This is a genomic window from Klebsiella sp. MISC125, from assembly GCF_051131775.1.
Classification (GTDB): Bacteria; Pseudomonadota; Gammaproteobacteria; order Enterobacterales; family Enterobacteriaceae; genus Klebsiella.
In genome coordinates this window covers 1,601,773-1,659,443 of the sequence record NZ_CP180448.1, presented here as the reverse complement: position 1 = coordinate 1,659,443, position 57,671 = coordinate 1,601,773, and the positions used below count along the sequence as shown (strand labels likewise).

49 protein-coding genes (2 of these 49 only partly in view) are annotated in these 57,671 nt (G+C 54.4%); 12 read left to right on the top strand and 37 right to left on the bottom strand.

Translation table 11 applies throughout. The features are described 5' to 3' along the window. Window positions 1-1,294: the 5' portion of a glutamine-hydrolyzing GMP synthase gene (gene guaA, locus ACMYSL_RS07925; RefSeq protein WP_110272118.1), read on the bottom strand. 284 nt of this gene lie to the left of the window's left edge; only the first 1,294 of its 1,578 coding nucleotides appear in the window; the start codon lies at window positions 1,292-1,294; its stop codon lies beyond the left edge, outside the window. Between the two features lie 68 nt (window positions 1,295-1,362). Further along, window positions 1,363-2,829: an IMP dehydrogenase gene (guaB, locus tag ACMYSL_RS07920; RefSeq protein WP_110272117.1), complete on the bottom strand. Its 1,467-nt coding sequence runs from the start codon at window positions 2,827-2,829 to the stop codon at window positions 1,363-1,365. Window positions 2,830-2,987: 158 nt separating this feature from the next. Here guaB and xseA point away from each other — a divergent pair, with 158 nt between their 5' ends. After that, window positions 2,988-4,358, top strand: coding sequence for an exodeoxyribonuclease VII large subunit (gene xseA / locus ACMYSL_RS07915; protein WP_434662103.1), 1,371 nt, complete (start codon window positions 2,988-2,990; stop codon window positions 4,356-4,358). 6 nt (window positions 4,359-4,364) lie between these two features. On the opposite strand, the gene ACMYSL_RS07910 is transcribed toward xseA, so the two are convergent. The 13 genes from ACMYSL_RS07910 to ACMYSL_RS07850 all read right to left on the bottom strand — a co-directional run bounded on the left by ACMYSL_RS07910 (window position 4,365) and on the right by ACMYSL_RS07850 (window position 22,244). After that, entirely contained in the window at window positions 4,365-4,583 is a 219-nt protein-coding gene (locus tag ACMYSL_RS07910) for a zinc ribbon domain-containing protein (protein ID WP_434662101.1), read from the bottom strand. 138 nt (window positions 4,584-4,721) lie between these two features. Beyond that, window positions 4,722-5,111, bottom strand: a complete 390-nt coding sequence (locus ACMYSL_RS07905; protein WP_434662099.1) for a cell envelope integrity TolA C-terminal domain-containing protein — start codon at window positions 5,109-5,111, stop codon at window positions 4,722-4,724. A 62-nt stretch (window positions 5,112-5,173) separates the two neighbouring features. Beyond that, window positions 5,174-5,551: a TonB family protein gene (locus tag ACMYSL_RS07900; RefSeq protein WP_434662098.1), complete on the bottom strand. Its 378-nt coding sequence runs from the start codon at window positions 5,549-5,551 to the stop codon at window positions 5,174-5,176. Between the two features lie 158 nt (window positions 5,552-5,709). Continuing rightward, window positions 5,710-7,188, bottom strand: coding sequence for a ribosome biogenesis GTPase Der (gene der / locus ACMYSL_RS07895; protein WP_434662096.1), 1,479 nt, complete (start codon window positions 7,186-7,188; stop codon window positions 5,710-5,712). 115 nt (window positions 7,189-7,303) lie between these two features. Then, entirely contained in the window at window positions 7,304-8,482 is a 1,179-nt protein-coding gene (bamB, locus tag ACMYSL_RS07890; protein ID WP_434662094.1) for an outer membrane protein assembly factor BamB, read from the bottom strand. Window positions 8,483-8,492: 10 nt separating this feature from the next. After that, on the bottom strand, window positions 8,493-9,113 hold the full coding sequence (locus ACMYSL_RS07885) for a YfgM family protein (RefSeq protein WP_112215472.1): 621 nt from the start codon (window positions 9,111-9,113) through the stop codon (window positions 8,493-8,495). Between the two features lie 34 nt (window positions 9,114-9,147). Next, window positions 9,148-10,422 carry a histidine--tRNA ligase gene (gene hisS, locus ACMYSL_RS07880; RefSeq protein WP_182207542.1) on the bottom strand — a complete coding sequence of 425 codons (1,275 nt, stop codon included), beginning with the start codon at window positions 10,420-10,422 and terminating at the stop codon, window positions 9,148-9,150. A 91-nt stretch (window positions 10,423-10,513) separates the two neighbouring features. Further along, a complete protein-coding gene (gene ispG / locus ACMYSL_RS07875; protein WP_142513075.1) occupies window positions 10,514-11,635 on the bottom strand; it encodes a flavodoxin-dependent (E)-4-hydroxy-3-methylbut-2-enyl-diphosphate synthase in 1,122 nt (373 codons plus the stop codon). Between the two features lie 26 nt (window positions 11,636-11,661). Continuing rightward, a complete protein-coding gene (gene rodZ, locus ACMYSL_RS07870; protein ID WP_182240395.1) occupies window positions 11,662-12,651 on the bottom strand; it encodes a cytoskeleton protein RodZ in 990 nt (329 codons plus the stop codon). A gap of 274 nt (window positions 12,652-12,925) precedes the next feature. Further along, window positions 12,926-14,092, bottom strand: a complete 1,167-nt coding sequence (locus ACMYSL_RS07865; protein WP_112215468.1) for a bifunctional tRNA (adenosine(37)-C2)-methyltransferase TrmG/ribosomal RNA large subunit methyltransferase RlmN — start codon at window positions 14,090-14,092, stop codon at window positions 12,926-12,928. 288 nt (window positions 14,093-14,380) lie between these two features. Continuing rightward, complete coding sequence (gene ndk, locus ACMYSL_RS07860; protein WP_004114414.1) at window positions 14,381-14,812, bottom strand: nucleoside-diphosphate kinase; 432 nt, start codon at window positions 14,810-14,812, stop codon at window positions 14,381-14,383. 160 nt (window positions 14,813-14,972) lie between these two features. Next, on the bottom strand, window positions 14,973-17,297 hold the full coding sequence (gene pbpC / locus ACMYSL_RS07855) for a peptidoglycan glycosyltransferase PbpC (protein ID WP_434662090.1): 2,325 nt from the start codon (window positions 17,295-17,297) through the stop codon (window positions 14,973-14,975). Next, a complete protein-coding gene (locus ACMYSL_RS07850) occupies window positions 17,298-22,244 on the bottom strand; it encodes an alpha-2-macroglobulin family protein (RefSeq protein ID WP_434662088.1) in 4,947 nt (1,648 codons plus the stop codon). It lies immediately after the preceding gene. A gap of 403 nt (window positions 22,245-22,647) precedes the next feature. Between ACMYSL_RS07850 and ACMYSL_RS07845 the strand changes: the two genes are divergently transcribed. The 4 genes from ACMYSL_RS07845 to ACMYSL_RS07830 all read left to right on the top strand — a co-directional run bounded on the left by ACMYSL_RS07845 (window position 22,648) and on the right by ACMYSL_RS07830 (window position 27,122). After that, window positions 22,648-23,859, top strand: a complete 1,212-nt coding sequence (locus tag ACMYSL_RS07845) for a hypothetical protein (protein ID WP_182207545.1) — start codon at window positions 22,648-22,650, stop codon at window positions 23,857-23,859. A 35-nt stretch (window positions 23,860-23,894) separates the two neighbouring features. Beyond that, the gene (locus ACMYSL_RS07840) at window positions 23,895-25,079 is read left to right on the top strand and encodes an amidohydrolase (RefSeq protein WP_434662086.1); all 1,185 of its coding nucleotides are present in this window, start codon (window positions 23,895-23,897) and stop codon (window positions 25,077-25,079) included. 124 nt (window positions 25,080-25,203) lie between these two features. Continuing rightward, a complete protein-coding gene (gene sseA / locus ACMYSL_RS07835) occupies window positions 25,204-26,049 on the top strand; it encodes a 3-mercaptopyruvate sulfurtransferase (RefSeq protein WP_304252783.1) in 846 nt (281 codons plus the stop codon). Between the two features lie 101 nt (window positions 26,050-26,150). Then, complete coding sequence (locus tag ACMYSL_RS07830; protein WP_434662084.1) at window positions 26,151-27,122, top strand: tetratricopeptide repeat protein; 972 nt, start codon at window positions 26,151-26,153, stop codon at window positions 27,120-27,122. Between the two features lie 39 nt (window positions 27,123-27,161). Here ACMYSL_RS07830 and sseB read toward each other — a convergent pair whose 3' ends face one another. The 11 genes from sseB to trmJ all read right to left on the bottom strand — a co-directional run bounded on the left by sseB (window position 27,162) and on the right by trmJ (window position 36,056). Beyond that, window positions 27,162-27,938: an enhanced serine sensitivity protein SseB gene (gene sseB, locus ACMYSL_RS07825; RefSeq protein ID WP_304252790.1), complete on the bottom strand. Its 777-nt coding sequence runs from the start codon at window positions 27,936-27,938 to the stop codon at window positions 27,162-27,164. Window positions 27,939-28,090: 152 nt separating this feature from the next. Further along, the gene (pepB, locus tag ACMYSL_RS07820; RefSeq protein WP_182207551.1) at window positions 28,091-29,377 is read right to left on the bottom strand and encodes an aminopeptidase PepB; all 1,287 of its coding nucleotides are present in this window, start codon (window positions 29,375-29,377) and stop codon (window positions 28,091-28,093) included. 104 nt (window positions 29,378-29,481) lie between these two features. Continuing rightward, window positions 29,482-29,682, bottom strand: coding sequence for a Fe-S cluster assembly protein IscX (gene iscX / locus ACMYSL_RS07815; protein ID WP_434662082.1), 201 nt, complete (start codon window positions 29,680-29,682; stop codon window positions 29,482-29,484). Window position 29,683: 1 nt separating this feature from the next. Continuing rightward, the gene (fdx, locus tag ACMYSL_RS07810; RefSeq protein WP_110272096.1) at window positions 29,684-30,019 is read right to left on the bottom strand and encodes an ISC system 2Fe-2S type ferredoxin; all 336 of its coding nucleotides are present in this window, start codon (window positions 30,017-30,019) and stop codon (window positions 29,684-29,686) included. A gap of 1 nt (window position 30,020) precedes the next feature. Then, window positions 30,021-31,871 (bottom strand): Fe-S protein assembly chaperone HscA, encoded by a 1,851-nt coding sequence (gene hscA / locus ACMYSL_RS07805; protein WP_434662079.1) that lies wholly within the window; start codon window positions 31,869-31,871, stop codon window positions 30,021-30,023. 15 nt (window positions 31,872-31,886) lie between these two features. Beyond that, window positions 31,887-32,402, bottom strand: a complete 516-nt coding sequence (hscB, locus tag ACMYSL_RS07800) for a co-chaperone HscB (protein WP_181485330.1) — start codon at window positions 32,400-32,402, stop codon at window positions 31,887-31,889. Window positions 32,403-32,475: 73 nt separating this feature from the next. Beyond that, entirely contained in the window at window positions 32,476-32,799 is a 324-nt protein-coding gene (iscA, locus tag ACMYSL_RS07795) for an iron-sulfur cluster assembly protein IscA (RefSeq protein ID WP_110272092.1), read from the bottom strand. A gap of 15 nt (window positions 32,800-32,814) precedes the next feature. Continuing rightward, complete coding sequence (gene iscU / locus ACMYSL_RS07790; protein ID WP_005120408.1) at window positions 32,815-33,201, bottom strand: Fe-S cluster assembly scaffold IscU; 387 nt, start codon at window positions 33,199-33,201, stop codon at window positions 32,815-32,817. Window positions 33,202-33,227: 26 nt separating this feature from the next. Continuing rightward, on the bottom strand, window positions 33,228-34,442 hold the full coding sequence (gene iscS / locus ACMYSL_RS07785) for a cysteine desulfurase (RefSeq protein WP_142513083.1): 1,215 nt from the start codon (window positions 34,440-34,442) through the stop codon (window positions 33,228-33,230). Window positions 34,443-34,620: 178 nt separating this feature from the next. Then, complete coding sequence (iscR, locus tag ACMYSL_RS07780) at window positions 34,621-35,112, bottom strand: Fe-S cluster assembly transcriptional regulator IscR (RefSeq protein WP_112215455.1); 492 nt, start codon at window positions 35,110-35,112, stop codon at window positions 34,621-34,623. A gap of 206 nt (window positions 35,113-35,318) precedes the next feature. Further along, complete coding sequence (gene trmJ / locus ACMYSL_RS07775) at window positions 35,319-36,056, bottom strand: tRNA (cytosine(32)/uridine(32)-2'-O)-methyltransferase TrmJ (protein WP_110272089.1); 738 nt, start codon at window positions 36,054-36,056, stop codon at window positions 35,319-35,321. A 120-nt stretch (window positions 36,057-36,176) separates the two neighbouring features. Here trmJ and suhB point away from each other — a divergent pair, with 120 nt between their 5' ends. Both suhB and ACMYSL_RS07765 read left to right on the top strand, forming a co-directional pair. Then, window positions 36,177-36,980 carry an inositol-1-monophosphatase gene (gene suhB, locus ACMYSL_RS07770; RefSeq protein WP_182207554.1) on the top strand — a complete coding sequence of 268 codons (804 nt, stop codon included), beginning with the start codon at window positions 36,177-36,179 and terminating at the stop codon, window positions 36,978-36,980. A gap of 175 nt (window positions 36,981-37,155) precedes the next feature. Next, the gene (locus ACMYSL_RS07765; RefSeq protein ID WP_434662076.1) at window positions 37,156-38,043 is read left to right on the top strand and encodes an alpha/beta hydrolase; all 888 of its coding nucleotides are present in this window, start codon (window positions 37,156-37,158) and stop codon (window positions 38,041-38,043) included. Between the two features lie 56 nt (window positions 38,044-38,099). On the opposite strand, the gene ACMYSL_RS07760 is transcribed toward ACMYSL_RS07765, so the two are convergent. Beyond that, window positions 38,100-39,080 (bottom strand): nickel/cobalt transporter, encoded by a 981-nt coding sequence (locus tag ACMYSL_RS07760; RefSeq protein ID WP_434662074.1) that lies wholly within the window; start codon window positions 39,078-39,080, stop codon window positions 38,100-38,102. Continuing rightward, on the bottom strand, window positions 39,071-39,709 hold the full coding sequence (locus ACMYSL_RS07755) for a DUF1007 family protein (protein ID WP_434662072.1): 639 nt from the start codon (window positions 39,707-39,709) through the stop codon (window positions 39,071-39,073). The genes ACMYSL_RS07760 and ACMYSL_RS07755 overlap by 10 nt, the downstream gene beginning before the upstream one ends. A gap of 124 nt (window positions 39,710-39,833) precedes the next feature. Between ACMYSL_RS07755 and csiE the strand changes: the two genes are divergently transcribed. After that, complete coding sequence (gene csiE, locus ACMYSL_RS07750; RefSeq protein ID WP_182207558.1) at window positions 39,834-41,111, top strand: stationary phase inducible protein CsiE; 1,278 nt, start codon at window positions 39,834-39,836, stop codon at window positions 41,109-41,111. Here the strand turns inward: csiE and ACMYSL_RS07745 are convergent. The 7 genes from ACMYSL_RS07745 to ACMYSL_RS07715 all read right to left on the bottom strand — a co-directional run bounded on the left by ACMYSL_RS07745 (window position 41,108) and on the right by ACMYSL_RS07715 (window position 51,282). Then, window positions 41,108-42,241, bottom strand: coding sequence for a 3-phenylpropionate MFS transporter (locus ACMYSL_RS07745; RefSeq protein ID WP_181485321.1), 1,134 nt, complete (start codon window positions 42,239-42,241; stop codon window positions 41,108-41,110). The genes csiE and ACMYSL_RS07745 overlap by 4 nt on opposite strands. A 91-nt stretch (window positions 42,242-42,332) precedes the next feature. Then, window positions 42,333-43,214, bottom strand: a complete 882-nt coding sequence (locus ACMYSL_RS07740; protein ID WP_434662071.1) for an aldose 1-epimerase — start codon at window positions 43,212-43,214, stop codon at window positions 42,333-42,335. Between the two features lie 9 nt (window positions 43,215-43,223). Then, a complete protein-coding gene (locus ACMYSL_RS07735; protein ID WP_182207560.1) occupies window positions 43,224-44,285 on the bottom strand; it encodes a zinc-dependent alcohol dehydrogenase family protein in 1,062 nt (353 codons plus the stop codon). Window positions 44,286-44,302: 17 nt separating this feature from the next. Beyond that, window positions 44,303-45,301 (bottom strand): ABC transporter permease, encoded by a 999-nt coding sequence (locus ACMYSL_RS07730; RefSeq protein WP_181485318.1) that lies wholly within the window; start codon window positions 45,299-45,301, stop codon window positions 44,303-44,305. Window positions 45,302-45,328: 27 nt separating this feature from the next. Continuing rightward, window positions 45,329-46,843: a sugar ABC transporter ATP-binding protein gene (locus ACMYSL_RS07725; RefSeq protein WP_434662068.1), complete on the bottom strand. Its 1,515-nt coding sequence runs from the start codon at window positions 46,841-46,843 to the stop codon at window positions 45,329-45,331. A 33-nt stretch (window positions 46,844-46,876) separates the two neighbouring features. Beyond that, window positions 46,877-47,860, bottom strand: a complete 984-nt coding sequence (locus ACMYSL_RS07720; protein ID WP_434662066.1) for a substrate-binding domain-containing protein — start codon at window positions 47,858-47,860, stop codon at window positions 46,877-46,879. Between the two features lie 140 nt (window positions 47,861-48,000). Beyond that, on the bottom strand, window positions 48,001-51,282 hold the full coding sequence (locus ACMYSL_RS07715; protein ID WP_434662065.1) for a DUF5107 domain-containing protein: 3,282 nt from the start codon (window positions 51,280-51,282) through the stop codon (window positions 48,001-48,003). Between the two features lie 115 nt (window positions 51,283-51,397). Here ACMYSL_RS07715 and ACMYSL_RS07710 point away from each other — a divergent pair, with 115 nt between their 5' ends. Both ACMYSL_RS07710 and ACMYSL_RS07705 read left to right on the top strand, forming a co-directional pair. Then, window positions 51,398-52,591, top strand: coding sequence for an ROK family transcriptional regulator (locus ACMYSL_RS07710; RefSeq protein WP_434662064.1), 1,194 nt, complete (start codon window positions 51,398-51,400; stop codon window positions 52,589-52,591). 74 nt (window positions 52,592-52,665) lie between these two features. After that, window positions 52,666-53,088 (top strand): DoxX family protein, encoded by a 423-nt coding sequence (locus ACMYSL_RS07705; protein ID WP_112215502.1) that lies wholly within the window; start codon window positions 52,666-52,668, stop codon window positions 53,086-53,088. Between the two features lie 60 nt (window positions 53,089-53,148). Here ACMYSL_RS07705 and glyA read toward each other — a convergent pair whose 3' ends face one another. Further along, window positions 53,149-54,402: a serine hydroxymethyltransferase gene (gene glyA / locus ACMYSL_RS07700; protein WP_112215441.1), complete on the bottom strand. Its 1,254-nt coding sequence runs from the start codon at window positions 54,400-54,402 to the stop codon at window positions 53,149-53,151. Window positions 54,403-54,728: 326 nt separating this feature from the next. Here glyA and hmpA point away from each other — a divergent pair, with 326 nt between their 5' ends. Then, on the top strand, window positions 54,729-55,919 hold the full coding sequence (gene hmpA, locus ACMYSL_RS07695; RefSeq protein ID WP_434662062.1) for an NO-inducible flavohemoprotein: 1,191 nt from the start codon (window positions 54,729-54,731) through the stop codon (window positions 55,917-55,919). Window positions 55,920-55,962: 43 nt separating this feature from the next. Here hmpA and ACMYSL_RS07690 read toward each other — a convergent pair whose 3' ends face one another. After that, window positions 55,963-56,967: a LacI family DNA-binding transcriptional regulator gene (locus ACMYSL_RS07690; RefSeq protein ID WP_181485312.1), complete on the bottom strand. Its 1,005-nt coding sequence runs from the start codon at window positions 56,965-56,967 to the stop codon at window positions 55,963-55,965. 393 nt (window positions 56,968-57,360) lie between these two features. Here ACMYSL_RS07690 and ACMYSL_RS07685 point away from each other — a divergent pair, with 393 nt between their 5' ends. Continuing rightward, a protein-coding gene (locus ACMYSL_RS07685) for an ureidoglycolate lyase (RefSeq protein ID WP_434662060.1) crosses the window boundary here: on the top strand, window positions 57,361-57,671 show its 5' portion. 196 nt of this gene lie beyond the right edge of the window; 311 of the gene's 507 nt are visible here — the first part of the coding sequence; its start codon is at window positions 57,361-57,363; its stop codon lies off the right edge, out of view.

Below are 57,671 nucleotides of genomic sequence, written 5' to 3'. Positions count from 1 at the left end.
TGAAGATGGCATCAGCGCGACGCAGCAGGTCGCAGTACTCTTTCTTCACTTCGCCCAGCACGCGCACGCCGAGGCCCGGCCCCGGGAACGGGTGGCGATACAGCATGTCGTACGGCAGGCCCAGTTCGAGACCAATCTTACGTACTTCATCTTTGAACAGCTCACGCAGCGGTTCAACGAGGCCCATTTTCATCTCTTTCGGCAGGCCGCCCACATTGTGGTGAGATTTAATGACGTGTGCTTTACCGGTTGCTGATGCGGCAGACTCGATGACGTCAGGGTAGATAGTCCCTTGCGCCAGCCATTTAACATCTTCCAGCTTCAGCGCTTCTTCGTCGAACACTTCAACGAACACGCGACCGATGATTTTACGTTTTGCTTCCGGGTCATTTTCGCCTTTCAGCGCGCTCAGGAAACGTTCTTCGCCTTCAACATGAACGATGTTCAGGCCGAAACGATCGCCGAACATGTCCATCACCTGCTGAGCTTCGTTCAGGCGCAGCAGGCCGTTATCAACGAATACGCAGGTCAGGTTTTTACCAATAGCGCGGTGTAACAGCATCGCGGTGACAGAAGAGTCAACGCCGCCGGACAGACCGAGGATCACTTTATCGTCGCCAACCTGCTGACGGATGCGCTCGATGGCATCTTCGATAATTTTTGCCGACGTCCACAGCGCTTCACACTGGCAGATCTCAAGCACAAAGCGCTCAAGCATACGCAAACCCTGACGGGTGTGAGTCACTTCCGGGTGGAACTGCACGCCGTAGAAACGCTTCTCTTCGTTAGCCATAATGGCAAACGGGCAGGTTTCGGTGCTGGCTACGGTGACGAAATCAGACGGGATGGCGGTCACTTTATCGCCGTGGCTCATCCAGACGTCCAGCATAGCCTTGCCATCTGCGCTCAGCGCATCTTCAATGCCGTGGATCAGCGCGCTATCGGTCTGAACTTCAACCTGCGCATAGCCAAATTCGCGCTCATTAGAGGCTTCAACGTGGCCGCCCAGCTGCATCGCCATGGTCTGCATGCCGTAGCACACGCCAAATACCGGTACGCCAGCTTCAAACACATACTGCGGCGCGCGCGGACTGTTATTTTCAGTGGTACTTTCCGGGCCGCCGGAAAGAATAATGCCGTTAGGGTTGAACTCACGAATTTGAGCTTCAGTGACGTCCCATGCCCACAGTTCGCAATAGACACCTAATTCACGAACGCGACGCGCCACCAGTTGGGTGTACTGAGAACCGAAGTCCAGAATAAGAATACGATGTTTATGAATGTTATCCGTCATTGACGATAATTCCGAGGCAAGTGATACAGGTTAAATAAATCGCCCGGCGCATGGCCGGGCGAAGAAAATCAGGAGCCCATGCGGTAGTTAGGCGATTCCTTGGTGATCGTCACGTCGTGAACGTGGCTCTCCTGGATACCCGCGCCGCTGATGCGCACGAATTCCGCTTTGGTCCGTAGGGTGTCGATGGTACCACAACCGGTCAGACCCATACAGGAGCGCAAGCCGCCCATCTGCTGGTGAATGATCTCTTTCAGGCGACCTTTATAAGCGACGCGACCTTCGATACCTTCCGGTACCAGTTTGTCGGCGGCGTTATCGGTCTGGAAGTAGCGGTCGGAAGACCCTTTGGACATCGCGCCAAGGGAACCCATACCGCGGTAAGATTTGTAGGAACGACCCTGATAGAGTTCGATTTCGCCCGGAGACTCTTCGGTACCGGCCAACATGGAGCCAACCATCACGGCAGCAGCGCCTGCGGCAATCGCTTTGGCGATATCGCCAGAGAAACGGATTCCGCCGTCAGCAATAACCGGAATACCGGTGCCTTCCAGCGCTTCAACCGCGTCAGAAACGGCGGTAATCTGCGGAACGCCCACGCCGGTCACGATACGAGTCGTACAGATGGAACCTGGGCCGATACCCACTTTGACCGCGCTGCAGCCCGCTTCCGCCAGGGCACGTGCGCCTGCGCCGGTAGCCACGTTACCGCCGATGATTTGCAGGTCAGGATATTTGGCACGCGTATCACGGATACGCTGCAGCACGCCTTCAGAATGACCATGGGAAGAGTCGATCAGCAGAATGTCAACGCCCGCGGCAACCAGCGCATCAACACGCTCTTCGTTGCCTGCACCCGCACCAACCGCCGCGCCTACGCGCAGGCGACCATGCTCATCTTTACAGGAGTTTGGCTTACGTTCTGCTTTCTGGAAGTCTTTAACGGTGATCATGCCGCGCAGATGGAAGCTATCGTCCACAACCAGCGCTTTCTCAACACGCTTTTCGTGCATTTTGGCAAGCACTACTTCGCGGGTTTCACCTTCACGCACGGTGACCAGGCGCTCTTTCGGCGTCATATAAACGCTGACTGGCTGGTTCATGTCAGTAACGAAACGCACGTCACGACCGGTGATGATACCAACCAATTCATTGTCTTCAGTTACTACCGGATAACCGGCAAAACCGTTGCGTTCGGTCAGCTCTTTGACTTCACGCAGAGTGGTCGTCGGCAGGACAGTCTGCGGGTCGGAAACCACGCCGGATTCATGTTTTTTCACGCGCTTAACTTCTTCAGCCTGGCGCTCAATGGACATGTTTTTATGAATAAAGCCGATGCCGCCTTCCTGTGCCAGGGCAATCGCCAGACGCGCTTCAGTCACGGTATCCATTGCAGCGGAAAGCATAGGAATGTTCAGACGAATGGTTTTCGTCAGTTGAGTGCTGAGATCGGCGGTATTTGGCAAAACGGTTGAATGTGCTGGAACGAGGAGGACGTCGTCAAACGTCAGGGCTTCTTTAGCGATACGTAGCATGGGCAATATCTCGACCTGGGTGGATAAATATTGCCGTGGCATTATACAGAGCGTAACCGATTGCATCTACCCTTTTTTGCAAATAATACTTGCGCTCCCCTCTCAGCAGGTTACTATCGACTGAATAACCTGCTGATTTAGAATTTGATCTTGCTCACATGTTGCCATCTCAATCCCCCTCAATTTACACGGTTAGCCGCCTAAACCAGTCGGTTCGTTTGGTGCTGGAACGTGAAATGGGTCAGGTGTGGATTAGCGGCGAGATCTCGAATTTCAGCCAGCCCTCTTCAGGTCACTGGTACTTCACTTTAAAAGACGATAACGCCCAGGTTCGCTGCGCGATGTTCCGCAACAGCAACCGCCGCGTGACGTTTCGTCCGCAGCATGGGCAACAGGTGTTGGTTCGCGCCAACATTACGTTGTATGAACCGCGCGGTGATTATCAAATCATCGTCGAAAGCATGCAGCCTGCGGGTGAAGGCCTGCTTCAGCAGAAATATGAACAGCTTAAGGCAGCATTGGCTGCGGAAGGACTGTTCGATCAACAGCATAAACAAGCACTCCCCGCTCCAGCACACTGTGTCGGCGTCATTACGTCGAAAACCGGGGCCGCGCTGCACGATATTTTACACGTGCTCAAACGTCGCGACCCTTCCCTGCCGGTGATTATCTACCCGACCGCCGTTCAGGGCGATGATGCGCCAGGACAAATCGTTCGCGCCATTGAGCTTGCCAACGCACGTAATGAATGCGATGTGTTAATTGTTGGGCGCGGAGGCGGTTCACTGGAAGATTTGTGGAGCTTTAACGACGAGCGGGTAGCCCGGGCTATTTTTGCCAGTCGTCTTCCAGTAGTCAGCGCTGTGGGTCATGAAACCGATGTGACTATTGCTGATTTTGTCGCCGACCTGCGCGCGCCAACGCCTTCCGCAGCCGCAGAGATTGTCAGCCGTAATCAGCAGGAGCTATTGCGCCAGCTACAATCAGGACAGCAACGTCTGGAGATGGCGATGGACTACTTCCTTGCCAACCGGCATCGTCGCTTTACCCAGATTTTTCATCGCCTGCAGCAACAGCATCCCCAGCTACGCCTGGCCCGTCAGCAAACAGAGCTGGAAAGATTGCGTCAGCGCATGCGTTTCGCTCTTGAGACGCAGATAAAACGCGCCGACCAGCGCCAGCAGCGCGCCACGCAACGACTGAATCAACAAAACCCACAGCCGCGTATTCATCGCGCCCAGAGCCGTATTCAGCAACTGGAATACCGGCTGGCGGAAAACATCCGCGCCCGTTTAAGCGATCAGCGCGAGCGCTTCGGTAATATGGTGACTCACCTGGAAGCCGTCAGCCCACTGGCCACTCTTGCTCGCGGCTATAGCGTAACGTCCTCCAGCGACGGCAAAGTCCTGAAGCAAACCAAACAGGTACAAGAGGGGGATTTACTCACTACCCGCCTCAACGACGGCTGGGTAGAGAGCGAGGTAAAAACGGTGACATCCGTGAAGAAAACCCGGGCGAAGAAAAAGTAACATCGATTACTCTACAGCCACCCACTCCACGCGTTTTTTCGAAATCAGCCCGTGTCCGTTCTGGCAAAAATAATCTACCGCGCCACAAGCTTTTAAAACTTCCAGCGGCTTGTGGCAGTCTGGGCAGCGAGCTTCCACAACATAATCTTTTGCACAACGATCGCAGTGGGCGCTATTAGCCTGAATATCAAGCTGCGCGTGGCAGACGGGGCAATTAAATTCCATGGTGACTCCTGACGACGTTTATATTCCATCATTTTATCACGTTTGCAGCGAGTGGGGACCGAGCAGCTGTTGTTGCAACTGGAGGAGCATTAATAACAAACAGGCTATCCGTCCACCGCCGAGCTACCGAGTTTCGTTTTATTCACCCTGCATGCTGAATCGCGACTGAGAAAACGCATCATAGATTTTCTCATTGGTAAACGGCGCAAAGGTAGCCCGTTTAGCGGCATCAACCAGCGCGGCACAATATTGTTTGTTACCTTCACTTGTTGTGATGCTATTCAGTTGTCCATCGTAGCTAAAACTCACGTGTATCCTGCATTTTTTGCCCGACCATCCGTAGCGATCGGGTAGCTGGGACTCTATAGACTCTTTAATCGCCCTCGCCTGCCTGCCATACTCATCTTTGTCAGTGAAACGCCCAGAACTGCAGTCCCCAAGCGCTGTTGTTTTATGGCAATCCGCAGGATGAAGCGGCGCACAGCCGCTGGTAAAGATGACCAAAATACCTATTATTATCTTTTTCATATCCCTGTTCCTGATTCCTTCCTTTAAATGATTCTCCAGACATTATTTCGGGTACATTATTTTTATCTAAAGGGGACTCCTCGGCTTTGAATGCTACCCAGCTGGTTTGGCGCTGGTACTTCTATGGAAGACGGCCCCGGCCTGAAGTTAATGGTAATAATATTATTCCTGGAGGGCTTCCCTTTAACATATCGCCATTTTTTCATGGCAGCCCTGACCTCGTTATCAAACATTCCGGAAGGGTCGGCGCTTAACAATTGAACGTTAGTGACAAGGCCATTATCGTCTACATCAAATTGCGCCTTAACCTGACCTGAGATCCCTTTTTTCTCAGCTTTAGCTGGATAAACAGGCTTAATACGAGGCTCTATGGGTTGTGATTCAGCGGCATACGTTATGGGGATAATAAACAATATCAGGAGAGCTAAAAATCTTTTCATTTTGACCTCATGTCATAGAAGTATTAATCCTGATTAATTTTTCGCACATTTATACGCCGGCCTCAAGTAGGTTTATTGTTAATCAGCGAGTTGGCGATCCCGAGAAATAAAAAAGCCCGACAGATGCGGGCTTTGGGGTCTTCATTCAGGCGAATAGCTTATTTGCTTTTCCTGATGTGCTTAATCAAGCGCTTACGTTTACGCATCTGGTTCGGCGTCAGGGTATTACGTTTATTAGCAAACGGGTTTTCCCCTTCTTTGAACTGGATACGAATCGGCGTACCCATCACTTCCAGCGATTTGCGGAAGTAGTTCATCAGATAGCGTTTGTAAGAATCCGGCAGGTCTTTAACCTGGTTACCGTGGATAACGACGATTGGCGGATTATAACCACCGGCATGAGCATATTTCAGCTTCACACGACGACCGCGTACCAGCGGCGGCTGATGATCCTCTGCCGCCATGGTCATAATACGGGTCAGCATCGCGGTACCCACACGACGGGTTGCGCTGTCATACGCTTCGCGTACGGATTCAAACAGGTTGCCTACGCCGCTACCGTGCAGTGCGGAGATAAAATGCACGCGAGCAAAGTCGATAAAGCCCAGACGGAAGTCCAGAGTTTCTTTAACCTGCTCTCTGACTTCCTGGCTCAGACCATCCCATTTGTTGACGACAATCACCAGCGAACGGCCGCTGTTGAGAATAAAGCCCAGCAGGGACAGATCCTGATCGGAAATACCTTCGCGGGCATCAATCACCAACATCACCACGTTGGCGTCTTCAATCGCCTGGAGGGTTTTGATAACTGAGAATTTCTCTACGACATCAGTGATTTTGCCGCGCTTACGCACGCCCGCGGTATCGATGAGTACGTATTCACGCTCATCGCGCTGCATCGGGATATAAATGCTGTCGCGAGTCGTGCCGGGCATATCGTAGACCACCACGCGGTCTTCACCCAGAATGCGGTTGGTGAGTGTTGACTTACCGACGTTCGGGCGACCGACAATTGCCAGTTTGATCGGCAGATCCTGCGGGTTAAAATCATCTTCCGGCTCTTCAATTTCTTCGCCGTTCTGCTCAGCTTCAAACTTTGCCCAATATTCTGCGTCTTCGTCCACTTCTTCTGGCGGGTTTACTTCGTCAACCCACGGCAACAGGACGTGCTCCAGCAAACTGGTCACACCGCGACCATGCGAAGCAGCAATCGGATAAATTTCACCCAAACCCAATGACCAGAAATCAGCAACTGCCTGATCGGCATCGATACCGTCAGTTTTGTTCGCCACCAGGAAGGTCGGTTTTTCACGAGAGCGCAGATGCTTGGCGATTGCTGAATCCGCAGGCATCAAGCCCGCGCGCGCATCGACCATAAACAGCACCACGTCCGCTTCTTCAATCGCCAGCAGCGATTGTTCTGCCATCCGCGTTTCTACACCCTCTTCGTTACCGTCGATCCCGCCGGTATCAATGCAGATAAATTCGCGACCTTCTACTTCAGCACGACCGTACTTACGGTCACGAGTCAGCCCCGGAAAATCCGCGACCAACGCATCACGAGTGCGCGTTAAACGGTTGAAAAGCGTGGATTTTCCAACATTAGGGCGCCCGACAAGCGCGACCACAGGTATCATGTTAAATGCCTCTTACAAAAATCGATACAACGTCGCTTTTCACGACGTTTCTAAAAAAGTCAAAACGGCCCCTGTCTGCCAGGGGCCGTTTCTCAAAAACAAACTACTGCTGTACTTAACGCGTAACTGCGTACAGCGTGCCGTCTTTGGCCTGAATCAGCAGTTTACCGTCGGCAACTACCGGGTCGGTCAGGAAGCCGGAGCTATCCATTTTCTGCTGGGCCACAAAGTGACCATCTTCCGGGTTGAGCCAGTGCATATAGCCTTCGCTATCGCCGACGACCAGATTTCCATTATACAACACCGGCGCAGTTAACAGGCGATGCAGTAGATCGCTTTGCGTCCACAGCGTCACACCACCGTCAGTGGTTAGCGCCAGCACACGGTCATTCTGGTCAACCAGGTAAATACGGTTGCCATCAACAATGAAATCGTTCACTGAACCCAGCTCGCGTTTCCACATAATCTGGCCGCTACGCAGATCCAGCGCCGTCAGGTTGCCGTTATAGGCCAGCGCATAAATGACGCCATTAACGATAACCGGAGTGGTATCGACGTCGTTAAGGCGGTCGATTTCAGTCGGGCCGGTCGCGGTAGAGATACGCTGCTGCCAAATCATCTGGCCCTGCTGCATCAGCACCGCGCTTACGCGACCGTTGTCACCACCAACAACGGCAGCACCATAGGCGGTAGCGGGAGCGGATTCACCACGCAGGGAGAGCGCTGGCATATCAAGGTTGACGGTCCATTTTACTGTACCATCAGCCTCGTTCAGAGCCTGCAACTGACCGTTGGTCGTATGAATCAGAACCATGCCGTCGCTCACCACCGGACGAGAAATGGCTTCACCTGCCACGCTCGCTTCCCACGCGACGGTGCCATCGCTGGTATTCAGCGCAAAGACTTTGGCTTTTTCACTACCGATATAAACATGACCGCCGGAAACGGTCACGCCGCCGGAAAGCAGTGCAGGCGCGCGGGAGAACCAGCCGTCTTTCTCTGCCAGGTTAACCGACCATACTTCTTTACCGTCACCTGAATTCAGAGCTTTAACGGTGCCTTTCCGATCGGCGGCATAGACAACGCCATCGGCAAACGCCGGGTGAAGATTAGAGTAAAATTCGCCGATACCGCCGCCAACTGAGGTGCTCCAGGACGTGGACGGCGTAAACTGGTTTTCCACCGTCGGCAATGGTGACATTTTCACCACATCTTCTTCGCTATTAAACAGCGAACAACCGCTCAATAAAGTAACGGAAAGCAGCCCTGGCAAAAGTAATTTACGCAATTGCATCGAGTCCCTCTCAGATGGACAAATTATTTATTTTCATACGCATCATTTCGCTGAGCGCCGGTGAAGCATCACTTTTCTCGCCCGCTTCCCAGGCCGCTTTAGCCCCTTGCTTATCGCCTTTACTCAGCAGGATCTCACCGCGCAAATCAGCGACAATTGAGGTCCAACCTTCGCCTTTAACGGCATCAAGGGTTTTTAACGCGGCATCAGGCTGCTTTAGCTGCAGCTGAACGCGAGCAAGACGCATATTGATAACCGATTTCAGGTTATCATCAGAAGCGGCTGTCAGCCCCTGCTGAAGCTGCTTTTCAGCGTTCTGCAGGTCGTTCTTATCGACAAACTGCTGCGCCAGCTCAAGAGACGCAAACGCACCATAGGTGTTTTTACTGTCAGCGGCAAATTTCTGCGCCGCGTTCAGTGCTTCTGGCTTATCCGATTTAAGCGCGGAAATCGCATTCTCATAGGCCAGAGACGAACCTCTGGCAGTGTCCAACTGATGGGATGTCCAGTAGCGCCAGCCAACCAGTGCGCCAACGCCCAAAACCACTCCGACGGCCAGCGCTTTGCCATTTTCGGCAAAGAAACGCTTCAGCGCATCGACCTGATCGTTTTCGTTATCGTAAGTTTCCACGCAGTCCTTCTCCTGACTAATGATTCCCGGGAGATTAACCCAGAAGTGTGCGCAAATGCGCGGCAACGCTATCCTGCGTTACGGTAGTTTGCTCACCTGAGCGTAAATCTTTCACTACCACGTTTCCGTCAGCGACTTCTGACTCACCCACCACCAGAGCAATACGAGCGCCCCATTTATCCGCACGGGCAAACTGCTTCTTGAAGTTGCCGCCGCCGTGGTTGGTCATCAGCTTAACGCCGGGTAACGCATCGCGAACCTGTTCAGCCAGACGCATAGCAGCAAACTGGGTATCGGTTCCGGAGGCTACCAGGTATATATCGACAACAGGATCTGCTTTAAATTCCGGATTTACTGCCTGGACCAGTAAAACCAGACGTTCCAGCCCCATAGCAAAACCCACGCCAGGGGTTGCGCGACCACCAAGTTGCTCAACCAGACCATCATAACGGCCCCCGGCACAAACAGTGCCCTGTGAACCAAGGCTGGTCGTTACCCACTCAAACACAGTGCGGTTGTAATAGTCGAGACCACGCACCAGGCGCTGGTTCACGGTATAGCTGATACCGGCGGCATCCAGCAGAGCGCACAACCCGGCGAAGTGCTCTTTAGACTCTTCGTCAAGATAGTCGCCAAGCGCTGGCGCGTCGTTCAGCAGCGCCTGTACGTCCGGGTTTTTGGAATCCAGTACGCGCAGCGGGTTGGTGTACATGCGGCGTTTACAGTCTTCATCAAGCTTATCTTTAAACTGCTCAAGGTAAGCCACCAGCGCATCGCGATAGTTGGCGCGAGCCTCCAGCGAACCGATGGAGTTCAGCTCCAGCGCAACATGGCTGGAGATACCGAGCTCACGCCACCAGCGAGCGGTCAGCATAATCAGTTCAGCATCAATATCCGGCCCCTGCAGACCGAACGCTTCCGCGCCAATCTGGTGGAACTGGCGATAGCGCCCTTTTTGCGGACGCTCATGGCGGAACATCGGCCCTATGTACCACAGGCGCTGTTCTTGATTGTACAGGAGACCATGTTCGATACCGGCGCGTACGCAGCCAGCCGTACCTTCCGGACGCAGCGTCAGGCTATCGCCATTGCGGTCCTCAAAGGTGTACATCTCTTTTTCAACCACGTCGGTGACTTCACCGATCGCGCGTTTGAATAACGGGGTCTGCTCTACAATCGGCATACGGATTTCGCTGTAACCGTAGCTACCGAGCACCTGCTTCAGTGTGCCTTCAATGCGCTGCCAGAGAGCGGTTTCGCCCGGCAGATAATCGTTCATGCCGCGGATGGCTTGAATGTTCTTTGCCACGTTTATTCTCTTTATATATACAAAAATGAACCCCGGCGCCTCGCGCCCGCAGGTTCAATCATACACGGGAAGCGTATCGCTTCCCAACACGTTATTTTGCTTCAACCTGTTGAATATCGATACGACGCGCTTCATCAAGCATCGATGCTTTGGCACGGATACGCGCTTCTAACTGATCGATCATATCGTCGTTATCCAGCCTGTCTTTACGTACGCCATCTTCGTACAGGCCACTTTTCTTATTGCCGCCGGTTACGCCGAGCGTAGATACCAGCGCCTCACCAGGACCGTTTACCACGCAGCCAATGATCGAAATATCCATCGGCGTAATGATATCTTCCAGACGCTGCTCCAGCGCATTAACGGTGCCGATAACGTCAAACTCCTGACGCGAGCAGGTTGGGCAAGCAATAAAGTTAATGCCGCGCGCGCGAATGCGCAGAGACTTCAGAATGTCGAATCCGACTTTGATCTCTTCAACCGGATCCGCCGCCAGCGAAACACGCAGGGTGTCGCCAATGCCTTCATTAAGCAGCAAACCGAGGCCAATAGCCGATTTCACCGCACCGCTGCGGGCGCCACCGGCTTCGGTGATCCCCAGGTGCAGAGGCTGATCGATCTGCTTCGCCAGCAGACGATAGGATTCAACAGCCAGGAATACATCGGAAGCTTTTACGCTGACTTTGAACTGATCAAAGTTCAAACGATCGAGATGATCGACATGACGCATGGCAGATTCCAGCAGCGCCTGCGGCGTCGGTTCACCATATTTTTCCTGGAGATCTTTTTCCAGAGAACCGGCGTTCACCCCGATACGAATGGGAATATTTTTATCGCGAGCACAGTCCACTACCATGCGAATACGCTCTTCATTACCGATATTACCTGGGTTAATACGCAGGCAATCGACGCCGTATTCCGCAACCTTCAGCGCAATACGGTAATCAAAGTGGATATCGGCAACCAGCGGGACATTAACCTGCTGTTTGATAAGCTTGAATGCTTCAGCCGCGTCCATTGTCGGCACGGAAACACGGACAATGTCTGCGCCAACGCGTTCTAACGCTTTAATTTGATTGACTGTCGCCGCCACGTCAGTGGTGCGAGTATTGGTCATCGACTGTACGGCGATAGGTGCACCATCGCCAATCGGCACATTCCCAACGTAAATTCGTTTAGATTTTCTACGTTGAATCGGAGCCTGGTTATGCATGAAAAATCTCCCGCGTTACCCGTCTGTTACTGCGCCGGTGATTGTTCGGCATTAAGGGTCAGACGCGCAACCTGGTTAGTTCTGATAAAACGACTCAAATCGACGGGTTTACCCAGATACTGAATCTGTACTGCAGCCGGTGCACCAATTTTCAGCTTATAAGGTGCTTGACCGCTCAGATTCAGGTTACCACCTTTACGTTGCAAACCGCTGAACAGCTTTTTACCGGTAGCATCACTCACTTCCAACCAGCAATCAGCGGAGAAGTTCAGCACCAGATCCTGAGCTGAAGCCGCCGTAGCGGCCACGTTTGCCTGATCGGTAGGTAGTGGAGAGGTTGGATTTACCGCTGCAGGCGCTGGAGTTGCCGCAGTGTCGACATTCGCCTGAGAAGGCGCAACAACGGCGTTGTTATCTACCGGGGCCGGAGCCGGGGTTGACGCCGCTGGCGCAGTAGAAGTCTCTACCGGCGCGCTGTTAGCAACAGCGTCCGGTGCAGAATTCGCCGAATCATTATCCAGAGGAATGTTTTGGCTATTATTATCGCCAGAATTCAGCTCAGCGGTAGATTGATCGGCCATGGTGGAGATCTCGTCCTGCTGCGCTTTGTGGTCTTGCCACCACCAGGCGCCGCTGAGTCCGATCACCACAAACAGGACCAGCCAGGTAAAGCTCATCAGCCAGCCATCACGCTTTTTACGACGTTTGCCCAGCGAGAAACTCTGCATCGGCGCAACTTTTGCCGCGCGAATGGGAGCCTGTTTCGCCATCATTGGCAGCAGTTCTTCTTCGGGAATGTGCACAAGGCGAGCATAAGAACGGATATAGCCGCGCAGGAAGGTTGAAGCTAGATCGGCTGGGGCCTTATCGTCTTCAATATCACGAACCGTGGAAACCTTCAGGCATAAGCGCTCTGCCACCGCTTGCTGGCTGAGTCCGAGTTGTTCGCGGGCCGTACGCAGACGCGCGCCCGTGGTGTTTGCTTCTTGATGGTCTTGAGTGGCTTCAGTATTCATTCGCTACAATTACTGGTACGTGAAATTTAAAGTTCAGCGCCGGTAACCCCGCGCCGCGAGACATCTGCTCAACGTCAGACAAACAGTATAAGGCCGTATGACGTACTATCACAGAGACTTATCAATATTGAATGCTAAGCGGTTGTTGTACCGCTACATACTGCCTCAAAGTCGACAAAAACGCACCGTAATTATTAACCAAACCAGTGTATTTCGCCCGGCTATTCAACATAAATATGCAACGCACGACCCGGGTTGCGCGCTGCATCATTTATCAGATTGCCTTAACGTCGATCGCTTCACCCTGCATACGCTTACGCAGCGTGCGCTTGGTGCGGTCGATGACATCACCCGCCAGCTGGCCGCAGGCGGCATCAATGTCATCGCCACGGGTTTTACGCACAATCGTGGTAAAACCGTACTCCATCAACACTTTGGAGAAACGGTCGATACGGCTGTTGGAGCTACGGCCATACGGCGCCCCCGGGAAGGGGTTCCATGGGATCAGGTTGATCTTACATGGTGTATCTTTCAACAGCTCGGCCAGCTCATGCGCATGCTCGGTACCATCATTGACGTGATCCAGCATAACGTATTCGATAGTCACGCGGCCCTGGTTGGCGTTGGACTTCGAAATGTAGCCACGCACCGAGTTCAGAAAGGTCTCGATATTGTATTTCTTGTTGATCGGTACGATTTCGTCACGAATGGTGTCGTTCGGCGCGTGCAAGGAGATCGCCAGCGCAACGTCAATCATATCGCCAAGCTTATCCAGCGCCGGTACCACACCTGAAGTCGACAGGGTCACGCGACGTTTGGACAGGCCAAAGCCGAAGTCGTCGAGCATGATTTCCATCGCCGGAACCACGTTGGTCAGGTTCAGCAGCGGTTCGCCCATCCCCATCATTACCACGTTGGTGATCGGACGCACGCCCGTTGCCTTCACCGCGCCGACAATTTTCGCCGCGCGCCAGACCTGGCCGATAATTTCCGATACCCGCAGATTACGGTTAAAGCCCTGCTGCGCCGTAGAGCAAAATTTGCACTCCAGCGCACAACCAACCTGGGAAGAGACGCACAGGGTGGCGCGATCGTCTTCCGGGATATACACGGTTTCAACGCGCTGATCGCCAACGGCAATCGCCCATTTGATAGTGCCATCGCTAGAGCGCTGCTCTTCAACAACTTCGGGTGCGCGGATCTCCGCGATTTCCTTCAGTTTGCCGCGCAGGACTTTGTTGATGTCGGTCATCTCATCAAAGTTATCGCAGCAGTAGTGATACATCCATTTCATCACCTGATCGGCGCGGAAAGGCTTTTCGCCCATATCTTTGAAAAACTCGCGCATCTGCTGACGGTTCAGATCCAGCAGGTTGATTTTGGCATCTTTGTTCGGCACCGTCAGAGCGGCGCTATCAGGTGTGACTATTTGTTCAGACATAATTGATCCCGGCCTCGTTATTACACGTTATGGCCCCTGGAGGGTTGAAAAAGAAACGCCCCGGGAGCAACTGCTCGTCCGGGGCGCTGTATTCTACAAAGTCTGGCGCATCAATACCACGCTTGCACGCAGTCAATGATAAAAAAATCGTAACCACATACTTAATCCTCTATGGCTTTTCGATTGTCGCAAGGCGGCAAGCTAGTTAAGCCCCGGGAGCATAGATAACTATGTGACCGGGGTGAACGCGCGCAGCCAACACCGCGACGGTCGAAAAGACGACGAGGATTAGCGGGTGCGCGGGCAAACCTCGCCTTCCGCAAAGAAGAACGCGATTTCGCGCGCAGCAGATTCAACAGAATCAGAACCGTGGGTGCCGTTCTCGGTGAAGCTATCAGCGTAGTCAGCGCGCAGGGTACCTGCCAGCGCGTTCGCCGGGTTGGTTGCGCCCAGCAGATCACGGTGACGCTGAACCGCATTTTCGCCTTCCAGCACGGATACGACAATCGGGCCGGAAGTCATAAATTCAACCAGGCCGTCGAAGAATGGGCGACCTTCGTGCTCAGCATAAAAACCGCGAGCCTGCTCAACGGTCAGGTGCAGCATTTTGGTGCCGACAATTTTGAACCCTGCAGCTTCAAAGCGAGAAAAGATGCCGCCAATAACGTTTTTTGCCACCGCGTTTGGTTTGATGATGGAAAAAGTACGTTCAATAGCCATGATAACCTCTTATATGTGTTGTTCTGTTTTGCAGATGAGCAGATAAATACGGCGCGAATTATAATCATCATCTACAGCGGTTGCCTATGTGTTTAGGTAACATTTTTTTAAAAAAAAGCGACCTTAAACAACAAATCCGACCAATCTATGACAGCTCCGCTTATTGTACGGTGAAATTCGCGGCAACAATTTGCCCGGCCTCATCCATCACCACCAGTTGATAATTTTCGAGGCGTTCCAGGCTGAGGGTTGCGTTAACGCCTTCCACCGCCAGCGGTTCGCCGTTCAGAAACCACCAGCGCCGCCCTTCCCCGCCGGTCGTTTGCAGCGGTAGCATAACCTTCTGCTCACCGGGCAGGCGTTTAATCACCGATCCCTCGCGAATGCCGGATAGCACCAGCGGCGCGGGGTCCGCGGTTTGTACTGGCGGACAATCAGCCGATACTGCAGGCAGTCTGGCGCGACGCCGTTCTCCAACAGGGAGCCAGGGTTCGAGCGGCAGCGGCCAGACGTCGATATTTTTTGCCACCGCGCCGGGGCAATCTGCCGTCACCCGCAGCCCTTTGTCATTCAACCATACCGGGAAACGAATACCGCGAATCCCTTCCTGACCGGGCAGCAGCAGCGTCGGCGGCTGGCTCTCATCCAGCAGCCAGGTTGCCAACCGTCGGCGACAGTTCGCATCTCCTGACGCTAGATGCTGCCCGCCGGGCCAGCAAATGTTCCCGGCGCTGACCGACGGTGGACGCGGGTCGGTCGGCAATCCGCCGCGGCCCATCGCGGGTCGCGCCAGCAGCATATTATTCACCTGATTAAGCAACGGCACCGCGCTGGCGAAGCCAAACTGCCCGACCACCGGCGTGCCATCGGGTCGCCCGGTCCAGATGCCGATCAGGTAGCGGGCATTAACGCCGATCGCCCAGGCATCGCGATAGCCGTAGCTGGTGCCGGTTTTCCACGCCAGCGGTACCACCTGCACCAGCGATGCATCAGGAACAGGCTGCGCTTCACCAGCAAGAATACGCCGCACAATCCAGGCTGAGCCCGGCGACAGTAGCGGTCTTTCCACTAGCGGGGCGTTCGGTGTGATGCGTAAGCGCGCGGCCTTGCCGTGACGGGCAAATGCGCTATACGCCGCCACGATATCCTCCAGCCTCGCCCCGGCGCCGCCGAGGATCAGCGACAGATTCGGCTCCGCGCCCGCTGGCAGCATCAGCGGCAGACCAGCGTTGCGCAGGTTAGCGGCAAACCGCTTCGGCCCGTAGGCCTCCAGTACCTGCACCGCCGGAAGGTTCAGCGAACGAACCAGCGCTTCGCTGGCGCTCACCGGCCCATGAAAACCGCTGTCAAAATTGCCCGGCCGGTAGTCGCTAAAACGACGCGGCACGTCCTGCAGTAAAGAAGCCGGATGAATCAGCCCCTCATCCAGCGCCATGCCATAAACAAATGGTTTAAGTACTGAACCAGGTGAGCGAATCGCCGCCACCATATCAATGTGACCAAAGCGACTATCATCTGTAATATCCGCCGATCCCACCCAGCCGCGCACCTTCATATTAGTATGATCGACCACGACTATCGCCAGCGAGCTGCGCGGCGGCAGGCGCGATTTCCAGTTTAACGCCAGATCTTCCAGTTGCCGCTGTAGCCCGGCATCCAGCGTCGTCACTACCTTATCTTCACGGCTGCTCGCCAGCGCGCGGCGGGAAAAAAGCGGCGCCAGCTGCGGCATCTGGCGTGGAAAGAGCCACACTGGCTCTTCGATAGCTTCACGCACCGGTTTTTCAGGCCACACGCCCTGGCTCTGCATCCGCAGCAGCACTTTATCGCGCGCTGCCTGAGCCCGCTCGGGCCAACGATCGGGACGCAGACGGCTTGGTGCCTGCGGCAGTACCGCCAGCAGCGCCGCTTCGCCGTAACTCAACTGCGCGGGCGGTTTACCCAGGTAGGCCCAGCTCGCCGCACCAATGCCCTGTAACGTGCCGCCAAACGGCGCCCGGTTGAGGTATAGCGTGAGAATATCGCTTTTCGACAGATGCCACTCCAGCTGTAGCGCCCGCCATAACTGGCGCAGCTTGCCGCCGAAAGTACGCGGATGAGGATCGAGTAGACGCGCCACCTGCATGGTCAGCGTACTGCCTCCGGAGATCACCCGACCGGAGGTCAGATCCTGCCAGGCGGCACGCGCGATAGAAAAGGGATTGACGCCGGGATGATCCCAGAACCAGCGATCTTCGTACTGGATCAGCGCCTGCAAATAGCGCGCTGAGACGTCATCGAGCGTCACCGGATAGCGCCAGACGCCCTGCGCATCGGCAAAGCGCCACAACGGCGTCCCGTCTTCCGCCACCACAACCCTTGCGGGCGTAACCTCATGCAGCGGCAGCGGCCATAGTCTGTCAGCCGCCAGCACCGCAAGCCACAGCAGAAAAAAGAACGCCGCCAGCCAGCGCCAGCGGCGTTTTATACCACTCAATCCGCGCATTTACGGGGTGACGGTTAGCGGGCCGCTGGCCACGCCGGTTGCCCGCCATTGCGGCACATACATCGACTCCACCTGCGGCTGCGGAACCTGATAAGTCCCCGGCGTCACCGCCCGCGCCAGATAAACCAGGGTCACAGGCTGTCCTTCGTTGATAGCCACCGCAGCGACAAAACGATCGTCGCGAAATTCAATGTGCTGGATATCCGCCTGCTGCATCTGGTTGAGCAGATTCTGCACCACCTCGCCATTCTCCTGCAGGCTAGCGCTGCTGTTGGCCAGATTCTGGTTTTCCAGCTCCAGCCCTGCCGGAAGTAAATCGACCACCAGCGCGTCCGGTACGTTGCGTTTGGCTGTGACTTCCAGCTTCACCAGTACCAGCTCGCCGCTGCGCAGTGAAGAGAGCGATTTCTGCTGACCCTGAGTATCGAAAATTTGCCGTTCAATACCCAGCACGTTACCGCCAGGCTGTGGAGCGCTCTGCGGATACCCGCTGCTGTCGAGACGTAGCCACAGCGGCTGTTGACCGGTGTTGGTCACCTCCAGCGCCGCCAACTGGTCGCCGATCAGGTTGCGAGTTTGCACTTTGTCACCGGAGAGCGGTTCGGCCTGCAGCGAGGTTTGTACCTGCCAGTTGCCAGGAACGTCCTGCAACGAGCGCCCGGCAAGGAATAGCGCGTTGGTCTCCTGCGTTGAGAGCCAGCGCTGACCATAAGCCTCTTCCGCCAGGTTGCTTAGTAGCCTGTTTTGCGCCTCCGGCAGCAGCTTGTTCTCTTCCAGCAACGCCAGCTTCAGCGCATCGTCGCGCAGCTCGCTACCGTAGTCGCCAAGCCAGCGATTTGCGTCCTGACGCGGCGTAGACATTGCCAGCTTCAAAGCTTCGTCACCGCGAGGCGCATCGCCCATCGCTTTCAGCGCAACGCCTAACTGCAACAACGGCAGACCAGAACGCGCCTGCTCGTGGCGATTCCAGATTTCGCGCAGCGCGCCGAGCGGTGCTTTTTGCTGCCGCGCCAGCACCAACGCAGCATAGGCCTGAGCAGCAAAGCGGCTGGCCTGGGCATCATCGCTATAGCGAACGGTCATCAGCCCCGGTTCCTGTAAATAACGCAGCAGGCGCTGGTTGCCGTTGTTAATAGCATTCGTCGGCACGCTATAGCCCTGCTCTCCCGCTCGCACGAGGAAGTCCATCGCGTAAGCGGTCAGCCAGTACTCTTCCGGTCCTTGTTTATCCCACAGGGCGAAACCGCCATCATCGCGCTGCATTTGCAGCAGGCGCGAAATGCCGATATCCACCGCCGCGCGCCGTTTTTCATCGCTGTCTCCGCTGATCCCCAACGCTTTTAGCTGGACGGCGTTGGTATAGAGCGACGGGAACAGCCCGCTGGTGGTCTGCTCCAGGCAGCCGTAGGGATAAGCTTTGAGGTCACGAATATAGCGCGCCAGATTCAGCGGCGGCTTACCGCTGAATACCAGTTGCCCTTGCAGCGTGGCGGGCGAGAAGCCCTGGCTTTGCGTCACCGGAGCCTGCCAGCTTTCACCGGGCTGTAATACCGCGCCGGAATTCACGGTTTGTGCCGGAAACGCCGGACGCACGCCCAGCGTCCACTGTTTTTGCATCGGGGTGAAGGTTTCGCCAGGCAGGTTCAGACCGCTGATAGTGGCGTTCACCTGGCCGTCGCCAAAACCGTCCTGCGCGCGAACGGACACAAACAAAGTGCTGCGCGCGCCAGGAGCCAGCTGTACCGGCGGTACTTCCCCGCCTTCAAGCTGGAGCAGACCGCTGGCGTTCAGCGCAACGTTGAGCGTTTGCGGCTTGTCGGTCAGATTGCTGAGATCCAGCGCCAGGCGAGTAGTATCTCCGCTGGCGAGGAAGCGCGGCATGTTCAGCTCGGCAATTACCGGCGCTGCAACGATCACTTTATCTTCACTACTGCCGAAATCATCAGCGCTCCACGCCTGGGCCATCACCCGCAGTTCGCCGTTAAAATCGCCAATCGGCAACGTTACCGTGCCTTCGCCTTTCTCATCCAGCACCACCGGCTGCGCCTGCTGGGCGATAATCGTCACATGATTGACCGGCGGTTTACCGCCGCGCTTGAGTTCATCACCATCGCCGCCGAAGCGCAGGCTGGCGAGCCTCCCCTGTCCTTCAATGACCTGACCGTAGATATCGTAAATATCTGCGCCGTAGCGCTTCTGGCCAAAGAAAGCATTCCACGGATCCGGCGTCGCATAGTCGGTAATATTGAGTACACCACTATCCACGGCGGAGAGCAGGACGTTAACCTGCTTTGGCGTCTCGCCTTCTTTGACGCTGGCTTTAACCTTAACCGTCAGCGGCTGGTTCGGGCGCATTTTATCCGGCGCTTCCAGCGCCAGATTCAGACGGCGATTTTCATCACCAAGCGGCAGATGCAACAGACCCACTGCCCGTTTTGGCGTCGCGGAGCGTGATTTATCCCCCGGACGAATCACCAGGGTGCTGAGATACAGGTCGTGGCGATTCCAGGCTTTATCCACCGGAATCGACAAATCCATGCCTTCCGCCGGAACGTCAATTTCCTGCCACCACAGCGGCCCTTCGCTTGATTCCACCAGCGCATAGCCTTTACCGGCTGCCGGCGCGGCAATGTGCAGCTTGATAGTGTCACCCGGTTTATAGGCTGGTTTATCCAGCTTCATGGTGACGCGGTCCGGGCGTGCGGCTCCCTGGCCATCGCTGTTATCCTGCCAGCTGTATCCGGCCCAGAAGCGCACGCTGCTGACAACATCGTCCGGCCCTTTGACCTCCAGTCGATAAGAGCCCCACTCAACCGGGAAGCTCACTTTCGCCGTCTGCCCAGCGGGCAGATCCAGCGACTCCTCTCCTTCCTGAAGATCTTTTTGATCGAACTGCGACTGCCAGCCTTCGCTATCAGACCAGTTCCAATAGTAGTCGCGGCGCTCGCGGATCAACCTGACCTGTAGCCCGGAGACCGCCCTTTTCTCGCCTTTGGCATCGGCATAGACGATCTCAAACGCGGCGCTGCCGTTTTCATCCACCACCGGCTGCTTGATGGTGCTGTCGGTGCGATAGTCGTATATCTCTTTCAGGGCAAATTCCGGACGAATGCCCGGCAGCGCGTCGGCAGGCCAGATTGGCTGCCGGACAGTGCGGGTTACCGGGCGGCCACCAGATTCCAGCAGGCTGGCCTGCAAAATTACCTGCAGCGGCGAGTGGCTCTCCTGCCACTGGCTGGCGGTGGTCACTTGCGCATGACCTTGCTCATCGAGCGTGGCCTGTACTTCATCCAGGCTGCGGGAAAGGTTCTCTTCGGCAATATCGCCAAACTGGAAGCCCGGCAGCGCTGGCACCGCATCGCGCAGCGGGCGCAGGAACAGCTTGCCCTGTAGCTGGTTGCCGCTGGCCGGCGCGCCGTACAGATAAGCGCCGGTCACGGCAAAACTGACATCAGTAGCGGGAGCAATCGGCGCATTTTGCGGCGTCAGGTTCAGCGCCATGCGCTCGGGCATAAAATCTTCAACGTGGAAATCCCACTCGCGCGGCTGGTTGTCGCCAGTGCTGGCGCGGATATGCCACATCCCGGTTGCCGCGCCGCTATCGAGCGGATACGTAAACTGGTACAGCCCGTTAACGGGCTTGCTTACCGTCGAACGAATCACCTGGCCGTCCGGCTGCACCACTTCCAGCTTCACCGGCTGCTCGGCCAGCGGTTTGCCGTCTCTATCGCGCAATAACGCGTTGAGAACCACCGTTTCGCCCGGTCGATAGAGATCGCGCGGGCCGAACATAAACAGTTGCTTAGTGAAGCCCGGCGCTCCGGCAATCGAAAACTCCGCCAGATCCAGCGCCGGGAGTTTGAGGTCCAACAGGGTAGTTTGTCCGTCCTTGCGCGCTAGCAGCAGCGCCGCGTCTTTATCAGTTTGCAGCGTGACGTGTCCCTGAGCATCGCTCTTCGCTTGCGCCAGGGTTTGCCCTTTGGCATTCAGCAGCTGAACGTCAATGTCGGACTGCGCAGCACCGTTTTCGAGGCTCTGGGTAAAGACATCCAGCCGGTTGTGGTAACGGTGTGCGGATACGCCGATATCGCTGAGGGTGAACAGCGTCGCGGCGTTGCTGTAGTTATAGTGGCCCGCCTGATTCATCACCGCAATATAGACGCCCGGCTCTTGCAGAGGCTTGATATCCGCCAGCGGCAGCAGCAATTTTTCGCGAGTATTGCGCGCCGGGTTGAGGTCGAAACGGCCGGTATAGACCAGATCGGCCATCTTCAGCAGCTCATCCGACTCCCAGTTGCTCAGCGAATTGCGGTATTCCCACTGGCTGACAAAAGCGGAGAGTGATTCCGGCTTGATGCGGAAAAAGTTCACGTCGACGTTATCAACATTCAGTGCCATCACCGGTAGCCCGGCAACGACTTTCCCCGGCAGCAGCGAGCCGCGGCTGGCAAAACCAATGCTTGGGGCAATATCGCGGGTGGTAATGGTTTTTTCGAAGCTGCTGTCAAAAGTCGCTTTATTCAACGCCGCCAGGGTTGGGTCCACCGAAACAATCAGCTCACGTTTTGGCTCCAGATGGCGCAACCGTAGCTCTTTAAGATTTGGCGCCAGCTCCCAGGCACCGTCCACTTTGCCGCTCTTTTTGTCGACCAGATGTACGCTGCGGGAGAAATCCTGATCCGGCTGTAAAGGGATAGAAAAAGTCAGCACCAGCGTCGCCGCGCCGTCAAGCTGCACTTCCGAGGCATCCAGCAGCGTTAGCGCCTTGCCTTTGCTTTTTTCCGCCAGCGCCGCCAACTGGGCGCTGTCCGGTTTCGCATTGTCTTTATCCGCCGCCGTGGAGGCCGCTGGGGCAGCCGCCTGTGGTTTGCCGCTGTCATCGCAGCCGGTCAACGATAACGCAGTAAGTAGCGCCAGAGATAGCGCCGCCAAACGAAATGGTTTCATCCTTCTAACCCCTCGGCCCAAGAGCCAGATACATTCAGTGAACACATTATTATGCGTGAACGGCAGAATTACCAACAGCGCGCTCGTTAACAATGTCCGGCAAAAGAGACCTCAGGATTGAGTATCAGAACTTATAAATTAATCAAATAGCATTAACCGGGATTTTTCTCACTTCCTCTGAAAAAGGAATTTATTGCTGTCTTGTTATTTTGAGCATCCATCAAAAGCAAACCTATATAAATTGACAACTCTCGCATTTTCAATTATTTGATATATATCAACGCCTCTAAAGCATAAATGACCTCATGGCGAAGATATTATCTGCACGTTCCGCAGTTACCTGATAACACAACATCCACCCGTCCCATAAACATATATGGGATAAATAATATGGAAGTTATTTATGTCACAAATGGTCGCACTGTCGATTATTGTTTTTATTCTTTATATCGGCGACGTTGTTTCTACCCGCACAAAAGCCTGGATTCCCTCGGTATTTGTCTGCGCAGTTCTGTTTCTGGTTGGCTACTGGACATTTTTTCCTGCGGATATTATCAGCCGGGCCGGAATCGGTACGCCGGTTGCCATAATGCTGATGTATCTGTTAATCACCAATATGGGTACTCTGCTGTCGCTTAAAGAGCTGGCCCAACAGTGGAAAACCGTGGTTATCTCCCTCGCCGGTATTGCCGGAATCACGACCGCCGTTTTTGCGGTATGCATGGTGATGTTTGACCGCAATACCGCGCTGGTTACCATTCCTCCGCTGGTTGGCGGCATTGTTTCCTCGCTGATTATGTCGCAAGGCGCAAGCAACGCCGGTCTGGTCGATCTGTCGGTGTTTGCCATTTTGATCTACGTGATGCAAGGGTTTGCCGGGTATCCGCTGACCGCCATTATGCTGCAGCGCGAAGGCAAAACGCTGCTGGCCCGCTACCGCAGCGGAGAGCACCGCGCTGATGACATCCCGGATGAACACGCGATGCTGGCGGTCGGGGAAGAGAAAATGCCGCGCCTGTTCAGCAAAATCCCCGGCAGCTATAACAGCAACTACTTTAAATTCCTGCGTCTGGCGCTGGTCGGCTGTCTGGCTTGGTTTGTTGCTGACCTTGCCAAACCCATCGTCAATATCAGCCCGTTTGTACTGTGCTTGTTTTTTGGCGTGGTCTTTACCTCCTTAGGCTTCCTCGAAAAGCACACCCTGCATAAAGCTAACGGTTTTGGTTTCGCGATCATGGCATTGATGCTATTTATTTTTGATACGCTGAATAAAGCGACTCCGGAGATGCTGCTGCGCCTGCTTTTCCCGATGGTAGTGCTCATCGCCACGGCGGTTATTGGCATGTTTATCGTCTCCTGGCTGGTTGGGAAACTGCTTGGCGTCAGCGGCCCGATGTCATTCGCCATCTCCCTGACCGCGCTTTATGGTTTTCCTGCGGACTACATTATTACCAACGAGGCCATCAACGCCCTCACCCATGATGAAAAAGAGCGCCAGATGCTAACTCACCATATGCTGGGCCCAATGCTGGTCGGTGGGTTCGTCTCCGTCACCATGGTTTCGGTGGTATTAGCCGGAATATTGGTCGGCTACCTGACGCCGGTTGCCGGTTGAGCGCGTTGAATTTTTAGCTATTTATGGAGTCATTGATGATTAACCCTGCCATTACCGAGATTATTGCCAGAGAAGAACCGGCAATGATCGCTTTTCGTCGCGACCTGCACGCCCATCCGGAACTGCCGTGGGAGGAGAAGCGCACCACCGATCGCGTCGCCGCTGAACTGGAAGCCATCGGCATCCCCTTTCGTCGCACCCAACCCACCGGAATTATCGCCGATATTATTGGCGGTCAGCCGGGTAAAACCGTGGCCCTGCGCGCCGACATGGACGCCTTGCCGGTGCTGGAACTCAACGACCAGCTCAGCTACAAATCACAAACCACAGGTAAAATGCACGCTTGCGGCCATGACGCCCATACCGCCATGCTGCTGACCGCTGCCCACGCGCTGTATGAAATCCGCGAGCAGCTTACGGGCAACGTACGCTTGATTTTTCAGCCTGCGGAAGAGATTGCGGAAGGGGCCAAAGCGATGATCCAGCAGGGAGCCATCGACAACGTGGACAACGTTTTTGGGATGCATATCTGGTCGGGCACGCCATCCGGTAAGGTTTCCTGCAACGTCGGTTCGTCATTTGCCTCCGCGGATTTACTCAAGGTGACGTTTCGCGGCCGTGGTGGCCACGGCTCGATGCCGGAAGCGTGCGTCGATGCGGCGGTTGTCGCTTCCGCTTTCGTGATGAACCTCCAGGCTATCGTGGCGCGCGAGACCTCGCCGCTGGAGTCCGCCGTGGTAACCATCGGCAGAATGGACGTCGGCACGCGCTTTAACGTCATCGCCGAAAACGCCGTTCTTGATGGCACTGTGCGCTGCTTCAGCATTGAAGCGCGTCAGCGTCTGGAAGCGGCAATTACCCGCTATGCAGAGCATACCGCCGCCGTGTACGGCGCGACCGCTCAGGTTGACTACTGCTACGGTACGCTGCCGGTGATCAACGAGGAGCGCAGCGCGCTGCTGGCGCAGTCGGTTATCCGCGATGCGTTTGGCGACAAGGTTCTTTTCAACGAAAAGCCCACCACCGGCGGAGAAGATTTCAGTTTTTATATGGAGAATATCCCCGGTGCTTTCGCGCTGCTCGGCTCAGGTAACAAAGAGAAAGGCAGCGATTATGCGCACCATCATGGCTGCTTTAATATTGATGAGCAGGTGATGAAAAACGGCGCTGAGCTGTATGCACAGTACGCCTGGCGCTACCTGCAGCAAAGCCAGTTTTAACAGGCTACTCCCCCGACGCCGTTCGGGGGAATATCACATTCCCGCCGTATCCTCTTGAAAATGCCTTGTCGATATCGTTAAAAACAACAACAATCACTCTATTGTTGATGACACGGAGGCACCTATGTCTACCTCGTTTTTTGTCGCTGCCGATTGGCTGGCGGAACATATTGATGACCCGGAAATCCAAATTATCGATGCGCGCATGGCGCCACCGGGGCAGGACGATCGGGACCTTAACGCTGAGTACCTGGCAGGCCATGTTCCTGGCGCCGTTTTTTTCGATATTGAAGCCCTGTCAGACCACACCAGCCCGCTACCGCACATGATGCCGCGCCCGGAGGCTTTTGCCGTTGCAATGCGTGAACTTGGCGTCAACAGTGATAGGCATCTGGTGGTATACGATGAAGGTAATCTCTTCTCCGCACCGCGCGCATGGTGGATGTTGCGTACTTTCGGTGTCGAAAAAGTTTCGATACTTGCGGGTGGCCTCGAAGGCTGGCGTCGCGATGAGCTACCGCTGGAGCAAAGTCTTCCTGAATTGCCGGAAGGTGATTTTGACGGCCGCTTCGATCCGCTGGTGATCAAGCGTCTGACCGATGTGCTGCTGGTAAGCCATGAAGGATCGGCGCAGATCGTTGATGCTCGCCCGGCAGGGCGCTTTAATGGTCTCGTGGCTGAACCCCGCGCTGGTTTGCGCAGCGGGCATATCCCCGGTGCATTAAACGTGCCGTGGACAGAATTGGTAATAAACGGCGAGCTGAAAACCGTCGATGAGCTAAATGAGATCTTTGCGCGTCAGGGCGTGGATTTTGAACGCCCCATCATTGCCAGCTGCGGCTCCGGCGTGACGGCATCCGTAGTTGTACTGGCACTAACGACCCTGGGCGTCAACGGCGTTTGCCTGTATGACGGCTCATGGAGCGAATGGGGCGCACGGACGGATTTGCCGATTGAACCGGCGCAGTAGATAATTATTCGTTTCGTTCAGACAGTTTCTCAATAGAAGGCTGCCATTAATGGCAGCCTTCTTTGTATTTAAACAATGGATTTTTATTATAAGGAAATTATATGAAATATTTAACAATGCGCAGTTTAATCTGCGCATCGCTTTTCTCTGTGCTCAGTATATTTAGCACCTCCCACTGTTATGCCAATGATTATGAAACACTTTTTAAAACAAAAATTGAACCACTCAAAGAGAAGGCCAGTCAGGGTGATATTGATGCTTTAAATGATTTAGCCTGGCGCTATCGTGCGATTATCAGCACCAGCGGTGACAATCTGAAATATGACGGACCGGAAGCGAAGGAAGCGTTCAGTTTTATTATGTCGCATTACCAGGAAGGAAATGCGCAGTTAGAATATGAAATCTCCGGGTTTTACGCCGAAGGTATTGGCGTTGCAAAAGATACTCAGGAATCAGAACGCTGGATTGAAAAATCGGCGCGGCATAATTATCCGAAATCACAATACATCCTCGCCTTGCGATATCTTAACAAAAACGATAATCAGAATGCTTTAAGCTGGCTTAAAAAGGCTGCCACCCAAGGTTATGACTCTGCCGAAGACAAGCTGGCTAGTATGTACCACACCGGTACAGGGGTCGATAAAGACTGCCTGAAGGCAATCAAGTTGTATCAAAAATCCGCGACATCGAAAGCTCTACGGGGAGTGGAAGAAATCCAAAACGATCCCACCTGCCAGAGCGCGCTGCAAACCCCGGAAGCAAAACGCGCCCTGGCCCCTGCGCCAGATCTCGCTAATCCTGTGGACGCCGGTGAGCAATACGAGTTAGCCGCTTCTTATGATGATGGTGGCGATAAACATATCGATTATGTTAAAGCGAAATTCTGGTACGAAAAGGCAGCAGATCAGGATTATACCGTTGCTATCCGCGCGCTGGCCTTTATGTATGAAAAAGGTAAGGGCATGAAACCTGATTATCAAGAAGCTTACGAACTGTATAAACGTTCGGCGGCGCAAGGCGATGGCGCATCGCAATATATGGTTGAGAGCATGGCTCCCTATATGAAGAATTAGCGCTGTTGGTTCGAAAACGGGGCGCAAGCCCCGTGCAGTTCAGATAATACGATTCTGCTTAAAGTCGCGCAGGAAGCTGCCCCAGCGCTTTTCATAGAACGGCGTGATGTGGGCAATCATAAAGTGGCTGATGCCCTTTTCGCCCTCCACCACCTGGCAGATATCAATTGGTTCGTCGCCGGGAAGCGTATCGGTCGCTACGCTGCCGGTTGCCTGAATGATCTCCTCGATGTCGCCTTCCGCTTCAATACCAATCAGCAGGTTAGCTGGCGCATCGGCGCTGTCTTTAATCGAGCATAAAAACGCGCGTTTCACCGTTTTCAGCGTCTTGAACAGCGTAGTCAGCGAATCAACCATCTGCGCAGGCGGTTCAGCAACTTCGGACAACAGCAGCGGCGCGCCGCCTTCGAGCACGGTCTGGGTACTCAACGGGCTACCTTCTTCGCCCAGCAGGTGGCTAATCTCACGCGGCGCAAACTCTTTGCCGGTCGGCAGTTTGGCATTGAGATACAGCGTCTCGCCGAGGGTCATAGCGAACAGCGTGCGCACCGGCATCACCACAAAAGACTGCTCGTCTTCCACGGCCTGTTGCAGCGCTTCCAGCGAGGTGAAAAAAGGAATAACCGACGTGCCGTCATCTTTTTCCCAGTGCTGCAAATCCAGCACGCTGTCTTCGACGACCTGCTCGCCCGGCGCGCCTGCGCCAGGCACCCAGACGGTGGCTTCCAGCAGCGTGCGGAAAAACGCCGGACGATGGCCTGGCTCGGTGGCCGCCTTCTCCAGCAGAGTTTCGAGTTCGTTTTTGATTTCAGACATAGTGGTTCCAGATCGGTGGATCCCCCCTCACCCCGGCCCTTTCCCCAAGGGGCGAGGGATAAAACCGGACAGTCCCCCAATCCGCGATATGGGGGAGAAAACCGGACAGTCCCCTCTCCCCTTGGGGAGAGGGTTAGGGTGAGGGGAAAAGGTTATTCCGCAGTCAGCAAATTCGCAATGGTGCGCACGCCAAGGCCTGTCGCGCCCGCCGACCACTGCTCAACGGCAGATTTGCGGTAGGTCGCTGAGCAGTCGATATGCAGCCAGCCTTCATGATAGTTCTCGACAAAGTGGGACAGGAAGCCTGCCGCCGTGCTGGCACCCGCCGGATAGGCCGCGCTGCCAGTATTGTTCAGTTCCGCAAAGTTCGACGGCAGCTGGCCACGGTGGAACTCTGCCAGCGGTAGACGCCAGAACGCTTCGTTCTCGGCCTGAGCGCTTGCCAGCAGACGATTCGCCAGATTGTCATCAAAGCTGAATAGCGCATGATAATCATTGCCCAGCGCGGTTTTTGCGGCACCAGTGAGGGTAGCAGCGTCGATAATCAGCTCAGGTTTCTGTGCACAAGCATCAATCAGGCCATCCGCCAGCACCAGACGACCTTCGGCATCAGTATTCATGATTTCAACGGTTTTGCCGTTGCGATAGCGAATAATGTCGCCAAGCTTGAAGGCGTTGCCGCTAATCAGGTTATCAGCACAGCACAGGTACAGCTTCACGCGTTTGTTCAGGCCGCGAGTAATAGCAAACGCCAGCGCGCCGGTTACCGTCGCCGCCCCCCCCATATCGGACTTCATTGAGTCCATAAAGGCGCTTTGCTTGATGCTGTAGCCGCCGGAATCGAAAGTGATGCCTTTGCCCACCAGGCAGGCGTAAACCGGAGCGGCTTTATCACCGGTTGGGTTATAGTCCAGCGCCAGCAGGACTGGCGGACGCTCGGAGCCGCGACCAACGGTGTGCAGACCGAGGTAGTTCTGCTCGCGCAGGTCTTCGCCTTTGGTGATGCGATAAGAAACGTTGTCGCAACCGACGCTGCACAGCAGGTCAACCGCGCGCTGCGCCAGTTGCTCCGGCCCTAACTCTTCAGCCGGGGCATTAATGGTGTCGCGCACCCAGTCGATAATGCTCAGGCGGCTATCCAGCTCGCTTTTCTGCGCGTCGTCCAGAGTTGGCCACTCAACTTTACGGCTGCCTTTCGGACCTTTATAACCCGCCCAGAACGCCCACGCGCGGTCTGTATTCCAGCCTTCGCCATCGAGCGCGACGTGTTTGATGCCCATGCCGTCAATTTTACGCGCCGCGCGCTGGATCAAACCCAGGTCGTCTTTGCCGTTCAGGTGCAGGGTGATGCCGTCGTTATTAATGCTGTAAGACGCTTTTTCTCCCCAGCGCGCATCGGCTGGCTGAGCGGTCAGCGTAATCTTCATAGCTTCGGTCATTATCATTATCCTTCTTAGCAAACGGGCCACCGTATGGCAGCCCGTAAAGTTCTTTCGCTCATTGATTCATCCGACTTAAAGCCGCATAAATCATGACGCGAAAATTATTCTGCTTCGTCTAACCAGACTAGCAGAATCGCCTCCAGAATTTTTTCATTGGATGAGTTTGGATCGTCATTAAACTCTTCCAGCTCGCAAATCCACTGATGCAGATCGGTGAAGCGAACGGTTTTCGGGTCGAGATCCGGGAAAGCGTCGTACAGCGCTTCGCCGATTTCACGACTATCGGTCCATTTCAGTCCCATATTAATGCTCGCGTGCGTGGTTGATGGTGTAGCGCGGAATTTCGACGACCAAATCGTCATCAGTCACGCGCGCCTGGCAGCTCAGACGGCTGTCGGGCTCAAGCCCCCAGGCCTTATCCAGCATGTCGTCTTCATCTTCGGTACTTTCAGCCAGCGAGTCAAAGCCTTCACGCACGATACAGTGGCAGGTGGTGCAGGCACAGGATTTTTCGCAGGCGTGTTCAATCTCGATACCGCTACGCAGGGCAGCATCAAGGATAGTCTCACCGATCTTAGCTTCCACAACTACGCCATCCGGACACAGGTCCTGGTGGGGCAGAAAAACAATTTTTGGCATTTTAAACCTCGTCCACGGATTGGCCTTTCAGCGCGGTACGGACCGATTGGTCCATACGGCGAGCGGCAAATTCCTGGGTTTGTGTGTCGATATTTTTAATCGCTTCTTTAATAGCATCGGCGTCATCGCCTACCGCTGCGGAACGAACCTGCTCCGCGGCGTCATCGATAGCCTGACGCTCTGCGGCGCTTAACAGCGCGGCGTCGACGGCCAGCGCGCTTACCAGACTTTCCAGAACGCGCGCGGCTTCGACTTTTTGCTCAGCCAGCATACGCGCCTGAACGTCCTGCTCGGCGTAGCTCATCGAATCTTTAATCATGTTGGCGATCTCGCCATCGGTCAGACCGTAGGACGGTTTCACCTGGATGGAGGCCTCAACGCCGGTCGATTTTTCCATCGCCGTCACGCTCAGCAGGCCGTCAGCATCCACCTGGAAGGTGACGCGAATATGCGCCCCGCCCGCCGGTAGCGCCGGGATCCCACGTAGCGCAAAGCGCGCCAGGGAGCGGCAGTCCTGCACCAGCTCGCGCTCCCCCTGCATCACGTGGATAGACATCGCCGTCTGGCCATCTTTGAAGGTGGTGAACTCCTGCGCGCGCGCCACCGGAATGGTGGTATTGCGCGGGATGACTTTCTCCACCAGGCCGCCCATAGTTTCCAGCCCAAGAGAGAGCGGGATAACGTCAAGCAGCAGCAGTTCACTGTCCGGCTTATTGCCGACCAGGATATCCGCCTGAATCGCCGCGCCGATGGCAACGACTTTGTCCGGGTCAATAGAGGTCAGCGGCGTGCGGCCAAAGAACTCGCCCACGCGTTCACGGACCAGCGGTACGCGGGTTGAACCGCCAACCATCACCACTTCCAGCACCTCTTGCGCCTCAACGCCCGCATCTTTCAATGCGCGACGGCAGGCCAGCAAAGTGCGTTTCACCAGAGCGGAGATGAGATCGTTAAACTGGTTGCGGGTAATTTCGCCCTGCCAGCCGCCAACGTCCACGCGCGCCACATCGGCATCGCTTAGGGCAATCTTCGCAGCGATAGCCGCATCGAGCAGTTCACGCTGCAGGCGGTTGTCGCTACGATCGGCAATACCCGCCTGTTCGCGGATATGATCGGCCAACAGGTGATCAAAATCGTCGCCGCCGAGCGCGGAATCGCCGCCGGTCGCCAGCACTTCAAACACGCCGCGGCTTAAGCGCAGCACGGAGATATCAAAAGTGCCGCCGCCGAGGTCGTAAACCGCAATCACCCCTTCCTGACCGGAGTCCAGGCCGTAGGCAATCGCCGCCGCGGTCGGTTCGTTCAGCAGACGCAACACGTGCAGGCCCGCCAGACGCGCCGCGTCTTTAGTCCCCTGACGCTGGGCATCGTCGAAGTAGGCCGGAACGGTAATCACCACCCCGTCAAGCTCGCCCGCCAGCGCTTCGGTAGCGCGTTCGGCAAGTGCCTTCAGGATATCGGCTGAAACGCGAATCGGGTTGAGCAGGCCGCCAGCGGTCTGAATCATCGGCAGGCCGTTTTCACTTGCCTGCAGCTGATAAGGCAGATGTGGGTAGCGCGCCTGAATATCGCTAAGAGAACGCCCCATCATGCGTTTGACGGAGCTGACGGTGTTGACCGGGTCCTGGGCCGCGTTTTGTCGCGCGTCATAGCCTACCGTCAAACCTGAGGCCTGATAGTTAACAACCGACGGCAGAAGATAGCGCCCTTGATTATCGGCCAACGTTTCAGCCTGGCCGCTACGCACGGTAGCAACCAGTGAATTGGTGGTGCCAAGGTCAATACCCGCCGCCAGACGACGCTGGTGCGGCGCGGCACTCAGACCAGGCTCACTAATTTGTAATAAGGCCATAATTGCTTCCGAAAATTAAAAATCGAGCAGTTTTTCTTCGAGTTGTTCCGCACTGCTTCGCAGTTTATCGAGAAAACGTAGCTTGCGTACAGTATCCGCTGCCGCATCCCACGCCTCGTTATTCAGTTGTTCAACCATCAGCTGATGGCGGGTATCAAACAGCGCTTTTACCCGCTTGATAAAACTTTCCAGACGCGCTTCATCTTGCGCCTTGCCTATCTCATCGAGCTCTTCGCGAAGTTCCAGTTGTTCCATCAGGAACGCGGTATCACGCACGGTGTGCTGCTCGCTGGCGAGATCAAAACCGTGAAGCGAAAGGAGATATTCGGCGCGGGTCAACGGATGGCGAAGGGTTTGCCATGCCTGGTTGATAGTCGCAGATTGCTGCACCGCGGCAAGCTGTTCAGCTGCGCTGCCGTTGGCGAATTTATCGGGGTGGTACTGGCGCTGTAAATCCTGATACCGGGCAGCCAGGGGTTCTAATGAAAGGGTATAGCTGGCCGGTAACCCGAAGAGGGTAAAATAGTCCATAGCAACCTCAGGGTTAACGAGATAAAGCAAACCCCACGCATAGCAAGGCTACGGTGGGGTCAGGGATAACCGATTACACGTTAAAGCTTTCGCCGCAGCCGCACTCGTCTTTCACATTAGGGTTGGTGAACTTAAACCCTTCGTTCAGACCTTCTTTGACGAAGTCCAGCTGAGTGCCGTCAAGGAACTGCAGGCTTTTGCCGTCGATCACTACCTTGACACCTTTATCTTCAAACACGGTGTCTTCTGCCGCCGGCTCGTCAACAAATTCCAGCACGTAGGCCATGCCTGAACAGCCCGAGGTGCGAACACCTAAACGCAGGCCAAAGCCTTTGCCACGGTTGGCCAGGAAGGTATTAACTCGCGACGCTGCGCTGTCGCTAAGAGTAATCGACATACAATAACCTCTTAATTATTTCGCTTCACGTTTGCTTTTGTAATCCGCAATCGCGGCTTTAATCGCGTCTTCCGCCAGGATAGAGCAGTGAATTTTCACCGGTGGCAGTTCAAGCTCGTCTGCAATATCGGTGTTTTTAATCGCCTGTGCTTCGTCCAGTGATTTCCCTTTCACCCACTCGGTGACCAGGGAGCTGGAGGCAATGGCGGAACCGCAGCCGTAGGTCTTGAAACGCGCGTCTTCAATGATACCTTCATTGTTGACTTTAATCTGCAACTTCATCACGTCGCCGCATGCCGGTGCACCGACCATGCCACTACCGACGCTTTCGTCGCTGTTATCGAAAGAACCCACGTTACGTGGATTTTCGTAATGATCGATTACTTTTTCGCTGTAAGCCATGATGAATTCTCCTTATTGGTGCCGAATTAGTGATGTGACCATTCAATGCTGTTGATATCCACGCCCTGTTTGAACATTTCCCACAACGGAGAAAGATCGCGCAGACGGCCGATGGAGTTACGAACCAGCTTGATGGTGTAGTCAATCTCTTCTTCGGTAGTGAAACGACCTAAAGAGAAACGAATGGAGCTGTGCGCCAGCTCATCAGTCATGCCCAGCGCGCGCAGCACGTAGGATGGCTCAAGGCTTGCAGACGTACAGGCAGAACCGGAGGAAACCGCCAGGTCTTTCAGCGCCATAATCAGCGACTCGCCTTCAACGTAGTTAAAGCTGACGTTGAGAATGTTCGGCGCGCCCTGCTCGAGGTCACCGTTCAGATACACCTCTTCCATATCTTTCACGCCTTCCCACAGACGGTTACGCAGACCGCGCAGACGCGCCATCTCGGTTTCCATCTCTTCTTTCGCGATACGGTAAGCTTCACCCATACCGACGATCTGGTGGACAGGCAGAGTACCGGAACGCATGCCGCGCTCGTGACCGCCGCCGTGCATCTGAGCTTCGATACGGATACGCGGTTTGCGACGCACGTACAGCGCGCCGATGCCTTTCGGACCATAAATTTTGTGACCAGAGAAGGACATCAGGTCAACTTTCAGCTGGCTCAGATCGATAGGCAGTTTGCCCACGCTCTGAGTCGCATCAACGTGATAGATGATACCGCGGGCACGGCACAGTTCGCCGATGGTCGCAATATCCTGCACTACGCCGATTTCGTTGTTAACGTGCATGATGGAGACCAGGATGGTGTCATCACGCATCGCCGCTTCGAGTTCTTTCAGATCGATAATGCCGTTAGGCTGCGGAGCGAGGTAAGTCACTTCAAACCCTTCGCGCTCGAGCTGACGACAGGTGTCCAGCACGGCTTTGTGTTCGGTTTTGCTGGTGATGATGTGCTTGCCTTTTTTCTGATAAAAGTTGGCTGCACCTTTAATCGCCAGGTTGTCGGACTCAGTCGCACCGGAGGTAAAGACGATTTCACGCGGGTCAGCACCGACCAGATCGGCAATCTGATTACGGGCGATATCTACCGCCTCTTCAGCATGCCAGCCAAAACGGTGTGAACGGGAGGCCGGGTTACCAAAGTTTCCGTCCAGGGTTAAACACTGCATCATTTTCTCGGCAACACGCGGGTCCACCGGCGTGGTTGCGGAGTAATCGAGATAGATCGGTAATTTCATTGCTCTATAAACTCCGTACATCGCTTCAATGCAATGAACCAGGCTACCGGTTGGATGTACGACCGAGTAGACGGGATATCGAAACATCCCGGCCTGATTCGAAAATCTTTTTTATAATCTTTTCCCCTGCCTGTTTCAGCTTGCAGCCAGGTAGCCGCAAGATGAAACGAAGTGAGGACTACGCGCGCAGTTTAACGTCGATAGCGTCCTGAACACGGGTATTACGCTGGGATTCATGACTATGCTGACGACCGGAAACATCAAGGATTTCCTGGTTATTCACCAGTTCGCCCAGCGTGATGTTATTCAGAAAACTGGTCAGCCGCTCGCTCAGATCGCGCCACAGCGCGTGAGTGAGGCACTTATCGCCACCCTGGCAGCCGCCTTTACCCTGACAACGGGTGGCGTCAACGGATTCGTCTACTGCGCTGATAACTTCGCCAACCGCGATGCTACCCGCTTCTTTACCTAACAGATAACCGCCGCCTGGGCCACGGACGCTGGATACCAGGCCGTTTTTGCGCAGGCGAGAGAACAGCTGTTCCAGATAGGAGAGCGAAATTCCCTGACGCTCTGAAATATCAGCCAACGGAACCGGACCCGATTCAGAGTTGAGCGCAACGTCAAGCATCGCGGTCACGGCATAACGCCCTTTAGATGTCAGTCTCATGTCTTACTTAACCTCAAACTCGCCCCTGCCCGGGCTTTTTATTAATATGGGTATTGCATAGCAAGGGCAAGTCTGACATTCCCGAGTAAATTGGTCAACTATTTACTTGACTGTTTTAGTCAAGTATTTGGCTTTCAGTGCCGTTATACCTCAGCGCGGCCTGATGCCCTCACCCCGGCCCTCTCCCACAGGGAGAAGGAGGGAGATCACTCTTTATTCTTTTGCTGCTGCTCAATCGACGCCAGCATCCCGCGCAGGATGTTCAGCTCCTGGCTTTCCGGGCGCGCACGGGTAAACAAACGACGCAGCTTGTTCATCACCTGTCCCGGATGATTGGCGCGGATAAAACCGGTCGCCAGCAGCGTCTGCTCGAGGTGGCCGTAGAAGCGCTCTAAATCATCCACCAGCGGGTACGGGGTCTCTTCGTGCTCAACGACGGGTTCGTCTTGTTCCTGCGCCGCCAGCCAGGCCATACGCACTTCGTAGGAGATAACCTGCACCGCCATCGCCAGGTTCAGCGAGCTGTATTCCGGGTTCGCCGCAATCGCTACGTGGTAGTGGCATTTCTGTAACTCGTCGTTAGTCAGGCCAACGCGCTCGCGACCAAATACCAGCGCGACTGGCGCATGCTGTGCCTCAGAGACGCTTTTCAGGCCACATTCACGCGGGTCGAGCATCGGCCACGGCAGCGTGCGGGAGCGCGCGCTGGTACCGACCACCAGGCTACAGCCCGCCAGCGCTTCATCAAGGGTATCAACGATGTTTGCGTTGCCAATCACGTCGCTGGCACCGGCCGCCAGGGCGATGGCCTGGGAATCGGGTTTAACAAGCGGGTTGACCAGCCAGAGGTTGGTTAACCCCATGGTTTTCATTGCGCGGGCGACGGAGCCCATATTGCCGGTGTGTGAGGTTTCTACCAGTACGATTCGAATATTTTGCAGCATTATGGTTCTTCGGCTAAAGATTATTCATGCATGCTATCATAAAACGGAGACATAGGCAGATTTCACTGTTACTATATGCGCCGTTTTTTCCCGTTCTTTAACATCCAGTGAGAGAGACCGATGCATCCGATGCTGACCATCGCCGTGCGCGCAGCGCGCAAGGCGGGTAATTTAATTGCCAAACACTACGAAACCCCTGACTCCGTAGAAACCAGCCAGAAAGGCAGCAATGATTTTGTGACTAACGTCGATAAAGCCGCTGAAGCGATTATTATCGAAACCATTCGCAAATCTTACCCGCAGCACACCATCATCACCGAAGAAAGCGGTGAACACGAGGGTGAAGATAAGGATGTTCAATGGGTTATCGATCCACTGGATGGCACCACCAACTTCGTAAAACGTCTGCCACACTTCTCCGTATCCATCGCCGTACGCATTAAAGGCCGTACTGAAGTGGCTGTGGTTTACGATCCAATGCGTAACGAACTGTTCACCGCAACCCGCGGTCAGGGCGCACAGCTGAACGGCTACCGTCTGCGCGGCAGCAGCGCTCGCGATCTGGATGGCACCATCATCGCCACCGGCTTCCCGTTCAAAGCGAAGCAGCACGCAGCCTCTTACATGAATATCCTCGGCAACATGTTTACCGAATGTGCGGACTTCCGCCGTACCGGTTCCGCGGCTCTGGATCTGGCCTACGTTGCCGCAGGGCGCGTTGATGGCTACTTTGAAATCGCGCTGAAACCGTGGGATTTCGCGGCAGGCGAGCTGATCGCTCGTGAAGCAGGCGCGATCGTTTGCGACTTTACCGGCGGCCATAATTATCTGATGTCCGGCAACATCGTTGCAGGCAACCCGCGCGTCGTAAAAGCCATGCTGGCGAATATGCGCGAACAACTGAGCGAAGCGCTGAAGCGTTAATTCCTCTCAACGGGTAGGCGCACGCTTACCCGTTATTTTCCCTGTCCTTTTCTGAAATTGATCCCAGACGCTTTACTTTCGCATCTCCCTCTCACACGATTGTTCCTCTTTTATCAACGGATTGAACTGCGACTTTCCCACACGGCTGTTAGCGGGAAGCGGTAAGGAAACACTCATGACTTTTCCCGGCGGCAAGCACGGCGCCAAATACGTTTTCATCCTGTGTATTGCGGTGGTATGCGTTTATCTGCTGCCTCGCGTCGCCATCAATGCTTTTTACTATCCGGATAACAAAGTCTATGGCCCGGATCCCTGGCCTGCCGAATCCGTTACTTTTACCACTAAAGATGGCACCCGCCTGCACGGCTGGTTTATTCCCTCAACCACCGGCCCCGCAGAGAACGCGGTAGCTACGGTGATACATGCCCATGGCAACGCGGGAAATATGTCGGCACACTGGCCGTTAGTCGGCTGGCTACCAGAACGCAATTACAATCTTTTCATGTTCGACTATCGCGGATTTGGTGAATCGCAAGGCACGCCTTCGCAGCAGGGCTTATATGACGATACGAAAAGCGCCATCAACTATGTGCGCCACCGCAGCGATGTGAACCCGCAACGTCTGGTGGTGCTGCTGGGGCAAAGCTTGGGAGGCAATAACATCCTTGCCGCGATTGGCTCCTGCATGGATTGCGTCAACGAACGTACAGCGGATCGCTCAGGTATCCGCGCCGTTATTCTCGACTCAACCTTTTCCTCCTATTCGGCTATCGCCAATAAAATGATCCCCGGCAGCGGTTTTTTGCTCAATGATAGCTATAGCGCAGACCGTAATATCGCCTCTATCAGCCCTGTCCCGGTGCTGATTATTCATGGTAAAGCGGACCACGTTATTCCCTGGGAACACAGTGAAAAACTCTACCAGTTGGCCGCTCAGCCGAAACAAGAAATCCTTATTCCGGATGGCGAGCATATTGATGCATTCTCCGAACGCCACGGCGAGCGCTACCGGGATGCGATGGTGAGCTTTATGCAAAACGCGCTGCAGGATGCTAAGAATTAAGCAAGGATGACACAATCACCCACCGATATTTTCAGGTTTCAGCCCGGTAAAGCCGATTAAAATGGCCTTAACCCCCGCCCCACCGGCACCGCGCTGCTCCACATCACTACCGCCGCCGTCAGTAATATCACGCCGCCAGCGAGCGCCAGCGTTGCCCAGCCAACCTGCTTCCACTGCGCCGGAGCCTGCCTGGCGCTCAACCTGACCGCCAGTTGACGAAAACCGTGGACCAGCAGCGCCAGAGCGCTAATCGTCAGCGAGGTTCCCGCCGCCATCGCCAGCGCCGCCGCCATCCCCCAGCTAAATACGCCGATGACCTTACTGAACAGCAGCACCATAATCGCCCCTGAGCAGGGTCGCATCCCCATCGACAGTACAATCACCAGCCGCGCGCGCCAGTCGTCGCCGCTTTGCATCTGCTCCGGCCCCGGCATATGTTGATGCCCGCAGCCGCAGTTAGCATCATGTACATGGTGCGGGGTAAACGCGGTAAATTTCGGCCGTCGCAGCAGCGCCCGCAGCTTTTTCAGCGCCCGCCAGCACAGCAGCAATCCCAACGCACCGACCAGCAGGTAGCTCCCCTTCTCCAGCCAGAAGCTACTCTGATGCAGCTGCCTTGCCGGAAGCTGTAGCAACGTGAGCACCACCACTACCAGAGCGATAGCGACCATCCCCTGCAACAGTGAAGCCGCCAGGGTCAGGCCAATACTCGATTTCAGCTTCGAGGGATGTGTCGCCAGCCAGGTGGTAATCACCACCTTGCCGTGCCCTGGCCCCAGTGCGTGCAGAATACCGTAAGCAAAGCTAAACCCCAGCAGCGAGAGTCCCGCGGCTGACGGGTTCTCCGCCACCGCCTGCAGCAGGCGGCTCAGCTCAAGATTTAATGCCCGCTGCCAGACAGTGCTTTGCAGCAGCACCTCAGGCCAGGCCCGCCATAGCCAGAGGCCCATGCCTGCGGCCAGCAGGATAAAAAGCGCCAGCGGCCACAGCTGACGCCACCGCGAGGAACGGCCTGTTCGAGCGAAAATTAGTGACATTGCAGCGTGACCTTTTGCGCGAAGTAGTTCCCCAGTTCCATATCTTCCGGCGGCGCATCCGCTTTATCCAGCGACTGGGCGTAGGACAGCATTTTTTCGTTGGGCTTCGGCGTCATGACTTTCGCCGCGCACGTCGCCTTTATCGCAACTGGCAGGGCGAAGTCAGAATCTTTGTCGTAATACATATCAACATAATAAGTGGGATCGTATGTCGAGAAGGTGAAGGTTTGCCCAGCCAGAGGCTGCGGCTTCGCCAACGGCAGAGTGAAGGTTAGCACCGCCTGAAGACCGCTACGCTCAAGCCCATAGCCGTCCGGGCGATTATCAAACTTGACCCGCTGACCGTTATGCCACAACTCGCTAAAATAGTGCTGACCCAGCACGTTCGCCATCACTTCCGCCGCCAGCTTTTTCCAGATTTCACTACCGGGTTTGGCGTTACCGGCATCGTAAAGCAGGTCAGCGGAGGTGATTTCATCCATCGTCCAGCGCATTTTAAATCCGGTGAGCAGACCGTTTTCCGCCACGGCCTCCGTTTGCAAACTGATGAAACTGTGCGGATGCGCCGCCGCTGATAGCGATAAAAACATGAAAAACGCCGCGCTGACGCATTGTTTCACTCTCTTCATCTGTTCCTCACGTGAAAAATTCTGTGAACCTCGCCAGCAATCCTGATGTAAAGACGCGGGACTGCCCTGCTCACCCTAAATACATTAACTACTCTTAACGAAAACCCTAACTGGGACTAACCGGATGATGACAGTGATTGAACCACCATCTGTGCTTTCCAGTCCACAGCGCCGTAGCCAGGTGCTCCTGATGTTTTATCTGCCAGGGCAAAGCGTGACGCCCGAATGGCTGGGTAGCCTCACTCAGGTTGATGAGGATACCGCCAGGCAGGACATCGCGGAGACAGGACGCGAAATTCAGCGTTATCACCGCTTGACCCTTGCGTCACAGGCGGACGGCAGCTATCGGATGGAAGGTGCCGCGCTCGATCAACGCCTGTGTCTGCTGCAAGGCTTACGCCGCGGGCTGCGCTTGTGCCCGCATTTTATTAGCCATCATTTTACCCCGGCATTAAAAACGCAGCTTAAACAGCAGGGTATCGCACGCACGCTGTACGACGACACCAACCTTCAGGCGCTGGTTAACCGCTGCGCACGGACCATGAACCGCCAGTTTGATTGCCGCGATGTGCATTTTCTGCGTCTCTATTTACAGTATTGCCTGCTGCAACACCATCTTGGACAGACTCCCTCTTTTACCCTTGAGCAACAGCGCTGGGCGCAAACCGCCGCCGAGTTCTCTCTCGCCGAAGAGATTGTCCGCCACTGGCAGCGGCGGGTTGCCGCCTCACCGCATGCGGGGGAACAGCTGTTTCTGGCCCTGCTGTTTATGCTGCTGAAAACGCCCGACCCGATCCGCGATGGTCATCAGCAGGACCGTCGCCTGCATCTGGCGATCTCGGGATTAATTCATCGCTTCCAGAACCTGGCGGGCCGCCCGTTTAGCGACGAGCAGGGGCTGAGCGATCAGCTCTATATCCACCTATCTCAGGCATTGCACCGCAGCGTGTTTGCTATCGGCATCGATAACGCGCTACCGGAGGAGATCGGCCGTCTTTATCCACGATTAATGCGCACGACTCAGACTGCGCTGGAAGATTTTGAAGCTGCCTGGCAGGTGCATTTTAGTCAGGATGAAGTCGGATTAATCGCGGTAATTTTCGGTGCATGGCTGATGCAAAAAGGCGACTTGCAGGAGAAACAGGTGGTCCTGCTTACCGATGATGATCCAGGTCTTGAACAGTCGCTGGAACAACAGCTGCGCGAGCTGACCCTGCTACCGCTCAATATTAAATATTTGAGCGTAAGGACTTTTCAGAAGGAGGGCGCGCCGAAGGGGATAACACTTATCGTCACGCCCTATACCACGGCGCTGCCGCTGTTTTCGCCACCGCTGTTTCATGCTGAAGAGACGTTCAGCGATCATCAGCGGCAGCAGATTTGCAAAATGCTGGAGGGTTAAGACACTGCTTTTGGCCGCAGCACCAGCGCCGGTAAAGCCACCAGCGCCATGACCCAGAAAACGCCCTGGTGCAGGTGCTGATAGAGAAAACCGGAAAATACCGTCATGACCGCAATGCTGCCGCCCATCGCCACGGCGGAGTAAACCGCCTGGAGACGGATCACCTCGCTACCCTGACGAGCGGCGATATAGCGCATCGCCGCCAGGTGGCACACTGTAAAGGTCCCACAATGCAGGATTTGCGCGACAATCAGCCACGGCAGCGCCGTGGTCCAGCCCATGAGCGTCCAGCGGATCAGCCCGCACACCGCAGAAAGCAGCAGCAAATCGCGGGCGCTGAAGCGACGGAACACCTTTTTACTCAATGCGAAAATCACCACTTCCGCCACCACGCCCAGCGACCATAAATAGCCCACGGCAGAGGCCGAATACCCCGCCTCCTGCCAGTAGATAGCGCTAAAGCCATAGTAGGCGGCGTGCGCCCCCTGCAACAAACAGACGCAGGCGAGGAAGCGCCAGCTCTGCCGCACCAGCGCGAGCCAGGCCGACAGCCCCGCCGCTTCCTGCTGGCGGGATTCCCCCTGCGGCTGCACCGAGGGTTTAATCAGCATGCCGAGCAGCATTGAAGCAATACCAAGGCTGAGCATCACCAGAATCATCCGCGAGTCATACAGGCTGACCAGTTTGCCGGTCAGCGCCGAGCCAATCACAAAGGCTATCGACCCCCACAAGCGCACGCGCCCGTAGTCCATCGTTATCTGTTTTTGCCAGGTATTCGCCAGCGCGTCGGTCAGCGGTACCAGCGGTGAGAAAAAGAGGTTAAAACCGACCATCACCACCATCAGCCAGGCCACGCGGTTTCCGGCCCAAAAGGCGATAGCGAAGAGAAGCGTCAGCAGCGCCAGAATACGCAGCGCCGAAATCAGCCGGGAGGGGTCGCTGACCCGTGGCGCAATCAGCAAGCTGCCAAGAAAACGCGCCACCAGTCCGGCGCCAAGCAGCATGCCGATCGTTTCCGGCGTCAGACCCTGCCCGGAGAGCCAGACGCTCCAGAATGGCAGGAAGATGCCGTAGCTAAAAAAATAGGTGAAATAACTAAGCGCCAGCCAGCGCGTGGAGTGCAAGACCATGATTTCCTCCCGAATGGAGGCGACAGTCTGGCGATAAAGCGGGGCGGGTGCAAGATGAAGTTATCCCTGCCCGTCTCCGGGCAGGTCAGGTTTAAACAGAACGGATTTTCAGCACCATTTTTTGCCGTATGCTTTCACCACATGACAGCATGGTCAACTGACCAAAGGCCGGGCGATGATGATCGTCCGGCGCATGGCTCATTGGCTCGAAACAGAAGAAATCAAACTCATAGCCCTTATCAAATGCCGGATCGGAAACGAAAACAAAATAACAGGGTGCAGGAGGCTCCGTCGTCATAGAGAGCTGATAGCCAAGCCCTGGCTGTTGGATCGTCGCTACACCATCCCAACCGGAGAAGCCATTATTCACCCAATGCTCAGGTAACGGCGCGGACTGATTGAAGTCCAGCGCCTGCGGCAAACGCTCCTGATACTCCCCGGTTAGCCAGCCTTCTCTCTCAAGCCAGTAGCCGGTGGTATGCGCCTGTACCCGAGTTTCCGGCGACAGCGGAAAATAAGGGTGCCAGCCGAGACCAAACGGCAACGCATCGCCATCATTAGTCACGACCAACTCCACCTCAACCCCGCTTTCGCTTAAGGTAAAGATCTGCTGCACGGTATAATGATAGATGCCCTGGCGGTGGACATACTCTAACTTAAGCTGTGCGGGCGATTGCTCAACGCAGCGCCAGAGATTCAGCCAGCCGTCACCATGAAGGTAATGACTGTCCCATTCAACGTTGGGCTGTAGCTGATGCTCTCCTGCTGGCGATTGAAACCGATTACCGCTCACCCGATTACCAAACGGTACCAGCGGGAAGCATGAAGACTCCACCGCCACCCCGCTGTTCAGGCCCGGGCGCAGCACAGGGATCATTTTCCCCTGATGCTGCCACCATAGCCCCTCAATCGCGCCGCCCTGATCCGTAACCTGAAGCCGCAGATCTTCATTTTCCAGCGTATAAAGCGTCATCAGGCCTCCTTAATCGGGAAAGTTAACGACCACTTTGCCACACTTACCGCTCGCCATCAGCGCGTAAGCCTCCCCTACTTGATCAAGAGAAAAACGATGGGTAATGGCGCTATGTGGCCACAGCTTCCAGTCGGTCAGGTCGCGGGCGCATTTTTCCATATGGAACAGGCTGGTCACCCAGGAACCGATAATGCGTCGCTGGTGGTGCATCAGATCGGCGCTGACTTCAAACTCAACTTTTCCGGTTTCCCCGATGTAAACCACCCTTCCCCAATCCGCTGTAGACTGCAATGCCAACAAACGACCTGCCGCATTACCGGAACAATCCAGCGCCACATCTGCCCCTCCGTGAGTCAGTTCGGCAATCAGCGCCGGAAGATTCTCCGTTGTCGCCAGGAAACCATTATCCATCACACCCAGCTGCTTTGCCGTCGCCAGGCGATCCGGCAGCATATCCACGCCAATAACGCGTTTCGCACCGCGGCCTTTTGCCAGCATCATAGCCATCATGCCAACAGGCCCTAACCCGACAACCAGCACGTTGTCGCTTCCGGAAACTTCACCGCGCAGAATACCTTCGTACGCCGTCCCCACGCCGCAGCTAATAAACGCGCCGTCTTCATAGCTCAACGCATCCGGCAGATGAATCAGGTCTTTTTCTTCCGCCAACAAATACTCCGCGTGTCCACCATCGCGCTGCCAACCATAGGCCGCCTTGCCCTCTCCGGTACAGGAGATAGGAAAACCACGGCGACAGTTGGAGCAGAAACCACAGCCGGAAATATGGTAAACCAGCACCCGGTCACCCGCTTTAAAGTGGCGACACCCTACGCCCGTCTCAACAATTTGCCCGCAAGGCTCATGACCATTAATAAAACCCTGATACAGTGGTTTGTCCGGTGCTGCAGCGGTGCCGCGATGTTGATGATAAATATAATGGACATCGCTACCGCAAATTCCTGAAGACTTCATTTTAATCAGGACCTGGTTAATCCCCGGCGTGGGTACAGGAACTTCCCGAAGTTCAACGGTTGAGTTTCCTGGTAAATAAGCAGCCAACATTGTTTTCATAATTCCCTCTATACAAATTAATGTTTAAGTTTACTGTTGCGTTGGGTCAGCAATATATTTGCCAGGACAGCCACCACAATAATTAATCCACGAACGACCTGCTGGAAGAATGAGTTAATTCCCAGAAGCACTAATCCATTACCAATAAGGGTGATAACCAGTACGCCTAATAAAGTGCCGAATAGCGAACCTCGCCCACCGGACAGTGCGGTTCCGCCGACCACCACGGCGGCAATAACGTCAAACTCCAGACCGTTTGCAGCACCCGCATTACCCGAGCCAAGCCGCGCCGCCAGGAGAATACCGGTAATCGCAGCCAGCAAGCCTGAAAGCGTAAAAATCAAAATACGCACTCGCTTGACGTTAATCCCGCAAAGTTGCGCTGCAGTAGCGTTGCCGCCAGTGGCAAAAACAGAGCGGCCAAAAGCGGTCTTACGACTGATAAAGACAAAGAGAACAAACAGAATCAGCATAATTAATGCCGATATTGGGATGCCAAAGAGCTGCCCACCAAGCCAGTCCAGTACTTCATTTTCATCGATGGGGACCGGCAGCGCGTTGGTCATGAATAATCCCATACCACGCAATGCGCTCCATAAACCTAACGTCGCGACAAAGCTAGGAACGCTGAATACGCCGCGCAAAACCCCGGCGAGCGTGCCCAACGCAGCGCCCAGTATTAACACCAGCAGGCAGGCAATGCTAAGCGGTACCTGAAACTGCAACAGGAAGGCCAGGCAGACAGAGATAAACGCCACCATTGGACCCACGCTGACATCAATCTCGCCGGAGATAATAATCAGCGTCATGGCCCATGCAGCAATACCAATCGTCGCAGCATCGCGCAGCACGTTCATTTGATTGTTTAAAGAAATAAATCCTGGTGCGTTAAAAGAAAAGACCAGATATAAGATAGCAATCACCACCAGCAGACCAATTTCATTAATATGGCGGCTGATGAACTGCTTGGGTGTGGCATTTTTGCCTTGCGGCAGCGTTAGTGATGAGGCAGACATCTTTTAATTCCTCAATAAACGTAATGACTAATGCGTGGATAAAATTGCCGACATTAATTCATCGACATTTACAGGGGCTAAAAGCTCGCGGGTAAACTCGCCGTTTTGCAGCAGCAAAATACGATCGCAGACTAAAGGCAGCTCTTCTATTTCACTGGAAATGAATATGACGCTTTTACCTTCGGCGGCCAGTTCCCGCACGATACGGTATATCTGCTGCTTGGCTTCGATATCGACTCCGCGCGTCGGCTCGTCAAGTAGCAAAATTTCGCTTTCAGCGTAAACCCAGCGACCAATCACCACTTTTTGCTGATTACCGCCCGATAATGTCCCAATTGCGGTCTCGGTATTTGCGGCTTTGACCGTCATGCGACCCATGACTGCCGCGGTCAACTCCTGAATCCGCTGCCAGTTCAATACGCCACGTCGGCTAACTTTGTGCCGGTTGGTCATCACCGTATTTTCATCCACGCCCAGCAGCGGAATAATTCCCGCCTCCTTACGGTTTTCCGGGGTATAACCCACGCCGCTCTTGAGCATCGCGGTATATTGCGGATGTGAAATGTTGGCACCATTCAGCGTGATTTTTCCATCAGCAAACGTTTCTAAGCCAATGATAGCCTTGAGTAACTCACTACGGCCCGAGCCCAGCAGTCCGGCAATACCCAGCACTTCACCACGGTGCAATGTAAAAGTGATATTGTGAAGCTTGGGCGGATGACGCAACTGAGCTACCTGTAGGACCGGGGTTGTCAGCGGTTCCTTAGACTTCACCAGCGGAAGATCAATATGTTCCCTTCCCAGCATCAGCGATACGATTTCCTGCGTGGTCGTACTCTCCAGCGTGACATCGCCAGCAACCTGACCATCGCGCATAATCGTGGCGCATGAAGCAATGCGGCGGATCTCCTCCATGCGATGGCTGACATAAACCACGGCAACGCCCAGCGCAGACATTTGCTTCACCGCGTTGATCACCAGTTCGACCTCCGCATTCGCCAGTGAACTGGTCGGCTCATCAAGAATGACGACCTGCGGCTGACCTTTCATCACGCGAGCAATTTCAACAAGCTGCTTTTGCGCCGGGCTAAGCGTGTCGACCAGCGCATCCGCTGGGACGTCAACACCGAGCGCCGCCAACGCTTCCCTGGCCTGGCGGGCCATGATGCCCTGGTCAATCATGCCATTACGGCGTGGCCACTGGCCAAGGCAGAGATTCTCCGCAACCGTTAATCCTTCAACCAGGCTCAGCTCCTGATATACGGCTCTGACCCCTAACTCTGCTGCGCGCCGCGTCAGCGTTGCATCGTTACCCTCAAGCCGGGTTCCGTTCAACCAAATTTCGCCGCTATCCGGGCTTTCACTGCCGGTTAACATGCGGATTAAAGTGGATTTTCCTGCGCCATTCTTTCCCAATAGCGCCCGAACCTCACCTTTTGAGAGCGTAAAATCAACGTTATCCAGCGCCACAACCCCAGGGTAACGCTTATTCCCCCCGACGATCTTCGCAACCGGCGTCGACGTTTTTTCTATTACCGTCATGACATCTCTACCTCAGTTAACTGACAGGGGTTATCAAGGCAGACCGTCGACGTGCGTAGCCAGCCACTGCTTACCGTCTTCAGATTTAACGTAGGTATCGATATCTACTGGAATAATTTTGTTGGCTTGCGGGGTTTTGTTAATGACATTCATGGTTTGCGCGAAAACGGCATTGCCCATTTTCTTGCCGGAAATATCCACGACGGCTTTCAGCACCTGATAGCTTTGCAGCTCCTGAGCAATCTCCGTCGTCATATCAGAGCCAAACACGGCGATCTTACCCACTTTCCCCTGATTACGAACCGCTTTGACGGCCCCCAGCGTCGCACCGCCAGACTCACCCATAATGGCGTCGAGGTCAGAGGTGGAGATAATCAATTTCTCGCCAACTGAGATGGCTTTATCAAGAACGGTACCCTCCTGATTCGCGACGATTTGCATATCCGGAACGCGAGCCTTCAGCGCCGCTTCAAAACCTTTCCGACGCTGTACGCATACTTCAAATGCTTCACAGTTGATGACCGCAATTTTCGGCGCGCTGATTTTATTGGCAATGAAATAATCGGCTGCGGCATCACCAAGTTTTTTACCGAACTCTAGCGGGTCGCCGACCAGATAGGCAGAGACATATTTATCTACGCCTTTCTCATTGATGCAGGTGTTGTAACAAATCACCGGAATACCGGCTTCACTGGCCCGGCGAACTGCACGGCTACTGCCGTTTTCTGAGACAGCGGAAAGAATGATGGCATCTACATTACGCGCAACCAGCGTATCGATAAATGAACTCTCTTTAGAGATATCGCCCTGGGCGTTGGTTTCAATCAGTTGGATTTTCGACTCGGTGCTTTTTGCTGAATCCTGAACGCCCTGCCGGACGCCTGCATAATAGCCCTGCGTATCAAGGTAGATGGCCCCAACGGTGATCTCTTTTTCTGCGCTAAAACCTGGGAATGAAATACTCAACAACGTTAACAGTAAACATGAAAAAAATGAGACTACTTTGTTTTTAGACATACGTGCCTCCTGTAGGGTCAGGCATTTATTGTTGTTTAATTCCGGCGGCAGATGGGCATGCCGCCGAACGATTTCACATATTCTAAACATCTCAGGAAAAGCGGCGGGTCAGGCCGCTCAAAGATTACAGTAAACACTCTTTAGTTAATGAGGTGCAGTACAAACGGCATTGCCTTTCGGAACAACGCTGCTTTTGCCCAGGCTGGATTCAGCATTTCTAGTTCGGAAAGCGCCTGTTCGTATTGCGATCCGCCCCCTAATCCTGCCGTTGCCAGAGTGCGCACAAACAAACATTTCTCCTGATGTTGTTTTTGGATATCGGCATATAACGCCAGCAGGTCCGGCTGGGACACCGCGAAGAAATCGGCCTCGATTTGCGCAGTTTCCATATGCTGAGCCCACTGCAACATTTCAGTGAAAAGCTTTTCACTGGCCAGGCGATCGCCGAGCATCCGCAGAGCTACGCCTTGCCAGAAGAGATAGTCCACCGGCTGATCGTTGTAATAGCTATGAATATTGATCGTCCGGTCACCCAACGCCGCCTTGTGGAAACATTCGACTGCGCGCTCTTCCATCCCCTGCTGTCTGGCGCAGACTCCCAGCCAAAACCAAATATCGTTATCGGTCTGTCCCGGCAGTCGCCCTTCGCTAAGGTTATCCGGATAGTGCAGTGCCGATAACAGCAGCGCTTCTGCCTGCTGCGGTTGCTGCTGATGAATATGCTGCCAGGCACGCAAGAGTTGGTTGATAACAAACTGGCTGGTCACTTTTCCTTCACCGCCTTCCCAGGGGTGAAATTTACGCGAGGAGAGCACGCTGGCCGCCTGCTCAGTTTTCCCGGTAAGATGCCAAAGATGCAGCAACTCCGCGGTTAAATCGTCACGCTTCAACGCCGTCACGAGATGGGCTTCCAGCCGGGAAAGACGTTTGTCCGGCTCCGCAGCGGTCAACTTATCCAGCAGATCGCGTTCAAAAAGCAAACGAGCGTCTTCTGGCTGATGAGTACAGGCTTTATCCAGATACTCTGCCGCCAGTTCAGCATCACCTTGCTTATTCCATGCATGAATTGCCAGCCCTCGCCATGCATCGGCAAAATCAGGGGCCATTTCAACGCAGCGATGCCATAGATGAGTCGCTTTCTCGTAGTTACGGCGACTATAGTGGAAGCAGGCGAGCAGGTGCTGAGCAAAATAGCACTCGGTGATATTCTCCAGCGCCGCCACTTCCACCAGCAAATTGGGGAAACGCACAAAGTCAGGAAATACCTCGCGAGCGCGATTTATCAGCGCAGTGCGCTCATTCCCCTCGCTCAGGCTGGCTTGTAAATAGAGCGGCAAAGTTTTCTGACAGTTAAGCCTGGCCAGAACGGCCTTCGCCCGGTTGGCCATTCCCCAGCTCAGCAATAATCCGGCAGTTTGCAGGGCGTTAATATCCCGCGACTGGCAGACGCCAACCCATTGCGCGTAATCCGGCTCCGCTTCTGATAGCGTCGCCTTTATCCACCAGAGCGTGGGATTCAGAGGATAATCGCGCAGCAGTTCCTCGACTTGCTGCTGTGCCTCGCGGCGACGCCCAGTGAGATGCAGTAACAAGGTTTCCAGAGACAGCACGTCCTGGTTAGTCGGGCACGCCAGCAGGCTTTGCCGACAGAAACTCAACGCATCGTCATAACGCTCGTTTCGCGTAGCCAGCCTGGCAAGCCCATAATATCCACCCGCTTTGCTGTTGCCGCTCCACACCGCACGCCAAAAATCCTCTTGTGCATCGTGCCATTGCTGTAGACGCTCTCTGGCACTGGCGCGGATCATGCTGGCCTGGCCGCACTGGGGGTTTTTATTCAATTGATGGGCACGCGTCAGCGCCCGAGTCGCATAATCGATAGTTCGTGGGTAGTCTGCGCGATTATATTCCAGCATCGCCAGCGCCAGGTTGCAGCGGTAATCCTGTGGATCCAGTTCAATGCCGCGAAGGTAATAGTCGAAAGGTGAACGGCTGGCGTGGTGATACTGCTCCAGGTGCTGACCAATAAACCACGCCTCATCGACGCTGTTTATCTCGCCCGCGCTTAACGGCGTTATCGCCACTTCTGGCAACGGTAATTCCTGCGGTTGATGCTCCTGATAACGCAAAACGCACTTGCCATGACTATCGAGCAATTCCATCGTCAGGCGAGCAGGATCGATACCGGCTAGCGCGCCCTGAACGGCGGTGCATGGCGTCAGCTCAATCATTTCATCCAGCAGCGGCTGCGGATTGCCCTCTTCACGAAGGGTCAGGCGATGTGCGGTAAGGGGAGAAATGGCGTAGACCCCCCATGCAATGCCGCCGTCTTCGCGTTGCAGCTTAATCACCGCATCACGTGAAGCGTTCTGCACCATGCCCAGTGAATGGTAAGGCAGGAAATATTGCTCGAAGCGTTTTTCTTCAAACGGATCGAGCCAGGTAAAGTCAGGCTGGTTGTCGGCAAAAATACCGGTCATCAGTTCGATATATGGCCCGTTCTCATCGGTCAGATTTTTATCCCATGCCTGGCCGAATTCGCTATAGCCCCAGCTCCACTGCTTTTTCCCCGGCGCAATGTGATGATCCGCGACGTGCAGTAGCCCGCCATTTTCATCATGGCACCAGGCGCCGACAAAATCGTACTCTGATTTTTCAGCCATGTAGGAGGTCGGGACCGGGACGTTCTTATAGCGTGAGATATCGACGCCAGCCGAGTAGTCCACCTTGTAATAAGTGCCGGTGGCGATCGGGAAGGCTGAAACCGCACGTTTGCCGTGATCGAATACTGCAGTCACATCCGGCGGGAATACGCTTTGATGCCCGTCGCCGCCTTTCACAGCCGGATTCGCCCACCATAAGAAATGGCGCGGGGTAGCATTGCTGTTGTAGACCCGGCTGCCAATTTCCAGCGCCGCACGCTCCGGGCGCAGCGTAAATCCGGTCATGACCTGCAGCCCATGCATCGGCTCTGTCTCGCCAACCCAAACGGTTTTTGAACCATCATCATTTTCGCTAATGGTAAAGTCCACCGGCATATAGGTCGTCGGACGATGGTGCTGCGGCCAGTTGAACTCTATTCCCCCTGAGATCCATGGACCAAGCAGTCCCACCAGAGCAGGTTTGATGACATCATTGTGATAAACGAAATCGCGCTGTCTGACCTTATCCCAGGCACGATGTACGCGGCCCCCTAATTGGGGCAGGATCATAACCTTGATATAGTCGTTTTCCAGCCATACGGCCTGCCAGGCCTTCAGCGTTTTATCCTCGCTCAGCGTATCCGTCACACCATAGGGATACACTGCCCCGGAAGACCCTTGATAAACCCGATTCTCCAGAAACATGGGGTGAGTATCCTGTGCCCCCGTTTCATAGGTTGGAATCTGTACCGTTTCCTGCCAAACGTTTACTGAACTCATAATGCCCTCAAAGTTAACAAGACATACTGAAGTGAAATAATGAGAGCAGTTTAATAGACAGAATCACGGCTTTTACGCACAATAATCACGCAATTCAGTTAACAAGGTTTAGTTTATGAAAGCCTGTATTAACAATCAGCAGATTCGTCATTACAACAAAGGCGTACTACTGGAATACCTGTATCGCAAGAAACGGGCTAGTAAATCGACACTCGCACGGCTGGCGCAAATCTCTATCCCTGCGGTCAGTAATATTCTCCAGGAGCTGGAGGAGGAAGGACGCGTCGTTAACGTACAGGACGATCGTCTGTCGCGCGGGCATAGCAGCGGAGCCTGGCTTATCGCACCCGATGGCGACTGGACCTTGTGCATGAACATCACGCCAACCAGCATCGAGTGTCAGCTTGGTAACGCCTGCCTGAGCGCGAAAGGTGATGTGGAATACCATGCCATTGATGCCCCTACCCCTCAGGCATTGTTGGCTGCCATTGAGAAATGCTGGCATCAGTTCCGTAAGCATTGGCCAAATCGCAAAATCAATCTGGCGCTGGCGGTTCATGGACAGGTTGATGCGGGAACGGGAGTCTCACAAACCATGCCGCAGGCTCCCTGGAAGCAGCCCGTGGAGATGAAATATCTGCTGGAGGAAAAGCTCAATGTGCGCGTCATGGTCGATAACGACTGCGTGATGCTGGCGCTGGCGGAAAAATGGCAAAACGACGGGCAGTACCGGGATTTTTGCGTGATCAACGTTGATTACGGTATTGGCTCCTCATTCGTTATCAACGACCAGGTCTGGCGCGGTAGCCTTTACGGCAGTGGACAAATCGGCCACACGATTATCAATCCTGATGGTGTGGCCTGCGACTGCGGGCGATACGGCTGCCTGGAGACCGTAGCCTCCCTCAGCGCCTTAAAAAAACAGGCAAGGATGTGGCTTAAAACGCAGCCCGACCTCGCGGATAATCCAGAAGCGCTCACCATCGATGCCTTAATTGAAAAATGGCAGCAGGGTGATTCCCGGTTGCATACATGGGTTGAGGACTCGGCAAATGCCATCGGGCTTAGCCTCTACAACTTCCTCAATATATTAAATATAAACAATATCTTATTGTACGGTCGTAGCTGCGGCTTTGGCGAGGAATGGCTAAATACCATCATCAAACAAACTGGTTTCAATCCGTTTGATCACCGTGATGCCCCGCGAACCCGCGCTACTCAAATCGGCTTTGGCAAGCTGAGCCGCGCACAGCAGCTAATGGGGATCGGTTATCTGTACGTTGAGGAGCAGTTACAAACGCTGCGTTAATCGCGAGCGGCGCGTGGCGGAGCGCAAAATTGTGTATTACGTTTAAATCACACGTCTCTCATAACGAGCTGATTATGAACACACTACGCTATTTTGATTTTGGCTCTTCCCGCTCCCTGCTGCTGTTGATTGCCCGTATCGCGGTGGTGGTTCTGTTTATTCTTTTTGGCTACCCAAAACTGCTGGGCTTTAGCGGTACGGTGCAATATATGGCTTCATCCGGCGCGCCGATGCCGACGCTGGCGGCGATTATTGCCATCATTATGGAAGTTCCGGCGGCCATTTTGATTGTCCTTGGGTTTTTCACCCGCCCGCTGGCGGTGCTGTTTATTTTTTATACCCTGGGCACGGCGGTTATTGGTCATCACTATTGGGATATGTCCGGCGATGCGGTACTGCCGAATATGATTAACTTCTGGAAAAACGTCAGTATTGCCGGAGCCTTCCTGCTACTGGCGATAACCGGGCCTGGCGCTATTTCACTCGACCGGCGTTAATCCCCCAGACGCAAAAAAGGCCGCAATCGCGGCCTTTTTTTCGCTTTAAACAACTCAGCGTTATGCGTAAACCGGGAAGCGTGCGCAGATATCCAGCACTTTACCCTTCACGCGCTCAATGACCGCTTCGTCATTGATGTTGTCCAGCACGTCGCACATCCAGCCAGCCAGCTCTTTCACTTCCGCTTCTTTAAAGCCGCGACGAGTGACTGCCGGAGAACCGATACGGATACCGGACGTCACGAACGGGCTCTTCGGATCGTTCGGTACGCTGTTTTTGTTGACGGTGATGTTGGCACGACCCAGCGCCGCGTCAGCTTCTTTACCGGTCAGGTTTTTGTCGACCAGATCCAGCAGGAACAGGTGGTTTTCAGTGCCGCCAGACACCACTTTGTAGCCGCGGTTCAGGAACACTTCCACCATCGCTTTGGCGTTTTTCGCAACCTGCTGCTGGTAGACTTTGAACTCTGGTTCCATCGCTTCTTTCAGCGCTACGGCTTTCGCCGCGATGACGTGCATCAGCGGGCCGCCCTGAGCGCTTGGGAATACGGCTGAGTTCAGTTTTTTGTACAGCTCTTCGCTACCGCCTTTCGCCAGGATCAGGCCGCCGCGCGGACCCGCCAGGGTTTTGTGGGTAGTCGTGGTGACAACGTGAGCGTGCGGAACCGGGTTCGGGTAAACGTCAGCAGCAATAAGACCGGCAACGTGGGCCATATCAACGAACAGGTATGCGCCAATGCTGTCTGCGATTTCACGCATTTTTGCCCAGTCAACCACACCAGAGTATGCGGAGAAGCCGCCGATAATCATCTTCGGTTTGTGGGTCTGCGCCTGCTTCGCCATGTCCTCATAGTCAATTTTACCGGACTCATCGATGCCGTAAGGGATGATGTTGTACAGTTTACCGGAGAAGTTAACCGGGGAGCCGTGAGTCAGGTGACCACCCTGCGCCAGGTTCATACCCAGAACGGTATCGCCCGGTTGCAGCAGCGCGGTGTAGACCGCGAAGTTAGCCTGGGAACCGGAGTGCGGCTGAACGTTAGCGTAGTCGGCGCCGAACAGCTCTTTTGCGCGGTCGATAGCCAGTTGTTCAACGATATCAACGTATTCGCAGCCGCCGTAGTAGCGCTTGCCCGGATATCCTTCAGCGTATTTGTTGGTCAGCTGAGAACCCTGCGCCTGCATAACACGCGGGCTGGTGTAGTTCTCGGAGGCGATCAGTTCGATGTGCTCTTCCTGACGTACTTTTTCCTGCTCCATAGCCTGCCACAGTTCGGCATCATAATCGGCAATGTTCATTTCACGCTTTAACATCCGCATCTCCTGACTCAGCTAACGATAAAATTTCGGCCTAAAAAGGCGGTCCAATCGGACAACGGCCCACAGTATAACTGAATCATTCTGTGATAACAGGTCTTGACAAATGATTTTACGCAAACGATTGGCTCCGCATTACACAAGGCTTTGAGCAATAACGCTCCTGAGATTATCAACGGATTTCTTTTCAGGTTTGTGATGCAAATAATTCATGTTGTAACCACCTTACGGCAAAGTGTTAAAGAACCATTTACAAAGCAGGGTTATTTTTATAAGATGCATTTAAAATACATTATTAAAATGACTCATATAAGGAAGCTGCTATGCTCGACGCCCAAACCATCGCAACGGTGAAAGCCACCATTCCCCTGCTGGTTGAAACCGGTCCAAAGCTGACCGCCCATTTTTACGATCGCATGTTTACGCATAACCCTGAACTCAAAGAAATTTTTAACATGAGTAACCAGCGCAATGGCGATCAGCGTGAAGCACTGTTTAACGCGATTGCCGCCTATGCCAGTAATCTTGAGAACCTGCCCGCCCTGCTGCCGGCGGTCGAGAAAATTGCTCAAAAGCATACCAGCTTCCAGATCCAACCAGAGCAGTACAACATTGTCGGTACCCATCTGCTGGCCACCCTGGACGAAATGTTCAATCCAGGCCAGGAAGTGCTGGACGCCTGGGGCAAAGCTTACGGCGTGTTGGCCAACGTCTTTATCAATCGTGAAGCGGAAATCTACAGTGAAAGCGCCAGCAAAGCCGGCGGCTGGGAAGGGACTCGTGCGTTCCGCATCGTGAAGAAAACCCCGCGCAGCGCACTCATCACCAGCTTTGAATTTGAACCTGTCGACGGCGGTGCGGTGGCTGAATATCATCCAGGTCAGTATCTGGCGGTCTGGCTGAAGCCGGAAGGTTTTCCGCATCAGGAAATCCGTCAGTACTCCCTGACCCGCAAGCCTGATGGCAAGGGTTACCGCATTGCGGTGAAACGTGAAGATAGCGGTCAGGTGTCGAGCTGGCTGCATAACTCAGCCAAAGAAGGGGATGTGATTTATCTGGCGGCACCAGCAGGTGATTTCTTCCTCAACGTCGCCCCGCAAACGCCAGTCACGCTGATCTCCGGCGGCGTCGGCCAAACGCCGATGCTGGCGATGCTGGATGTTCTGGCGAAAGCGCAGCATCCGGCCCAGGTTAACTGGTTCCATGCCGCAGAAAACGGTGACGTTCACGCCTTTGCTGACGAGGTAAAAGCGCTGGGGGCAAGCCTGCCGAAGTTTGCTTCTCACGTCTGGTACCGCAGCCCGAGCGAAGCAGACCGCCAGGCGGCACAGTTTAATAGCGAAGGTTTGATGGATTTATCGGCGCTCGCCGACAAGCTCAGCGACCCGCAGATGCAGTTTTATCTGTGCGGCCCGGTGGCGTTTATGCAGTTTGCCGCGAAGCAGTTGGTTGAGCTGGGCGTAAACAGCGAGAACATTCATTACGAGTGCTTCGGCCCGCATAAGGTGCTGTAAGCCACTTTAGATGACGGGCCGGGAAACCGGCCTGTCAACGTCGCTACCCTACTTTCGCTACCGACTGTCTGACGATCAGGTCTGCAGTCAGGCGCTTAACGCTCTTGGTTCTCTTTTCTTTGTTTTCAATTTTAGAAATCAACAATTTGGCTGCGGTCAGACCCAGTTGATATGCAGGCTGCTTAATGACCGTCAACGGAGTCGGGAAAAAGCTTGCCCACCTGGGGTCATCAAACATCAGAAAAGAGATATCTTCCGGAACCGCCAGACCACATTTGTAAATAGCAGAAATAACCCCTTCACCAATAAAATCGTTAGCCGCAATAATGGCGGAAGGTCTGTTTTTACCCGTCAGAAAATTGATGACCTCACTGCTGGTTCTGGACTGTAACTTATCCGTGTCTTTAACCAACAAAACGTCGTGGGTAATATTTGAATCGGCTTCAGCTATTGCGCTTTTAAACCCACTCAAGCGCTCATCAAATGTAGTAATCGCTAAATCACCGGTACAGTAGAGTATGTTTCTGTGCCCCTGGCTGATGAGATAGTTGGTTGCGAGCTTCATGCTTTCATGGTTGCTAATCAACACCTGGTCGCTTGAATCGAGGCCGGACAGGCGGTCAACTTCAACAATCGGCAGATGCGCCAGGGGTCTGATGTTATTTATCGATTGATGCGTCGGGACAATGATAAGCCCCTGAAGCATATTGCTTTTTAGCAAATCGATAAGTTCCCGCTCGGTATTTTCATCTTCTGAGGAAGTGCCAAAAATCACGGTATAGCCATTATCAATTGCCACTTTCTGGATAGCAGTGATGATTTCACCGTGAAATAAGTTAGTAATATCGGAAACGATCACGCCAATCGTTTTCGACTCACCGCTGCGCAGTTTTCTGGCTATAACGTTAACCTCATACCCTACTTCCTGCGCGGCGAGTAACACTTTTTCTCGGGTCTCTTTGGTCACCAGCCCCGAATCGCGCAATGCTCTTGAAACAGTAGAGTTAGATAAATTAAGTTTTTTAGCGATATCTGCAATGCTTGCCATATTTCTCTCTTAAGACGATCCGTCGTTCTTTTCACCCATTGACCCTGGAGCCTACGCCAGGCCATTCACGTATTCTGGCACGCCCCTTGAGTCCTGACATCCAATTAAACCCTTTAGCTATTCAACAGGTTACTTCACATACCTGTTTTCTGGCAATTCCTGTCGCCCTGAACGGAGAAAGCTCTCACCTGGATGACGATCGCAATCTGTGATCGTTCTCTCTTTTTGATCTTCTCTCGCCAGGCTAGAATGCCCACAAATGACAACGTTGTCATTTTAAAATAAAAGCCAAAAACAAAGAATCAATTACGTAAAAACAATTAGATAACACAGTAGAAATGACAATTTAAAAACGTTAAAAGACAACGTTTTCATTAATCAGGAGTATTGAAAATGCTAACCATCCCATTGATCGAAGCCACAGCAGAAAACCTGGCCCCTTACGCCAAACTCATCGGTTTACCGGCAAACAGAACCCCCTCTGTTGACCGTACCGACATCACTTACTTTCACGATGTCTGCGATGCCAATGACTTCACCGAAATACCGGTCGCCAGCTTCCTGAAAGCGAAACCGCATCCCTTCACGCTTGCCAATATTGAACGCCATATGCAGACCGAAGAGGCCGTTATCCCCTTGACCGGCGAGAGCGTAATCGTCCTCGGGCCAGTGGGTGAATTTGATATCAACAAACTGGTCGCCAT

Bases quoted from the DNA above. Each gene is read 5' to 3' on its own strand.
- ACMYSL_RS07690 (WP_181485312.1), bottom strand. From the start codon at position 56,967: ATGGCAAGCATTGCAGATATCGCTAAAAAACTTAATTTATCTAACTCT.
- hscB (WP_181485330.1), bottom strand. From the start codon at position 32,402: ATGGACTATTTTACCCTCTTCGGGTTACCGGCCAGCTATACCCTTTCA.
- fdx (WP_110272096.1), bottom strand. From the start codon at position 30,019: ATGCCAAAAATTGTTTTTCTGCCCCACCAGGACCTGTGTCCGGATGGC.
- ACMYSL_RS07705 (WP_112215502.1), top strand. From the start codon at position 52,666: ATGAACACACTACGCTATTTTGATTTTGGCTCTTCCCGCTCCCTGCTG.
- iscS (WP_142513083.1), bottom strand. From the start codon at position 34,442: ATGAAATTACCGATCTATCTCGATTACTCCGCAACCACGCCGGTGGAC.
- ACMYSL_RS07765 (WP_434662076.1), top strand. From the start codon at position 37,156: ATGACTTTTCCCGGCGGCAAGCACGGCGCCAAATACGTTTTCATCCTG.
- sseA (WP_304252783.1), top strand. From the start codon at position 25,204: ATGTCTACCTCGTTTTTTGTCGCTGCCGATTGGCTGGCGGAACATATT.
- pbpC (WP_434662090.1), bottom strand. From the start codon at position 17,297: ATGCGCGGATTGAGTGGTATAAAACGCCGCTGGCGCTGGCTGGCGGCG.
- ispG (WP_142513075.1), bottom strand. From the start codon at position 11,635: ATGCATAACCAGGCTCCGATTCAACGTAGAAAATCTAAACGAATTTAC.
- csiE (WP_182207558.1), top strand. From the start codon at position 39,834: ATGATGACAGTGATTGAACCACCATCTGTGCTTTCCAGTCCACAGCGC.
- ndk (WP_004114414.1), bottom strand. From the start codon at position 14,812: ATGGCTATTGAACGTACTTTTTCCATCATCAAACCAAACGCGGTGGCA.
- ACMYSL_RS07710 (WP_434662064.1), top strand. From the start codon at position 51,398: ATGAAAGCCTGTATTAACAATCAGCAGATTCGTCATTACAACAAAGGC.
- ACMYSL_RS07735 (WP_182207560.1), bottom strand. From the start codon at position 44,285: ATGAAAACAATGTTGGCTGCTTATTTACCAGGAAACTCAACCGTTGAA.
- ACMYSL_RS07830 (WP_434662084.1), top strand. From the start codon at position 26,151: ATGAAATATTTAACAATGCGCAGTTTAATCTGCGCATCGCTTTTCTCT.
- ACMYSL_RS07760 (WP_434662074.1), bottom strand. From the start codon at position 39,080: ATGTCACTAATTTTCGCTCGAACAGGCCGTTCCTCGCGGTGGCGTCAG.
- ACMYSL_RS07740 (WP_434662071.1), bottom strand. From the start codon at position 43,214: ATGACGCTTTATACGCTGGAAAATGAAGATCTGCGGCTTCAGGTTACG.
- suhB (WP_182207554.1), top strand. From the start codon at position 36,177: ATGCATCCGATGCTGACCATCGCCGTGCGCGCAGCGCGCAAGGCGGGT.
- ACMYSL_RS07720 (WP_434662066.1), bottom strand. From the start codon at position 47,860: ATGTCTAAAAACAAAGTAGTCTCATTTTTTTCATGTTTACTGTTAACG.
- ACMYSL_RS07755 (WP_434662072.1), bottom strand. From the start codon at position 39,709: ATGAAGAGAGTGAAACAATGCGTCAGCGCGGCGTTTTTCATGTTTTTA.
- ACMYSL_RS07910 (WP_434662101.1), bottom strand. From the start codon at position 4,583: ATGGAATTTAATTGCCCCGTCTGCCACGCGCAGCTTGATATTCAGGCT.
- guaB (WP_110272117.1), bottom strand. From the start codon at position 2,829: ATGCTACGTATCGCTAAAGAAGCCCTGACGTTTGACGACGTCCTCCTC.
- ACMYSL_RS07715 (WP_434662065.1), bottom strand. From the start codon at position 51,282: ATGAGTTCAGTAAACGTTTGGCAGGAAACGGTACAGATTCCAACCTAT.
- rodZ (WP_182240395.1), bottom strand. From the start codon at position 12,651: ATGAATACTGAAGCCACTCAAGACCATCAAGAAGCAAACACCACGGGC.
- xseA (WP_434662103.1), top strand. From the start codon at position 2,988: ATGTTGCCATCTCAATCCCCCTCAATTTACACGGTTAGCCGCCTAAAC.
- ACMYSL_RS07850 (WP_434662088.1), bottom strand. From the start codon at position 22,244: ATGAAACCATTTCGTTTGGCGGCGCTATCTCTGGCGCTACTTACTGCG.
- ACMYSL_RS07840 (WP_434662086.1), top strand. From the start codon at position 23,895: ATGATTAACCCTGCCATTACCGAGATTATTGCCAGAGAAGAACCGGCA.
- iscX (WP_434662082.1), bottom strand. From the start codon at position 29,682: ATGGGACTGAAATGGACCGATAGTCGTGAAATCGGCGAAGCGCTGTAC.
- sseB (WP_304252790.1), bottom strand. From the start codon at position 27,938: ATGTCTGAAATCAAAAACGAACTCGAAACTCTGCTGGAGAAGGCGGCC.
- ACMYSL_RS07725 (WP_434662068.1), bottom strand. From the start codon at position 46,843: ATGACGGTAATAGAAAAAACGTCGACGCCGGTTGCGAAGATCGTCGGG.
- bamB (WP_434662094.1), bottom strand. From the start codon at position 8,482: ATGCAATTGCGTAAATTACTTTTGCCAGGGCTGCTTTCCGTTACTTTA.
- ACMYSL_RS07865 (WP_112215468.1), bottom strand. From the start codon at position 14,092: ATGTCTGAACAAATAGTCACACCTGATAGCGCCGCTCTGACGGTGCCG.
- pepB (WP_182207551.1), bottom strand. From the start codon at position 29,377: ATGACCGAAGCTATGAAGATTACGCTGACCGCTCAGCCAGCCGATGCG.
- iscA (WP_110272092.1), bottom strand. From the start codon at position 32,799: ATGTCGATTACTCTTAGCGACAGCGCAGCGTCGCGAGTTAATACCTTC.
- ACMYSL_RS07905 (WP_434662099.1), bottom strand. From the start codon at position 5,111: ATGAAAAAGATAATAATAGGTATTTTGGTCATCTTTACCAGCGGCTGT.
- ACMYSL_RS07900 (WP_434662098.1), bottom strand. From the start codon at position 5,551: ATGAAAAGATTTTTAGCTCTCCTGATATTGTTTATTATCCCCATAACG.
- der (WP_434662096.1), bottom strand. From the start codon at position 7,188: ATGATACCTGTGGTCGCGCTTGTCGGGCGCCCTAATGTTGGAAAATCC.
- iscU (WP_005120408.1), bottom strand. From the start codon at position 33,201: ATGGCTTACAGCGAAAAAGTAATCGATCATTACGAAAATCCACGTAAC.
- glyA (WP_112215441.1), bottom strand. From the start codon at position 54,402: ATGTTAAAGCGTGAAATGAACATTGCCGATTATGATGCCGAACTGTGG.
- iscR (WP_112215455.1), bottom strand. From the start codon at position 35,112: ATGAGACTGACATCTAAAGGGCGTTATGCCGTGACCGCGATGCTTGAC.
- ACMYSL_RS07730 (WP_181485318.1), bottom strand. From the start codon at position 45,301: ATGTCTGCCTCATCACTAACGCTGCCGCAAGGCAAAAATGCCACACCC.
- hscA (WP_434662079.1), bottom strand. From the start codon at position 31,871: ATGGCCTTATTACAAATTAGTGAGCCTGGTCTGAGTGCCGCGCCGCAC.
- hmpA (WP_434662062.1), top strand. From the start codon at position 54,729: ATGCTCGACGCCCAAACCATCGCAACGGTGAAAGCCACCATTCCCCTG.
- ACMYSL_RS07845 (WP_182207545.1), top strand. From the start codon at position 22,648: ATGTCACAAATGGTCGCACTGTCGATTATTGTTTTTATTCTTTATATC.
- trmJ (WP_110272089.1), bottom strand. From the start codon at position 36,056: ATGCTGCAAAATATTCGAATCGTACTGGTAGAAACCTCACACACCGGC.
- ACMYSL_RS07745 (WP_181485321.1), bottom strand. From the start codon at position 42,241: ATGGTCTTGCACTCCACGCGCTGGCTGGCGCTTAGTTATTTCACCTAT.